At 70.9% G+C, this 57,174-nt stretch carries 46 protein-coding genes, 1 tRNA gene and 5 pseudogenes (1 of these 52 only partly in view); 18 read left to right on the top strand and 34 right to left on the bottom strand.

Annotated elements, in window-relative coordinates:
* Positions 1-1,475, bottom strand: the 5' portion of a protein-coding gene (locus NLX86_RS30670) for a DEAD/DEAH box helicase (RefSeq protein ID WP_254375070.1). The gene continues 1,438 nt to the left of window position 1, outside the view; the window shows 1,475 of its 2,913 coding nt (coding positions 1-1,475); the start codon lies at positions 1,473-1,475; its stop codon lies beyond the left edge, outside the window.
* A 29-nt stretch (positions 1,476-1,504) separates the two neighbouring features.
* Positions 1,505-7,717, bottom strand: a complete 6,213-nt coding sequence (locus tag NLX86_RS30665; protein ID WP_374213998.1) for a protein kinase — start codon at positions 7,715-7,717, stop codon at positions 1,505-1,507.
* 298 nt (positions 7,718-8,015) lie between these two features.
* On the opposite strand from NLX86_RS30665, the gene NLX86_RS30660 reads away from it, so the two are divergent.
* The 3 genes from NLX86_RS30660 to NLX86_RS30650 all read left to right on the top strand — a co-directional run bounded on the left by NLX86_RS30660 (position 8,016) and on the right by NLX86_RS30650 (position 9,116).
* Positions 8,016-8,165 carry a hypothetical protein gene (locus NLX86_RS30660; RefSeq protein WP_254375068.1) on the top strand — a complete coding sequence of 50 codons (150 nt, stop codon included), beginning with the start codon at positions 8,016-8,018 and terminating at the stop codon, positions 8,163-8,165.
* A 352-nt stretch (positions 8,166-8,517) separates the two neighbouring features.
* Entirely contained in the window at positions 8,518-8,853 is a 336-nt protein-coding gene (locus tag NLX86_RS30655; protein WP_254375067.1) for a hypothetical protein, read from the top strand.
* On the top strand, positions 8,841-9,116 hold the full coding sequence (locus NLX86_RS30650; protein WP_254375066.1) for a hypothetical protein: 276 nt from the start codon (positions 8,841-8,843) through the stop codon (positions 9,114-9,116). Before NLX86_RS30655 ends, NLX86_RS30650 begins: the two co-directional genes overlap by 13 nt.
* 25 nt (positions 9,117-9,141) lie before the next feature.
* On the opposite strand, the gene NLX86_RS30645 is transcribed toward NLX86_RS30650, so the two are convergent.
* Positions 9,142-11,382 (bottom strand): hypothetical protein, encoded by a 2,241-nt coding sequence (locus NLX86_RS30645; protein ID WP_254375065.1) that lies wholly within the window; start codon positions 11,380-11,382, stop codon positions 9,142-9,144.
* 146 nt (positions 11,383-11,528) lie between these two features.
* Positions 11,529-11,613, bottom strand: a tRNA-Leu gene (locus NLX86_RS30640).
* A 190-nt stretch (positions 11,614-11,803) separates the two neighbouring features.
* Between NLX86_RS30640 and NLX86_RS30635 the strand changes: the two genes are divergently transcribed.
* Positions 11,804-13,108: a DUF2254 domain-containing protein gene (locus tag NLX86_RS30635; RefSeq protein WP_254375064.1), complete on the top strand. Its 1,305-nt coding sequence runs from the start codon at positions 11,804-11,806 to the stop codon at positions 13,106-13,108.
* A 117-nt stretch (positions 13,109-13,225) separates the two neighbouring features.
* Positions 13,226-13,478: pseudogene (locus NLX86_RS30630) on the top strand (hypothetical protein); the annotation flags it as partial.
* 89 nt (positions 13,479-13,567) lie between these two features.
* Here NLX86_RS30630 and NLX86_RS30625 read toward each other — a convergent pair.
* The 16 genes and pseudogenes from NLX86_RS30625 to NLX86_RS30550 form a co-directional block, all read right to left on the bottom strand.
* Entirely contained in the window at positions 13,568-14,731 is a 1,164-nt protein-coding gene (locus NLX86_RS30625) for a sugar phosphate isomerase/epimerase family protein (RefSeq protein ID WP_254375063.1), read from the bottom strand.
* A gap of 46 nt (positions 14,732-14,777) precedes the next feature.
* Positions 14,778-16,172: a nucleotide pyrophosphatase/phosphodiesterase family protein gene (locus tag NLX86_RS30620; protein ID WP_254375079.1), complete on the bottom strand. Its 1,395-nt coding sequence runs from the start codon at positions 16,170-16,172 to the stop codon at positions 14,778-14,780.
* Positions 16,173-16,216: 44 nt separating this feature from the next.
* A pseudogene (locus NLX86_RS30615) lies at positions 16,217-16,768 on the bottom strand (xylose isomerase); the annotation flags it as partial.
* 327 nt (positions 16,769-17,095) lie between these two features.
* Positions 17,096-17,713, bottom strand: a pseudogene (locus NLX86_RS30610) (xylose isomerase); the annotation flags it as partial.
* 3 nt (positions 17,714-17,716) lie between these two features.
* A complete protein-coding gene (locus NLX86_RS30605) occupies positions 17,717-18,580 on the bottom strand; it encodes a TatD family hydrolase (protein ID WP_254375062.1) in 864 nt (287 codons plus the stop codon).
* Positions 18,580-19,179, bottom strand: a complete 600-nt coding sequence (locus NLX86_RS30600; RefSeq protein ID WP_302061955.1) for an EboA domain-containing protein — start codon at positions 19,177-19,179, stop codon at positions 18,580-18,582. Before NLX86_RS30600 ends, NLX86_RS30605 begins: the two co-directional genes overlap by 1 nt.
* The gene (locus NLX86_RS30595; protein ID WP_254375060.1) at positions 19,176-20,048 is read right to left on the bottom strand and encodes a sugar phosphate isomerase/epimerase family protein; all 873 of its coding nucleotides are present in this window, start codon (positions 20,046-20,048) and stop codon (positions 19,176-19,178) included. The genes NLX86_RS30600 and NLX86_RS30595 overlap by 4 nt, the downstream gene beginning before the upstream one ends.
* The gene (locus NLX86_RS30590; RefSeq protein WP_254375059.1) at positions 20,045-21,619 is read right to left on the bottom strand and encodes a UbiA family prenyltransferase; all 1,575 of its coding nucleotides are present in this window, start codon (positions 21,617-21,619) and stop codon (positions 20,045-20,047) included. The genes NLX86_RS30595 and NLX86_RS30590 overlap by 4 nt, the downstream gene beginning before the upstream one ends.
* The gene (locus NLX86_RS30585; RefSeq protein WP_254375058.1) at positions 21,616-22,767 is read right to left on the bottom strand and encodes an inositol-3-phosphate synthase; all 1,152 of its coding nucleotides are present in this window, start codon (positions 22,765-22,767) and stop codon (positions 21,616-21,618) included. Before NLX86_RS30585 ends, NLX86_RS30590 begins: the two co-directional genes overlap by 4 nt.
* Positions 22,768-22,933: 166 nt before the next feature.
* A complete protein-coding gene (locus tag NLX86_RS30580; RefSeq protein WP_254375057.1) occupies positions 22,934-26,635 on the bottom strand; it encodes a ThuA domain-containing protein in 3,702 nt (1,233 codons plus the stop codon).
* Positions 26,636-26,930: 295 nt separating this feature from the next.
* Complete coding sequence (locus tag NLX86_RS30575) at positions 26,931-27,935, bottom strand: sugar phosphate isomerase/epimerase family protein (protein WP_254375056.1); 1,005 nt, start codon at positions 27,933-27,935, stop codon at positions 26,931-26,933.
* Position 27,936: 1 nt separating this feature from the next.
* On the bottom strand, positions 27,937-29,160 hold the full coding sequence (locus tag NLX86_RS30570) for a Gfo/Idh/MocA family protein (protein ID WP_254375078.1): 1,224 nt from the start codon (positions 29,158-29,160) through the stop codon (positions 27,937-27,939).
* Positions 29,161-29,238: 78 nt separating this feature from the next.
* Positions 29,239-30,288: a substrate-binding domain-containing protein gene (locus NLX86_RS30565; RefSeq protein WP_254375055.1), complete on the bottom strand. Its 1,050-nt coding sequence runs from the start codon at positions 30,286-30,288 to the stop codon at positions 29,239-29,241.
* Positions 30,289-30,338: 50 nt separating this feature from the next.
* Entirely contained in the window at positions 30,339-31,361 is a 1,023-nt protein-coding gene (locus NLX86_RS30560; protein WP_374213997.1) for an ABC transporter permease, read from the bottom strand.
* Between the two features lie 114 nt (positions 31,362-31,475).
* On the bottom strand, positions 31,476-32,999 hold the full coding sequence (locus NLX86_RS30555) for a sugar ABC transporter ATP-binding protein (protein WP_254375054.1): 1,524 nt from the start codon (positions 32,997-32,999) through the stop codon (positions 31,476-31,478).
* A 118-nt stretch (positions 33,000-33,117) separates the two neighbouring features.
* The gene (locus NLX86_RS30550) at positions 33,118-34,299 is read right to left on the bottom strand and encodes an ROK family transcriptional regulator (protein WP_254375053.1); all 1,182 of its coding nucleotides are present in this window, start codon (positions 34,297-34,299) and stop codon (positions 33,118-33,120) included.
* Positions 34,300-34,852: 553 nt separating this feature from the next.
* Here NLX86_RS30550 and NLX86_RS30545 point away from each other — a divergent pair.
* Positions 34,853-35,209 (top strand): hypothetical protein, encoded by a 357-nt coding sequence (locus tag NLX86_RS30545; RefSeq protein WP_254375052.1) that lies wholly within the window; start codon positions 34,853-34,855, stop codon positions 35,207-35,209.
* A 72-nt stretch (positions 35,210-35,281) separates the two neighbouring features.
* On the opposite strand, the gene NLX86_RS30540 is transcribed toward NLX86_RS30545, so the two are convergent.
* Together NLX86_RS30540 and NLX86_RS30535 are read right to left on the bottom strand one after the other, a co-directional pair.
* Complete coding sequence (locus NLX86_RS30540; RefSeq protein ID WP_254375051.1) at positions 35,282-35,959, bottom strand: GntR family transcriptional regulator; 678 nt, start codon at positions 35,957-35,959, stop codon at positions 35,282-35,284.
* Positions 35,960-36,070: 111 nt separating this feature from the next.
* Positions 36,071-37,009 (bottom strand): beta-ketoacyl-ACP synthase III, encoded by a 939-nt coding sequence (locus NLX86_RS30535; protein ID WP_254375050.1) that lies wholly within the window; start codon positions 37,007-37,009, stop codon positions 36,071-36,073.
* A 352-nt stretch (positions 37,010-37,361) separates the two neighbouring features.
* On the opposite strand from NLX86_RS30535, the pseudogene NLX86_RS30530 reads away from it, so the two are divergent.
* Positions 37,362-37,877: pseudogene (locus tag NLX86_RS30530) on the top strand (Fe-S-binding domain-containing protein); the annotation flags it as partial.
* Between the two features lie 29 nt (positions 37,878-37,906).
* The gene (fdhD, locus tag NLX86_RS30525; RefSeq protein WP_254375049.1) at positions 37,907-38,755 is read left to right on the top strand and encodes a formate dehydrogenase accessory sulfurtransferase FdhD; all 849 of its coding nucleotides are present in this window, start codon (positions 37,907-37,909) and stop codon (positions 38,753-38,755) included.
* Positions 38,756-38,879: 124 nt separating this feature from the next.
* On the opposite strand, the gene NLX86_RS30520 is transcribed toward fdhD, so the two are convergent.
* Positions 38,880-39,896 carry an NADP-dependent oxidoreductase gene (locus NLX86_RS30520; RefSeq protein WP_254375048.1) on the bottom strand — a complete coding sequence of 339 codons (1,017 nt, stop codon included), beginning with the start codon at positions 39,894-39,896 and terminating at the stop codon, positions 38,880-38,882.
* 120 nt (positions 39,897-40,016) lie between these two features.
* Positions 40,017-40,427: a (2Fe-2S) ferredoxin domain-containing protein gene (locus tag NLX86_RS30515; RefSeq protein ID WP_254375047.1), complete on the bottom strand. Its 411-nt coding sequence runs from the start codon at positions 40,425-40,427 to the stop codon at positions 40,017-40,019.
* 39 nt (positions 40,428-40,466) lie between these two features.
* On the opposite strand from NLX86_RS30515, the gene NLX86_RS30510 reads away from it, so the two are divergent.
* Positions 40,467-41,078, top strand: coding sequence for a hypothetical protein (locus NLX86_RS30510; RefSeq protein WP_308409663.1), 612 nt, complete (start codon positions 40,467-40,469; stop codon positions 41,076-41,078).
* 75 nt (positions 41,079-41,153) lie between these two features.
* Here the strand turns inward: NLX86_RS30510 and NLX86_RS30505 are convergent, their stop codons facing one another.
* A complete protein-coding gene (locus NLX86_RS30505; RefSeq protein WP_254375046.1) occupies positions 41,154-42,176 on the bottom strand; it encodes a bile acid:sodium symporter family protein in 1,023 nt (340 codons plus the stop codon).
* Between the two features lie 132 nt (positions 42,177-42,308).
* Between NLX86_RS30505 and NLX86_RS30500 the strand changes: the two genes are divergently transcribed.
* Together NLX86_RS30500 and NLX86_RS30495 are read left to right on the top strand one after the other, a co-directional pair.
* Positions 42,309-43,265, top strand: a complete 957-nt coding sequence (locus NLX86_RS30500; RefSeq protein ID WP_254375045.1) for a LysR substrate-binding domain-containing protein — start codon at positions 42,309-42,311, stop codon at positions 43,263-43,265.
* A 218-nt stretch (positions 43,266-43,483) separates the two neighbouring features.
* Positions 43,484-45,337, top strand: a complete 1,854-nt coding sequence (locus NLX86_RS30495; RefSeq protein WP_254375044.1) for a long-chain fatty acid--CoA ligase — start codon at positions 43,484-43,486, stop codon at positions 45,335-45,337.
* Positions 45,338-45,577: 240 nt separating this feature from the next.
* Here NLX86_RS30495 and NLX86_RS30490 read toward each other — a convergent pair.
* A pseudogene (locus tag NLX86_RS30490) lies at positions 45,578-46,148 on the bottom strand (Tat pathway signal sequence domain protein); the annotation flags it as partial.
* A gap of 47 nt (positions 46,149-46,195) precedes the next feature.
* On the opposite strand from NLX86_RS30490, the gene NLX86_RS30485 reads away from it, so the two are divergent.
* Positions 46,196-47,038 (top strand): aldo/keto reductase, encoded by an 843-nt coding sequence (locus NLX86_RS30485; RefSeq protein WP_308409662.1) that lies wholly within the window; start codon positions 46,196-46,198, stop codon positions 47,036-47,038.
* 64 nt (positions 47,039-47,102) lie between these two features.
* On the opposite strand, the gene NLX86_RS30480 is transcribed toward NLX86_RS30485, so the two are convergent.
* The 4 genes from NLX86_RS30480 to NLX86_RS30465 all read right to left on the bottom strand — a co-directional run bounded on the left by NLX86_RS30480 (position 47,103) and on the right by NLX86_RS30465 (position 49,218).
* Positions 47,103-47,747, bottom strand: a complete 645-nt coding sequence (locus NLX86_RS30480; RefSeq protein ID WP_254375074.1) for a vitamin K epoxide reductase family protein — start codon at positions 47,745-47,747, stop codon at positions 47,103-47,105.
* Between the two features lie 227 nt (positions 47,748-47,974).
* On the bottom strand, positions 47,975-48,199 hold the full coding sequence (locus NLX86_RS30475) for a DUF6381 family protein (RefSeq protein WP_254375043.1): 225 nt from the start codon (positions 48,197-48,199) through the stop codon (positions 47,975-47,977).
* Between the two features lie 119 nt (positions 48,200-48,318).
* Positions 48,319-48,522 carry a hypothetical protein gene (locus NLX86_RS30470; protein WP_254375042.1) on the bottom strand — a complete coding sequence of 68 codons (204 nt, stop codon included), beginning with the start codon at positions 48,520-48,522 and terminating at the stop codon, positions 48,319-48,321.
* Positions 48,523-48,624: 102 nt separating this feature from the next.
* On the bottom strand, positions 48,625-49,218 hold the full coding sequence (locus tag NLX86_RS30465; RefSeq protein ID WP_254375041.1) for an NADPH-dependent FMN reductase: 594 nt from the start codon (positions 49,216-49,218) through the stop codon (positions 48,625-48,627).
* A 135-nt stretch (positions 49,219-49,353) separates the two neighbouring features.
* Here NLX86_RS30465 and NLX86_RS30460 point away from each other — a divergent pair, with 135 nt between their 5' ends.
* Both NLX86_RS30460 and NLX86_RS30455 read left to right on the top strand, forming a co-directional pair.
* Positions 49,354-50,214 carry a helix-turn-helix domain-containing protein gene (locus NLX86_RS30460; protein WP_254375073.1) on the top strand — a complete coding sequence of 287 codons (861 nt, stop codon included), beginning with the start codon at positions 49,354-49,356 and terminating at the stop codon, positions 50,212-50,214.
* Between the two features lie 10 nt (positions 50,215-50,224).
* Positions 50,225-50,683 (top strand): RICIN domain-containing protein, encoded by a 459-nt coding sequence (locus NLX86_RS30455; RefSeq protein ID WP_254375040.1) that lies wholly within the window; start codon positions 50,225-50,227, stop codon positions 50,681-50,683.
* 9 nt (positions 50,684-50,692) lie between these two features.
* On the opposite strand, the gene NLX86_RS30450 is transcribed toward NLX86_RS30455, so the two are convergent.
* Both NLX86_RS30450 and NLX86_RS30445 read right to left on the bottom strand, forming a co-directional pair.
* Positions 50,693-51,355, bottom strand: a complete 663-nt coding sequence (locus NLX86_RS30450) for an SRPBCC domain-containing protein (protein WP_254375039.1) — start codon at positions 51,353-51,355, stop codon at positions 50,693-50,695.
* Between the two features lie 55 nt (positions 51,356-51,410).
* Positions 51,411-52,397: an NADP-dependent oxidoreductase gene (locus NLX86_RS30445; RefSeq protein WP_254375038.1), complete on the bottom strand. Its 987-nt coding sequence runs from the start codon at positions 52,395-52,397 to the stop codon at positions 51,411-51,413.
* A gap of 97 nt (positions 52,398-52,494) precedes the next feature.
* Here NLX86_RS30445 and NLX86_RS30440 point away from each other — a divergent pair, with 97 nt between their 5' ends.
* Positions 52,495-53,472: a GlxA family transcriptional regulator gene (locus NLX86_RS30440; RefSeq protein ID WP_254375037.1), complete on the top strand. Its 978-nt coding sequence runs from the start codon at positions 52,495-52,497 to the stop codon at positions 53,470-53,472.
* Here the strand turns inward: NLX86_RS30440 and NLX86_RS30435 are convergent.
* Positions 53,451-54,398 (bottom strand): AraC family transcriptional regulator, encoded by a 948-nt coding sequence (locus tag NLX86_RS30435; RefSeq protein ID WP_254375036.1) that lies wholly within the window; start codon positions 54,396-54,398, stop codon positions 53,451-53,453. The two genes, NLX86_RS30440 and NLX86_RS30435, sit on opposite strands and share 22 nt — an antisense overlap.
* A gap of 80 nt (positions 54,399-54,478) precedes the next feature.
* On the opposite strand from NLX86_RS30435, the gene NLX86_RS30430 reads away from it, so the two are divergent.
* Positions 54,479-55,321: an NAD(P)H-binding protein gene (locus tag NLX86_RS30430; RefSeq protein ID WP_254375035.1), complete on the top strand. Its 843-nt coding sequence runs from the start codon at positions 54,479-54,481 to the stop codon at positions 55,319-55,321.
* Between the two features lie 16 nt (positions 55,322-55,337).
* Here the strand turns inward: NLX86_RS30430 and NLX86_RS30425 are convergent, their stop codons facing one another.
* Positions 55,338-56,213: a YafY family protein gene (locus NLX86_RS30425; RefSeq protein WP_254375034.1), complete on the bottom strand. Its 876-nt coding sequence runs from the start codon at positions 56,211-56,213 to the stop codon at positions 55,338-55,340.
* Between NLX86_RS30425 and NLX86_RS30420 the strand changes: the two genes are divergently transcribed.
* Together NLX86_RS30420 and NLX86_RS30415 are read left to right on the top strand one after the other, a co-directional pair.
* Positions 56,160-56,474, top strand: a complete 315-nt coding sequence (locus NLX86_RS30420; protein WP_308409661.1) for a hypothetical protein — start codon at positions 56,160-56,162, stop codon at positions 56,472-56,474. The two genes, NLX86_RS30425 and NLX86_RS30420, sit on opposite strands and share 54 nt — an antisense overlap.
* Positions 56,475-56,516: 42 nt before the next feature.
* On the top strand, positions 56,517-57,104 hold the full coding sequence (locus NLX86_RS30415) for a hypothetical protein (protein ID WP_254375033.1): 588 nt from the start codon (positions 56,517-56,519) through the stop codon (positions 57,102-57,104).
* Positions 57,105-57,174: the final 70 nt, after the last annotated feature.

The following is a 57,174-nucleotide window of genomic DNA, read 5'->3' as shown; positions in this document are numbered from 1 at the left end:
CAGAAGACGATCGGGTTGTAGCCGTCGGCGAGGAGGGCCTTGAGGTGCTTGACGAGGGCCTTCAGCTTGAGGTCCTCCGCCGGACCCTCCAACGTCGCCGCGCGCTCCGCCAGTTCGGCCAGGCGGGCGCCCGCGCCCTCGGTCTCGGCGCCGGGGGCCACGTCGAGGCCTTCGAGGGCGTCGCTGTCGGCGGAGTCGCGGGTGAGCGGCGCGCCGAGCTTGTCGGCCTCCTCCGCGCTGGCGGCGGCCGCCGCGGCGGAGCGCGTACGCAGGGTCTGCGCGGCGGCGCGCGGCGAGGAGACGAGGGAGCGAAGCAGCGCGATCGCGGACCACCAGGCGATACGGGCCTCGCGCTTGCCCTGTGAGCCGGCCGCCTCGACGCGGTCGCTCGCGTACGCGATGGCGTCGTCGAGCAGGGCGCGGTAGGCCGGGGACAGCTTGTACGTTTCGTCCTTGAAGTAGCGGTCCGAGGGGAACGCGGTCTTCTCGGCGAGGCTGTCGTCGGCGAGCCCGTCCTCCTTGGTGAGGTACTGGCGTACGTCGGCCCGCTTGCGCGCCACGAAGTGGTGGGCGAGGAGCTTACGGCCCCCCTCCGATTCCAGGTTCACGTTCGCCAGCTCGGGCTTGACCAGGCCGAGCAGATTGCGGAACGCGGACTCCTTGCCGCTGTGCGGGGTGGCCGTCACCAGGAGCAGGTGCCGGTTGGCGTCCTCTGCTACGCGGCGCAGCAGCTCGTAGCGGAGCTGGTTCTGGGAGCCGGTCGAGGTGTCGTCGGCGGCGACGCAGGTATGCGCCTCGTCGACGATGACCAGGTCGGGGCAGTGGCGCACGAAGTCGTCGCGGTGACGGGTCGACTTGATGAAGTCGGTCGAGACGATCACGTGCGGATACTTGTCGAAGAGGGACTGGCCCAGGTCCAGGCCCCGCTCCAGGCGGGAGACCGTGGAGGAGAGAACAAGCTCGGCGTCGATGGCGAACTTGGTGCGCAGCTCCGCCTGCCACTGCTCGGCCAGCGCGGGCGAGCACAGGACGGCGAGGCCGGTCGCCTCGCCCTGGGCCAGCAGCTCGCTGGCTATGAGGCCCGCCTCGACGGTCTTGCCGATGCCGACGTCGTCGGAGATGAGCAGGCGTACGGTCTGCTGACGCAGTGCCATGAGCAGCGGCACCAGCTGGTAGGCGCGGGGCTCCACCGCGATTCCGGCGAGGGAGCGGAAGGGGCCCGCGCCGGAGCGGAATCCGATGCGCAGGGCGGTGCGCAGCAGGCCGGCTGCGCGCTGGTCGCCGAGGTCCGAGGGCTCCGGTGGGGCGAACTCGGCGCCCTTCACGTCCTCGAAGGCGGGGAACACGGCGGCGATGTCGTCGTCTGAACCGCCGAGGGGGCGCAGGACGAGCATGTCGGAGGCGCTCTCCGGGAGCACGACCCATTCGCGGCCACGGGCCGTCACCAGGGACCCGGCGGAGTATGTAAGTGACATGTAAGTCGTCAAGTCCTCGTCGTGAGAGGTCAGTTGGCAGCAGTGCCGAAGTAGCGGGTGTGACCCGCGACGATCTGGTCCCAGTCGGCGTCGTGCGTGAAGCGCACCACATCCCAACTGGCGTTGTACAAGCGGTCCTCGGCCTCTTCGTCACGCGTGGAGTCGAGTTCCACATTGGGGTCGTCGACGAAGACGGCGACCTTCGCACCAGGCAGCCGGTAGACATAGTCAGGGGTGGCGTTCGCGTCGGTGAGGAACGTGCCCGCCTCGTCGGGCAGGCGCAGCCCCCGCTCCTTGAGCCAGGTGACGAGTGCGCCCTCCAGCTCGGTCGGGGCCGCGTCGTTCAGCAGCCGCTTGAACTGCTCCGTCCGCGACTCCCCACGCTTCTCCCGCTTCGCCGTCGCAGAGGCGAGGCGCAGCAGCAGCTCGCGCACTGTGTGGCGGTTGATGGAGGCGTGGTTGAGCTGGTTGCCGTACGTCAGCAGGCACTCGTAGCAGCCGAGGGCGCACGGCCGGTCGGGGTGCGGGCCGCCCAGGTCGTTGCCGTCGGCGTCGAAGTGGCAGATCTCGAGCGCCTTGCTTGCCGCCTTCGCGAGCGCGTCCGCCTCCGACTGCAGGCGGCGGAGCACACCCGCGCCACCCTCCGCGGCCTCGGTGAACAGGATGCGGTTGCGAGGGCCGTCGTCCGGCGGGAGGAGTTCGCTGCTGAGCTCGGAGTCCTCCAGCTCGAAGGCGGCCTCGATACCCCGCTCCATCGCGTACATCAGAGAGAGCGCGATCGGCTCGGGCAACGGCTCGTCGAGTGTGACGACGAGGATGTTGCGGCGGTCCTCGACGAACGGGATGACGCGCTTCTTGCGGCGGCGCTCGTTGCCGTCGGCGTCGATGACCGGCATCTCGCTGGAGTCGCCGGACGCCTCGGCGGCGTCGCGGTCGTTCATCCAGCGGCCGTCGGCGAGGTCGAGCCAGTAGCCGGCCGGTTCGTCCTTCTTGGCCCGCACACGCCCAGTGTTGGTGATGCGCACGGTCGCCGAGTCGCCGTACGCCACCTCCGCGATCTGCGCTCCGGACGCGTCGGACACCTTCGCGTCCTGGCGGCCCTTTCGGATGCCGTGGTCCTGGAAGCGGTACGACGTCTCCAGCCGGAAGCCGGCCCGGCGGCGCTCCTCCTCGTCGGAGGAAATCCGCTCACGGCGGGTCGTGTACACGGTGTGCAGGTGGAACAGGCCGTACGTCGCCGAACCCAACGGCTCGTAGCACATCTCGCAGCGGTCGGCGCGCTCCTTCGGGTCGTGGTGGTACCCACAGTGGGAGCAGCGGCGGGACTCCGTCGTGGCGAGGTCGCCCGAGGCGTCCGGCGGGAGCTGAATCCGGGTCACCTGGTAGCGGGCGCCCTCGTGGTAGATCAGCGCGGCGGGACCGAACTCGCGGATGGCGAGGAAGCGGGGGCGCTGAAGGTAGTCGCCGTCGCCGCGACGCCGGCCGACCGTCGGGATGTAGGCGGCCAGGGGGAGGCGCGGGAACGAGTACCCGGGCAGGAATCCCTCGGAGGCGAGGTAGCGGTAGGGGTTGAAGTCGGAGAGCACGGACTTGCTGTCGGCGCTCTCGTTCATCAGCAGATTCAGCTGGGTCTCGGCCTCACGGCGGCGCGCGTTGGCGCGGATGCGGTCGCCCTCGGTCAGGCTGTAGTCGAGACGGCGCTTGTTCTGGATGTACTGGTCGTCGAGCGCGGCCTTGAACAGGTCGCGCCAGCGGTCGAAGGCGTCGTCGAACCGCTTCGGCACCGTCCGGACCCGGTCCTGGATCCAGTCGTCATACCACCAGGTGGTCTCCGCGAACTGGGGCAGCAGCGGCGCGAGCACGCGAAGGGCGGCGTCGACGGTGCGCCGCTGCGCGTCGGAATCGAGCGACGCGGCGTGGATGTCCGGCAGCAGCTTCAGCTCGGGCGCGGGCCGGTCGCCGGTCTCCGGGTACGAGACATCGAGAACCTCCGGGATGGCGCGGCCCAGCTTGAGTCCGGCCTCCGCGATCCAGATGCCCTGCAGGTGGGAGAGAACCAGGTCCTCGTTGGCGAGGTCCAGGCGCGGCGGGGCAACGGCGCCCGCGACCATGCGCTCGGAGCGGCGGAAGTAGTACTGATCGTGGCTGTTGCCCGTCGCGCAGTACGTGGTGACGAGGGCGGGCTGGCCGCTACGGCCCGCGCGGCCGCTGCGCTGGGCGTAGTTGGCGGGCGTGGGCGGGACGTTGCGCATCATCACCGCGTTGAGGGAGGAGATGTCGACGCCCAGCTCCATCGTCGGGGAGCAGTACAGCAGCTTCAACTCAGCCTTGCGGAAGGCCTCTTCGCGCTGCTCGCGCTCCTGGGGCGCCACCTGAGCGGTGTGCTCGCGGGCGAACAGGCCGGCCAGCTCGCCCGCCGCGTCCTTGTACAGCTCGCGGAAGAAGCTGTTGACACGCGGCCCGTCGCCGCTCGGGTACGTACGGGTCAGCGGGTCATGCGCACCCGTCTCGCCCTTGCCCGCACGCCAGATGAGGGACTGGGCGGCAACCCGGTACCCGATGACGGCGGGGCCGGCCGGCCTACGGAAGCGGCCGGCGCGCTGCGGGGCCTCGGAGACCTCCTTCACCAGGCCGGCCTGGGACAAGACCTTCAGCAGTTCCTCGATGACCAGCTGGAGGGCTTCGTTGTCGAGTTCCTTGAACGCCTTGTCCGTGCGCTTCAGGTACTTGCCGAACTTGCCCCGGGCGGAGAGGAACAGGCCCGCCCGGTCCATGCCGGGACGGGACGGGTGGGGGTAGGCGGTGCCGACCTTCGGCTTGTCCGAGGCGGAGAGAATCCACGGGTCGATCAGGCGTTCCTCGCTCGCCCGCTGAAGCGAGTCGAAGTCGTCGCGGAAGTAGGCGACGTCGATGGCGAGCCCGCGCCGCATCTCGTTGAGCAGCGCCTTCATCACCTCGGCGCGCAGGGCGGGGTCGGCGTCCCGCAGCGCCTGGTGGGTGCCCGCCCAGCGGTCCTGCTTGTCGGCGACCCAGGTCAAGTCCTCGTAGTCGATCTCCAGGAGGCCGGTCTGCTCCAGGTTGGGCATGGTGATGCGCCAGCCGCGCTCCAGATCCAGGTAGAGCCGGAAGGCGATCACGTCGCGCAGGGTCCGTGCGGCGTTGCGGGCGAGCGCCGGCGGCAGGTCGCTCTCGCCCGTGTAGTCGACGGGGTCGAGTGCAATCGCGTTCGCGACGGAAGAGGCAAGCTCCTCGTGGTGCAGGCCGTCCTCGCCGGCATCCAGGGCTGCCCGGTACAAGGCGCCGCGGAGCTGCGTGATCTGGACGAAGTCGTTGAAGTGACCCGCCTGGAGGGAGGCGTCCTGGCGGTTGTCGACGAACGTGAGTAGCTTGCGTGCCTCCTTGTCGAGGGCCTCCTCGGGAACGGACTTCAGGGAGCGGACGACCGAGGCGGAGATCAGGGAGGTCGCCGAGGAGCGGCCTTCCTGGTCGAGCGTGGCCAGCTTGGCGAAGTCCTTGCCGCGGGTCTGCTCGTAGGCGACACCGCAGTGCAGGCAGAACAGGAACGACGAGGGGATGAACGCCGCCTGCAGTTCGCCGCGCCCCTCGTAACCGAGCGGGTCGACGGTGACAGCCCGCGGCACCCGGTCGCGGTAGGCCTTCTTGACGACTTCCTGGCCCTTGTCGTCCAACTCCAGCCACGACTCGGGCAGCCGGCGGTCGTCGACGGCGTACTGGGGATTGAGCGGCCACGGGCGGTCGTGGTCGATGTAGAGGTAACCGTCGCCCTGGCGGCCACCGGTCGCGATGGTGTCGCGGCGCGCGTCGTACCGCACATCACCGTTCTTCTCGTCACGCCAGACCGTCACGTACTCCTGCCCGCATTCGCGGCAGAAGGCGAGCGGCATCAACAGCTTGCCGCCGCCGCCGGGCTGTTCGAGCTGGTAGGCACGGGTGAGGTGACGGGAACTCTTGTCCTCGAGGGTGACGTAGACGGTGTCGCCCTTGGAGAGGAACTGGTGAAGGCGAAATGCGAACAGGGGGCGTTCGGTGACCGGGTGGCGAGCCTGCGAGCCGGCCTCCAGGGTGGCGCGGATCGCTGCGATGCAGTCGTTGTCGTCGACGCCGGACTGGTCGGCGAGCTCCTTCGCCGCGATCTCGATCTTCGCGGGCTGCTGACGGATCAAACGGCCGGTCGCCTCGTCCGTGGCGAGGCCGAAGCGGGTCTCGATCCAGCGGGCGAGCGGGTCGCGGACGAGGTCGGCGTACGCGCGAGGGGCGGCAGGGGCCTTGAGGCGCTCAGCAGAGACGGTGGCGGGCGCCGGGTCGGTGGCGCGGACGAGGGTCTCGCCTATGACGTGTTCGGGACGGACCCGGGTACCGAAGAGAGTCGTGGCGACCTCCGCCACGACCTTCTTCTGGTCGTCCAGAGTGACTTCGGTCGACATGGTGGCCGAAGTGCCGATGCACTGCAGGTCCTGTGCCTGGCAGGCCTCGCGGACGCGGCGGATGAGCAGCGCGACATCGGCGCCCTGGCGGCCGCGGTAGGTGTGGAGCTCGTCGAAGACGAGGAACTCGAGGCCCCGGGCCATCTTGATGAGGCTGGCGCGGTCCGCAGGGCGCGTCAGCATCAGTTCGAGCATCACGTAGTTGGTGAGCAGGATGTCCGGCGGGTTGTCGCGGATCTCCTTGCGGCGCGCGTCGTCCTCCTGGCCTGTGTAGCGGGCGAAGGTGACGGGCTCGCGGCCCTCGCCGTACCCGTCGCGCAGATACTTCTCCAGCTCCTTGAGCTGGCTGTTGGCCAGGGCGTTCATCGGGTAGACGATGATCGCCCGCACACGCTTCCCGGCCTTCGGGCCCTCCTCGTCGCGCTCTTTGAGGACCTTGTCGACGATCGGGACGATGTAGGCGAGCGACTTGCCGGATCCGGTGCCGGTCGTCAGCACGTACGAAGCTCCGGACTTGGCGGCGTCGACGGCTTCGCGCTGGTGCTGGTGCAGGGTGAGCGGGCGGCCGTCGCAGACGGTGCCGCCCTCGGTCTTCTTCGCCTGGAAGATCTTGGCGCACTCGTCGTGCAGGACCTTCTGGCCGGCCAGTTCGAGGACGGTGCCGCCGCCCGCGAAGAAGGGGTTGAGGGACAGCCAGGGATCGGGCCACTGGGACTTGTTGTTGAGGTCATCCTCGACGAACAGGCTGATCCGGTCATCGCGGATGACGGTGCCGCCCTCGGTAAAGGAGCGGTAGTCATTGATAAGGGTGCGGTGGACGTTGAAGACGTCCATGCCTTGGGCGGCAGTGCGGCGGGAGCCGTTGGAATCGGCGGACCGCGCGGGTTCAACGACCGCGGAGGCGATCGGCCGGTCTGCCCGGAGGTTCCTCAGGCCCCGTACGGGATCGAGGGCGGCCCACGTCGGGAGCTCCGACGCCTCCCCGTCGAGCTCGGCGAGCGGCAGAAGCGCGTCGCGGACGGTGACGGCGTCGGCCGGGCGGTCCGCGGGGTCCTTGGCCAGCAGCCGGTCGACGAGCCGGGCCAGCTCCTGCGGCACCTCCTGACGGATCAGGCGGACGGGGGTCGGGGCGTCGTGGACGTGCTTCTCGCCCAGTTCGTACGCTCCGTCACCGACAAAGGGAGGGACGCCGGTCAGCATCTCGTAGAGCACGCAGCCGAGCGCGTAGAGATCGGCGGCCTGCGTGACGAGCCCGGCCTTGAACTGCTCGGGCGCCATGTAGCGGGCCGTGCCGACAGCGACCCCGGTACTGGTGAGCCGCGCCTCATCGGGGTCGTCGGCTATCCGGCCCATACCGAAGTCGAGGACCTTGACGACGCCACCGCGGGTGAGCATGACGTTGCGGGGCTTGAGGTCGCGGTGGATGACGCCCGCGATGTGGGCATGGGAGAGGCCGTCTGCGATCTGGGCTCCGATAGCCGCGGCCCAGGACAGGGGCAGCTGCCGCTCCTCGTCGATGAGTTCGCCGAGGGTGTCGCCGTCGAGGAGCTCCATGGCCAGGTAGGGCAGGCCGTTCTGGGCGGTGTCCACGCCGCCGTCGACGATGCGCGTGAGATTCGCATGATCGAGCCGCCGCATGATGCGCACCTCGCGGGCGAACCGCTCCACGGCCTTCGCATCGGCGCGGGTGTCCACGATGGCGCCGGACCGGTGACGCAGGATCAACTTGACGGCGACCTGGCGATCGGCCGTTCCCTCAGGGGCCTGTAGATCCTCGGCCCGGTGGACCTCCCCCATGTTCCCGGAGTCGATCGGCCCCGACAGCTTGAACCGTCCCGCGAGCGTTTCCCCACCCACTGCCACTCCTCGTGCGCTCTCCCCGTGTGGTCCCAGCCAGGACAACACGCCTCCCCACAGCGGCTGTTGGGCCTCCCCAAAGACAGAAGGGGTAGCCCGACCTCCGGAAGCGTATACGAAGAACCGTTGGCGGCCTAGCTGTTGGGGTGTTTACATCGTCAACGCAACGAGCGTACTGTGACCCCCTCGCTCGCAGCCCCTGTACCGCAACCTCAAGCCGGCCGCGAACCATGGTGTCGTGCCACGCGCCGCCTTCGACATGGAAACGGCGGAACTGGCGCTGGTCGACACCGCGCGAGCGCGGCTGATCCCGGAGCTGCCACGGCTTGGGCTCCGCCCGAAAACACCGATTGACACCTGTCAACTACTGACGGCACGCGAGAAGTGAAGAAGGCTGCACGGCCACGCACGGAAAGCACACAAGCGGAGGAGCGGAGGCATCCCTCTCGGCGACTGCACTTCTGGCCGACCACTTCCACACGGGCGCCGCCTCGCCTCCGCTCGCGCGCTTGCAGCGGCGATCCCCACGGCTGAAACCACTGGTTGGCCGACCCGCGCGCGCCGCGCCTGTGTCTCGTGTCCGGATCGCCGGGCAGTGGAAAGTCCGCTCTGCTCGCCTGGCTCGTCCACCACGGCAGCCGGCCGGGTACGCCGGCCGAGCGCGCGGTCCACGCGGTGGTCCCGTCCGCAGAGGGAAGCGTCCTGGGCGCAGTAGGTCGCTGGCCGACCAGCTGGGGGTCGTGGCTCGCGCCCCGGGCGAACTGGTGCGGGCGCTGGCGGTTGATGTACGCCGCACGGCTATTGTCCTGCCGGACCTGCGCGACTTCCGGCTTGCGGAAATGGTCCTGGACCTGCGGCGGTTGTCGCACGTCCGGCTGATCGTCGAGGCCCCTACGGGAAGTCCGGCGCATTTGATGCTCGCAGGGGATGGCACTGCCGAGCCCAATCTGGACCTGGAGCAGTGGACGGACCAGCGGCGTCGCGAGGAATGGCTGCCCGGCCGTACGGACGGGCAGCAGCATCCGGCCGCCGAGCCGGAGAGGGCCTCGGCGACGACGTTCCGATGTACCTGCTGAACGCCGACGGCACGGTCGAGCGGCTCCTGCCCAACGGGGGCGGATCGACAGCCACGCTCGACGGCGACGACAAGACCCGGCTCGACGGCATCCTGAACAATGGCAAGGTCTGGCGACCGGACAAGCGGTCGGAGCGTGAGGAATTCGCATACCCGGCGATCACGCAGGCAAGGTCAAGTCCACCAAAGTGGACCCCTATACGGACGACCTGGGGCGCGCGACCCAACTCGCCCGGTATGCGCGGGACGACTACAGCGGCATGAACGTGCGCGACGCTCTGCCCGGGAGTCAGCGACGGCGCGGCTTGCGCTTCTTCTTGCCCGGGCCCCGGCGTCCCGCCTTCCGCCCCGTCTCAAAGGGATTGGCGGAGCTCGCGACACGGGCGGCGGCCGCCGCCACGCCCGGGTCCGGGTGGCATCGGCCCAGTCGGTCGAGCACCTGGTACGCCCGGTAGGGGTCCGCCGCGGCGAGGGCGGCGATCAGTGCGGGGGCACCAGCGGGCCAGGTCGCGGCGGCCCTGTCGAAGGCAGCAGTCAGGACGGGGGAGCCGGGCGCGGTCCGGGGCTCGTCCTCGTCGCTCCGGTCCGCCGCGATGCCGGCCAGCAGGGCGGCTCGCTGCTCCTTGCCGTACCAGGCATCCAGCTGATCGATGAGCAGCGTAGCCCGCGCACTCAGCGACACCTGATCCTCGTCCGGCTTATCGCCGCGCGCGAGAAGAGCCTGATGCGCGTACGCCCCGAGTACGGGGTCGGAGAGAGCTCCCTGCAAGGCGCCGGCAGGAGCTGCGGCTGTGTCGAGAAGAGTGAAAAGGACACGAGTGTATGCGGCTTCGATGGTGCCTCGGTTGCGGGAGCCGATGGCGGCGATCAGGTCACTCCACGCTTCGGCGCCGCCGTCGTGGCCGTCGAGCCAGTCCGCGAGCGTGCGGGCCGCGGCCTCGCGCGGCCACTCCTGTGCGGCCTGGACCATTGTGGCCGCGTCCCAGGCGCGGACAGCCGTGCGGTCGGGTGCCGCGACCCGACCGGCGAGCAGCACGTAACGCGTCAGGGCGGAGCCGAGCGGCGTGAGGCCGAAGGCGTCGCCGGTGCGGAAGACCACCCCCGACTCCGCGAGCCGGTCGATGACGGACGCCAGCGCCCGAGCGGGGCCGTCGAGTGCGGTGCGGTCCGCCTCGTCCATGCCAGGCAGGCCGAGCAGCGCCGACAACTCCTCCGGGGCCGGTGTGACATACCCGGCCGGAGCCGAACCCGGCACCACCACCCCGGTGTCCTCGAGGTCCGGGTCGACCATCCATGCCTCGTACTCGGCGGCCGTCCGGGCCACAGATCCCACTGAGCCTCCCCGCTGATAAAGGGTGTACAGCAGATGAGGAGCGTCCTGCGCGTACTCCTCGTCGCTGTCGTCGGCCAGCCGTGCCACCAGCACAGCGAGCACATCGGCGCCCAGCTCGATCAGCTCGTCGGGAGTGCCGGCTGTCCATACGGAGGCAGCTTCACCCGACTGTCGGGCGCTTGTCTCGCTGGGCTGCAAGAAGCCGCAGCGGACGGCGAGTTCGCGGGCCTCCGCACCGGCCGCCGACGGATCGTGAGCGGCTGCGGCGAGGGTGGCGGGCAGCGGCGCCGCCCGGACCAGGTCCGGCAGTTCGGCGGGGGTGGGCAGCTCGGCCGGCGTAGGAAGCGGGACGAATGAGTCACCGTAGTAGGAGAGGTGGTCATCCAGCAGCGTGTCCGCGAGCGCCAGGTAGGGGTACGCGTCCACCGCGGGGGCCAGATGGGCGAACGTACCGTCGAACGCCTCGGCGAGGCCCTGTGCGGTCCACCGGTCCAGCAGCCCGTCCCGGGTGCGCTCAAGCGCGTCGACGAGTTGATCCTCGTCCAAGTCCCCCCTGTCGAGGGGCAGTCCGGCCAGCAGCGGCTCGACCGTCGACGTCCGCTCCAGATCGGCCACGACCGCGGCGAGCAGCATCTCGGACACCCGGGCGCGGGTGGCAGCGGTCCGTTCGGACAGGGCGAGCCGGCTCACCGTTTCCGGGAGATGCCGCCGGTCGGCCCGGGGCGTGCGGTCGTGGGCGGCAAGCCACTCCCGTACCGCGACAGGGTCATCGGTATCCGTCTCGTCCGCGCGCATCAGCGACGCGTACCAGCGCGGCCAGGTCATGTTCTCGGGAGTGGTCATCGCCCGTTCGAAGTCCGGCAGCACTTCGCTCACCGCGGCGAGCAGCCGTGCGTGTCGTTTGGCGTTCAGTCTGCCCGCCGAGCGAAGGCGGTCGGCAAGAGCCGACAGTACGGCGGGAAAGTCCGCCAGTTCCTCGGGGCCGGCGGACACCAGCGTCGGCAGGTCCTCGGTCAGTACGCGGCGTACGAGATCCGGGGTCGGCGCCGGGACACCTGTGCGACGATCGGCGCCCCGCAGCGCCAACAGTGTCAGCACCGTATCCGCAGAGCGGACGGAAAGGGGGTTACTGCGCTCCCGGGAGTACCAGGTGAGAAAGTCGTCAAGTCCATTGTTCAGCACGCCATTCCACGTCACTCTCACAGCCTAGTGACCAACCGGCGGCAGCCGGGTGCCGATGCCACGCACGGGTGACGGCATCAGCGCTCGCGACGTCCCGTACCTACCATGTGACCAGCAACGACAGAGCCCCACGGTGGGCCGTGGGGCTCTGTTTCTGTCTGTGTCCGAGGGGGGACTTGAACCCCCACGCCCGATAAAGGGCACTAGCACCTCAAGCTAGCGCGTCTGCCATTCCGCCACCCGGACTAGGTGGCCGCCCGGTTTCCCGTGGCGACGTGGACAACAATACCAGGGGTTCGAGGTGGCCCTCACCTGCATATCCGGTGGTCAGTGGGGTGCGGCAGGCCTGATCGGGGTCCCGGCGCGACCGGGCCGCGCCGCGCCTACCGATTGTTGCTGCTCGGCTACCAGAAGTGCAGAACGTACCTTCGCGTCCGTGAGTGATCGCACCTATCGCCGGCCCCGACCGCTCTCGCCGCTGCGCGAGCATCTGCGGGACACCTTCTGGTTCGCGCCGACCGTTGGGTTGGTGGGCGCGATGCTTCTGTGGGTGGGGGCTGACGAGGTTGATTCGCGGCTTGTCGCGTACCTGCAGGAGCGGGAGGCGTACGAGGCGCTCGGGGATCTGGTGTCGATCGCCGAGGATGCCAGGACGATCGTCACCACCATCAGCTCGGCGATGATGACCTTCATCGGTGTGGTCTTCAGCATCTCGCTGGTGGCTGTGCAGATGGCCAGCGGGCAGCTCACTCCGCGGGTGGTGCGGATCTTCGTACGGAGCCGGATCAGCAAGCTGACGCTGACCGTCTTTCTCGCGACGTTCCTGTTCTCGCTGCTGGTGCTGAGCTCGTACGAGAGCGAGACCGATCCGCGGCTCGTCACGTCGGTGCCCTTGGTGCAGAGCGTGCTGACCAGCCTGCTGGTGCTGCTGAGTCTGTTTCTGTTCATTGCCTATGTGTCGCAGACGCTGCGGCTGATGCAGATCGGGCCGGTCGTGGACCGGATCACCCGTGAGTCCTTTCAGGTGCTGCACCGGCTGCCCGCGGTGGTGCCCGGTGGTGCTTCGCTGCCGCCCGAGACCGCACGGATCGCGCATCGGGGGCGGGCCGGGGTGCTGCTGGATGTGAATGTCGCGCGGTTGGTGCGGGCCGCGCGGCGGCAGGGGGTCGTGCTGCGGCTGATTCCGCGGATCGGGGATTTCGTGGTGCCGGGGACACCCCTCCTCGCGGTGCATGGTGAGGGCGCGCCGCCTCGGCGGGGGCTCCGGTACACCGTGTCCGTCGGGGTCGAGCGTTCCTTTCATCAGGATCTCGGGTTCGGGCTGCGGCAGTTGTCCGACATCGGGCTGCGGGCCCTGTCGCCCGCCGTCAATGATCCGACGACCGCCGTGCAGTGTCTGGACCGGATCGTGCAGTTCCTGGCGGCAGTGGCGGACCGGCCGCTCGGCGAGGTGCAGCATCCGGATGCGCGCGGCACCGTGCGGCTGGTGCAGGACGTGCCGGAGTGGGCCCATCTGGTGGATCTGGGCTTCGCCGAGATCCGGGGATGCGCCGTGGGGAGTCCGCAGGTGTCACGGCGGCTGCTCGCCGCGATCGACGATCTGCTGTTGCTCGTGCCGGAGGAGCGGCGGGAGCCGCTGGTCCGGCACCGTACGCTCCTCATTCAGGCCGTGGAGCGTACGGTGCCGGAGGCGGCCGATCGGGGGTTTGCGTTGCACCCCGACCGCCAAGGCATTGGCTAGGGCATCAGGTGGTAGTCCGGGAAGTTGCCCGGCAGGCGTTCGTCCGCCGGGCCCTCCGTTACCGCGTGGACCAGGAGATGGCCGCCGACGAACGCGCCGCGCCACGACGCGCCGAAGGCCCAGATGCTGGGTGGTTACGGCGAAGAGGTGCGCGACCCCGCCGACATCGGGCCGGCGCCCCGCGAGTCGGGGCTGCTGGGCGCGGTGGTCGTGGGCGCGTGGGGGTACGGCGGCGCCTTCGTCCTCGCCGGATCGATCTCGCTGTTCGCCGGCTTCGTGGCGATCTTCCTGCACGCGCAGGGACGGCCGCGGGGCGCGGGCGCGGCGCATTGAGCCGAACCCGCGGCCGATCAGCCGGGACATGGGCTGAGTGTTACGAGCGAGCGCGGGGCCCACGGGTGGCGCGGCGGCCGGGCGACCGGTCACCGCGGACACCCGGCCGTCAGGGGGTCCCGCCGGTCAGCGGCGAGCGCGCAGGGCGGCGAGGTTGTCGTAGCCGATCCGGGCGTAGTCGAGGGACTGCTCGGGGACGGTGGAGCTGGGCGCGTTGTCCTGCTCGACCATCGGGTTGTGGTAGTTCTTGGCCCCCACGCGGGAGAAGAACGTCCGGTAGTCGATGTCGCCCGTTCCGAACGGCACCATGTCGTAGCCGTTGCCGCTCTGCGTGTTGACCGTGCCGTCCTTGGCGTGGAACAGCGGATAGCGGGCGTTGTGGCCGGCGACGAGGCCTGCAGGGTCGAAGACGTTCTCGCGCTGCGAGCCGTCGTGAGCGGTGTAGGTGTGGAACTTGTACTGGGCCACGTGTGCCCAGAAGATGTCCATCTCCAGCCAGACGCTCCGCGGGTCGGTCATCTTGAGGAAGTGCTCCAGCTTGCGGATGCCGGAGCTGCGGGTCGGGCGGCCCTGGGTGTCGAGCGGCCCGCCGTCGAGCAGGAAGCCGTAGGCCGAGTCGTGGTTGTGGGTGTAGAGCTTTATGCCCTCGCTGCGGGCGATCGTGCCGAGCCCGTTCCACTTGTCGGCCGCGACGTCCCAGTCGGACCGGTAGGAGCTGCCGGTGGGGTCGCCGCCGGTGCCCATGTGGTCCATGCCGAGGATGTTGGCGATCTCGAGGTGGCGCAGATAGGTGTCGAGGTCGGGAGTGGTGAGCGGCCAGGACGACGGAATGAAGCCGTGGTTGCCCTGCGCCCGCAGCCCGTAGTCGTCCAGCCAGGAGCGCAGGAGCTTGGCGCCCTCCACGCTCTCCAGGTTCGCGCCGCCGGGCGCGTTGGCGTGCTGGCGGTATCCGGCGAACTCCACCTGTCGGTAGCCGTAGCGCGAGAGCTCCTTGAAGACCTCGCGGAAGCCGGAGGGCAGAGTGGTGGCGAGCGGGTCGCGGCCCGTGGCGTCACGGACTGTATAGAGGATGATCCCGCGCCTGCGCGACGGGACGAGGGCGGGGCCGCGGCCGTCGCCTCTGGCGTCCCGATCGTCATCGGCCAGGGCGGGTGAGGCGCCGAGGACGGGGGCGGCGATCGCCACGGTCGCGGCGGCGGCGGTGCAGGTGCTCAGAAAGCGGCGACGGCTGACGCCGAGTGTGCGGCGCAGGCTCTCGGCGGTGACAGATTCGTCGTTGAACGCGGTCACGGTGATTCTCTTTTCAGGTGTGTGCGGATGCGGGCGGTCTGCTGCCTCAGCCAAAGCCGGCGAGACGAAGCAGCAGGGATTTCACTTCGGTGGCCGCGAGGCGACCGGTGACGGCGTGGGGGGTGGAGCAGAGGATGAGCGGACCGTCTTCGTCGCGCTCGGGGAGGCGGCCGTGGCTGCCGCGAACAGGTGAGGGGTCCAGGGGCACCACCGCCATGCGGTAGCGCATTCCGAGCTTCTTGCGGGCCAGCGCCTTGGCCGCCTTGACCCGGACGTACGGGTCGAGGGGGTCCATGAAGAGCTCGACGGGGTCGTAGCCGGGCTTGCGGTGGATCTCGACGAGCTGGGCGAAGTCGGGAGCGCGGTCGTCGTCGAGCCAGTAGTAGTACGTGAACCAGGCATCCGGCTCGGCGATCGCCACCAGCTCTCCCGAGCGGGGGTGGTCGAGGCCGTGTTCCTTCTTGCCCTCGTCGTCGAGGAGCCTGTCGATGCCGGCGAGGTCGTGGAGCGCTTCGCGGGTGACGTCGAGGTCCTCCGGCCGGCGTACGTAGATGTGCGCGAGCTGGTGGTCGGCGACGGCGAACGCCCGGGACACCATGGGGTCGAGGTACTCCATGCCGTCCTGGGTGTGCACTTCGAGGAGCCCGGCGCGGCGCAGAGCCCGGTTGATGTCGACGGGGCGGGAGACGCGGGTGATTCCGTACTCGGAGAGGGCGACGACGGTGCGGCCTTCTGCTTCCGCGTCGTCCAGGAGGGGGGCCATGACCGCGTCGAGGTCGGCGGCCGCGCGGGTGGAGCGGGGGTCGTCGGGGCCGTACCGCTGGAGGTCGTAGTCGAGATGCGGGAGGTAGCAGAGGGTCAGGTCGGGGTGGCGGGTGGCGATGATGTGGCGGGTCGCGTCCACGATCCAGCGGCTCGACACGATGTCGGCGCCGGGTCCCCAGAAATGGAAGAGGGGGAACGTGCCGAACTTCTCGGTGAGTTCGTCGTGGAGGGCGGGCGGCCGGGTGTAGCAGTCGGGTTCCTTGCGGCCGTCGGCGTAGTAGACGGGGCGCGGGGTGACTGTGAGGTCGGTGTCGGCGCCCATCGCGTACCACCAGCAGATGTTGGCGACGGTGTAGCCGGGGTGGGCGCGGCGGGCGGCGTCCCAGATCTTGTCGCCCCCGACCAGGCCGTTGTGCTGCCGCCACAGCAGGACTTCGCCGAGGTCGCGGAAGTACCAGCCGTTGCCGACGATGCCGTGCCCGGCGGGAGTGGTTCCGGTGAGGAACGTGGACTGCGCGGCGCAGGTCACGGCGGGCAGGACGGTGGTGAGGGGCGCGTGTGATCCGGAGCGGGCGAGGGCTTTGAGGCGGGGCATATGGGCGAGGAGCTGGGGGGTGAGGCCGACGACGTCCAGGACGAGGAGGGGGTTGGGTTGCGCCACGTTGGCCACGTTCATCACGTTCGCCACGTTCATCAGGTTCGTCATGTTTGTCACGTTCGTCATGGGAGTTCCTTGAGGCCGAGGTCGGTCAGCAGGTCGCGGGCGAGGGCGAGTTCGGCGGCGATGCCGTCGGCGAGCTGGGTGCGGTTTCGGGGGCGCAGCTCGGCCGGGAGTGCCTGCCAGGTGTACGTCTCGACTTCGAGGTGACGGGTACGGGGCTCCGGGCCGCCGACGAGGCGGGCCAGGGCGTCCTGGAGTACGGGGAGGGTGGAGGTGAGCGGCGGGGCGGGCGGGGCGTGCAGCGGGACGTGGAAGTGCGAGCGCCAGGGGGCACCATCGGGCAGGACACCGCCGGCCAGCGCCTCGGGCAGGTCGTCGGTACCGCGCAGGCCGGCGGCGGTGCGGGTGCGGGTCTGGTGCAGGAAGCGCGGCTCGGCGAAGGCGGCGAGCGCGTCGCGGACCTCGGGCAGGTGGGGGTGTTCGGCGTGCAACGCGGCGGAGAGCTGCGCCTTGGTGACGGTGACGCGGGCGGCGGCGAGGGCGTCGAGCGCGGTGACGGGGTCCTCGAAGGAGGTTGCGAGGTGGCAGGTGTCGACGCAGACGCCGATGCGGTTGGCGGCGGTGCGGGTGCGGGGGATGCGGTCGCTGACCATGCGATCGCCGGCGGTGCGGTCGCTCGCCGTGCGGTCGCTCGCGGTGCCGTCGCTCGCGGTGCCGTCGCTCGCCGTGCGGTCGCTCGTACCGTCGCTCGCCACGCGGTCACCCCTGCGGCGATCACTCGCGAGGCGGTTGGTGGCAGTGCGGTCGCTCGCCGTGCCGTCGCTCGCGGTACCGTCGCTCGCCGTGCCGTCGCTCGCCGCGCGGTCACCCGTGCGGCGATCACTCGCGAGGCGGTTGGTGGCAGTGCGGTCGCTGGCCGTGCCGTCGCTCGCCGCGCTTTCGCCTGTGAGGCGGGTGAGGGGGCGTATCGCGTCGGCTGTCGTCTCTACCGTGCAGCCCGGTTCCGGTTCCAGGCCGACGCGTACCGATTTGCCGGTCAGGTCCTCCAGGGCGTCGAGGCGCTCCGCGAGGGTGGCCAGGGCGCGGTGGGCCGTCCGGGCCGCCGTCTCGTCGAACGAGGTGCGCCAGGCGAGCGGCAGGGTGGAGATGGAGCCCTCGGTGACGTCGTCCGGCAGCAGAGCGACCAGCAGCCGGGCCAGTTCCGTGGTGTGCGCGAGGCGCTCCGGGTCGGTCCAGTCCGGTTTGTAGACCCGGTACTTGACCTCCTCCGCGCCGAATCCGTCGTACGGGAAGCCGTTGAGGGTGACCACCTCGAGACCGCGGCGGTCGAGCTCGGCGCGCAGGCCGCGTAGCGCCGCCGGGTCAGTGCCCAGGGCGTGGGCGGCGGCCCTGGCCAGCCACAGTCCGATGCCGAGGCGGTCGCGGCCGAGCCGTTTGCGTACCGGCTCGCAGTGGTCGCGCAGCTGCGCGAGTACGCCGTCCAGGGTCTCGGCGGGGTGCACGTTGGTGCAGTACGCGAGGTGGACCGTGGAGCCGTCCGGGTGCCGGAAGCGCATGGCTCACGCCTCCTTGGGGGCGCCCCGGAGGATCGAGTTGCCCTCGTGGGTGGCGGCGGGCGCCGGGTCAGCGGTGTCGAGCCGGAGCCGGCCGCTGAGGCCGTAGAAGGCGACGGGGTTGCGCCACAGCACCTGGTCGACGTCGTCTTCCGAGAAGCCGGCCGCCAGCATCGCGTCGCCGACCTTACGGGTTTTCAGCGGGTCGCTTCTGCCCCAGTCGGCGGCCGAGTTGACCAGCACCTTGTGCGTGCCGTGGTTCCCCAGGACCGCCACCATGCGGTCCTCGTCCATCTTGGTGTCCGGGTAGACGGAGAAGCCGAGCCACGCCCCGCTGTCGGCGGCCTCCTGCACCGTCGTCTCGTTGAGGTGGTCGAGCAGGACCCGGTCCGGCGGGAGGTCCGACTCGCGTACGACCGCGATGGTGCGGCGCAGGCCGGCGAGTTTGTCCCGGTGCGGGGTGTGGACGAGCGCGGGCAGGCCGTGCGCCGCGGCCAGCTGGAGCTGGGTGGCGAGGGCGGCGTCCTCGGCCGGGGTCATGGAGTCGTAGCCGATCTCGCCGACGGCGACGACGTTGTCCTTGACCAGGTAGCGGGGCAGTTCGGTCAGGACGGGGGCGCAGCGGGGGTCGTTCGCCTCCTTGGGGTTGAGGGCGAGCGTGCACTGGTGAGCTATGCCGTACTGCGCGGCGCGGAAGGGTTCCCAGCCGAGGAGGGCGTCGAAGTAGTCGTAGAAACTGTCGGGCGAAGTGCGGGGCTGGCCGAGCCAGAAGGCGGGCTCGACGAGGGCGCGGACCCCCGCGGCGTACATCGCCTCGTAGTCGTCGGTGGTGCGGGAGGTCATATGGATGTGGGGGTCGAAGATGCGCATCAGGACTCCTCCGTGAGAGCGAGGACGCGGTGGAGATCGGCGGGGACTTCGCGGCCGGCGGCGGTGCGCTCGCTCGCGTAGTCGGCGAGCATGCGGGCCAGTTCGGCGTCGCCGCCGGCGCGGGTGCAGAGGCCGGCGACGACGTCCACCGGCACGCCCGTGAACAGGCACTTGAGGATCGCGTGCCGCCAGGCGTGCGGGTCGAGGTGAGCGGCCGCGTACGGGCCGACGGCGGCGGCGACGAGCCGGGTGTCGTTGGTACGCAGCGCGTCCTCGACCAGCGGCAGGCCGTCGGTGGGGGTGAGCCCTGTCAGGTACGGGAGGGCCTGGAGCACCGCGCGCCGCTCGGCCGCCGTGCCCTGCCGGTAGAGGCGGGTGGTCGTGGGCCCGTCGGCCGCCGCCGTGTGCAGCAGGAGTACGCGCGCATCGTCGGCGGCGGCCTCACCGCAATGGCGGCCGGCTTCCGCGAAGCGCAGCTCCCAGCCGGGAAGGCCCGCGTTGGCCTCGGTCAGGGCACCGTCCAGCCAGCCGCGGGCTGCTCCGCCGAGCCGTTTGCCGAGTGCGGAGTGCAGGTCGTGCGGGTCGTGCGGGTCGGTCAGCACGCGGCACCTCCCGCGTCGCGCAGGAACCGCAATGACCGCTCGGCGAGGTCCGGGCCGGCGTGCGAGTGGCGGGGCAGTTCGACGACGGTCAGCCCCTGGTAGCCGATGGCGCGCAGGGCGTCCAGTACGGGCGGGAAGTCGATCTCCCCGTCCCCGAAGGGCAGATGCTCGTGCACGCCGCGCCGCATGTCCTCGATCTGGACGTGCCGCAGCCAGGGCGCCGCTTCGCGTACGCAGTCGGCGGGCGGGGCGGGCTCCAGGCACTGGCAGTGGCCGATGTCGAGGGTGAGCCCGAGGGGTTCGGGGCCGCCGAGGAGACGGCGGAGGTGGTGGAAGTCGGCGAGGGTGGCGAGGAGGTGGCCGGGCTCGGGTTCGATCGCGAGCGCTACGTGGGCTGTCGCGGCGGCGTCGAGTACGGGGTGGAGCGACTCTTCGAGCCGCATCCAGGCGGTGTCGGGGTCGGTGCCGGGTGGGGTGACGCCGCTGAAGCAGTGCACGGCGTGGGCGCCGAGGTCCGCGGCGACCTGCACGGCGGTGATGAGAAGCCGGGTGCGGGCGGCGCGGCCGTCGGGGTCCGGGTCGAGGAGGGACGGGCCGTGTTTGCGGCGTGGGTCGAGAACGTACCGGGCGCCGGTCTCGACCGTGACGGTCAGGCCGAGCTGCTGGAGCCGGTGGGCCACGCGGTGGGTGCGGGCGGCGAGTTCGGGGGCGAGGGGGTCCAGGTGCATGTGGTCGAGGGTGAGTCCGACGCCGTCGTAGCCGAGGTCGGCGAGCAGGCCGAGGGCGTCGTCCAGCCTGAGGTCGGTGAGGCCGTTGGTTCCGTATCCGAAGCGCGGGCTCGGGTGGGGACTTGTGTGGGGACTCACGTGGGGCTCACCTTCCGTGCGAGCTTCCGGGCGAGGGGGACGAGCGCCATCAGCGCCGCGCCGGTCCCGACGGACCCGGCGCGGGCCGCGAGCGCGGCCTGTAGCGGGATCATGGCCCGGATCCCGCCGCCGACGGCCCGCTGGGTGAGGGGCGGGGAGGGGTTGAGCGCGGCGTGCAGCAGTGGCCGGGCGGCGGTGGCGGCGTAGGCGGCCGCGAGGCCGGTGGCCGCGAGGCGGGCAGCCACGAGGCCGGATGCCCCGAGGCCGGATGCCCCGACGCCGGCGGCCGCGACACCGGTTGCCGCGACGCCGGTGGCCGCGACGCCGGTGGCCGCGAGGCGGGCAGCCACGAGGCGGGCAGCCACGAGGCCGGATGCCCCGACGCCGGCGGCCGCGACACCGGTTGCCCCGACGTCGGTTGCCGCGACACCGGTTGCCGGTGCCGGTGCGTGTGGTGTCTGCCGGAGGCTTTCCCCTGCCCCGCCCCTTCCCGAAACCGGAGGCTTCGCCCCCGGACCCCCCTGGCCCACCAGCGCACCGAGCGCGAGGGTCGCGGCGAGCGCGCCGAGCGGCACGGCGGTCGAGCCGCCCTGCGCCTCGTGGCGCGAAACGGCGGTGACGGCGAGGGTATGCACCCCGAGCAACGCGGCGGCGGGCACCGCCCGAACAGCCCCGGGGGCGTGTGATCCGACCAACGACGGGTTACGAAGTACCCCCGATTCCCCGGTAGCGGGAACCGAGCCGCTGCGCGGCCGGCCGGGCGCGGCACCGGACACCCCCACCCACCCGCCCCAGAGTCCGGGGGTACGAAGCACCCCCGGATCCCCGGCGCCGGGAACCGAGCCGCTGCGCGGCCGGCCGGGCGCGGCGCGCAGCGCGGCATGGGAGACCGCAACCCACCCGCCCCTGATACCGGGGGTACGGAGTAGCCCCAGACCCCCGGCACGGTTGCTTCGCGCCGCGAGGGTGCGCGGCCGGGCGGGGGCGGCGTCTGGGCGGGGGCGTGCCGGCGCAGCTGCGGGGTCCGCGTTCGCCCGGCGCGCGCGCCGGCCGGGGCCGGCGGCGGGGCGCAGTTCGCCGGACGCCGTCGCTGTTGCGCCCAGGAGTAGGTCCAGGGCTCTCGCCGTTGCCATCGCTGCCGGGCCTGCCGCCGTGTGTTTCAGGTGCAGGTCGTACGACCAGACCGTGGCCGCCAGCGCGGTGGCCACCGCCAGGGTCGGGCGCCCGGCGCGGGACGACAGGGCCAGGCCCGCCAGGGTCAGGCCGCCTGCTGCCGCCAGGGCCGCCGCCGGGGGAATGCGGCCCGACGGGATCGGGCGGTGTGGGCGGTCGATCGCGTCCTCCTCGCGGTCCGCCCAGTCGTTCAGCGCCATGCCCGACGTATAGAGGCACAGGGACGCACCGACGGCCAGAGCCGTGCGGCGGTTGGGCCGCAGGCCCAGTGAGGCCGCGCCCGCCAGCGCGTCGCCCGGGACGGTGAACAGCGCGGACACGCGCAGGAGTTCCGCCCAGGCGGAAAGCCGGCCCGAGCGTCCGGCCGCGCCACCGGGGCGGGTGCTGAGGGCCGTCACCTTCCCTCCCGGAGGCGGTCCGCGAAGGAAAGGAGCGCCGTGTACTGGTCGGCGAGCGCCGCCGGGCCGCCGTCCGGGTCCTTGAAGTAGAAGCCCAGTTCCGGGCGTGGGCCCGTCTGGCCCGCTTCGTGGGCGCGGGCCAGGAGCCGGGCCAGGTCCAGGACCAGGGGCGCCGCAAGCGCCGAGTCGCAGCCTTGCCAGATCGTCTGGAGGACCATCCGGGATCCGAGAAAGCCGTCGAAGGCGATGTGGTCCCAGGCCGTCTTCCAGTCGCCGAGGGACGGGACGTCGTCGATGTGGACCTCGCCCTCGGGCACCGAGCCCAGCGTGTCGGACAGGACTCGGGTCTTGCCCGCGTTCTTGGCGGCGGCCGCCGCCGGGTCGGCCAGGGCCGCCCCGTCCCCGCCGCCCAGCAGGTTCGTGCCCGACCAGGCCCGTACCGCCAGGGCGCGTTGCAGGAACATCGGGGCCAGTACCGAACGAACCAGCGTTTGCCCCGTCTTGCCGTCGCGGCCCGCGTGGGGAAGACCGCAAGCCGCGACGGCTTCGCGCAAGGCCGCGGTGTGCAGCCCGGTCGAGGGGGTGAAGTTGACGTACGCGCAGCCCGCCCGCAGCGCGGCCGCCGCGTACAGGGAGCTGGCCGGCAGGCGCAGGTCGTCCGGCGAAGGCAAGGGTTCTGTTGACGCCACGTTGATCACGACCGTGCGGGTCAGGCCCCGCCGGTCCATGAAGTCCGTGAGGTCCCCGGCGAACGCGGTGATCAGGTCGGCGTCCGTACGGGTGTCGCCCGGGAGCGGGCCGCCAGGGCGTATCTCCGCGTCTGCCGCCGCGAGTTCGGCCCGGACCGCCGAGGAGAGGCCGTGCGGGAGGACGCCCCCGGCCTCCAGTGCCTCGGCCCGCTTGGGCAGCGGGCAGCTCACCGTGTCGTGGCCGCCGAAGACCAGGGACGGCAGCGAGGGCAGACCCGCGGCCGCGAACGGCGGGGTCTCGGTGACCATGCCCGTCGCCGGGTGGAGGCCCGCGGTGATCGCGGCGCAGCCGGCTACGGCCGTGGTGGCGACGGAGCCGCGTGCTCCGACGAACCAGACTCCTGTTCCTCCCGTGCGCGGCTCGGATGGCGTGGGATCGGGAGCGGATGGGGTGGTCACGGGCGGCTGCCTCCCTGCGGGTACCGGACGGGTGGAAGAGGTGGAAGAGGTGGGAGAGGTGGGAGAGGTGGGAGAGGTGGGAGAGGTGGGAGAGGTGGGAGAGGTGGGAGAGGTGGGAGAGACGGCGGGCGGGGTCCGGCGTGCCCCGCCCGCCGCCGTTCAGGGGCTACCTCTTGGCGGGCAGCTCCTTGATCCGGATGTCGCGGAACGACACCTGGTCACCTGCACCGTGGTTCTGGATGCCGAAGTGACCCTGGGCCAGGCTGCGTACGGGATCGGTGTCGGTGAAGTCGTTGATCTTCACCCCGTTGAGGAAGATGCGCAGGCGCTCTCCCTCGACCCGGATCTCGTACGTGTTCCACTCCCCCGGAGGGTTGAGCGCGGCGTCGCGGGCGGCGATGTTCGCGGCCTTGAAGCCGTACACCGAGCCGGTGGTCTTCTCGGGTGCGTCGCTCGCGTCGATCTGGATCTCGTATCCCTTGTTGACGGCCGACCACGGGTCGTCGGAGGCCGGGAAGCCCACGAAGATCCCGGAGTTGTCGTCGCCGGCCATCTTCCAGTCGAGCTTGAGGGAGTACGACTGGAACTCCTTGGCCTGGTACCAGAGCAGACCCATACCGCCGGTCGAGTTCAGCGTCCCGTCCTTGATCGCGAACGATCCCGGACCGGCCTGCTTGAAGCCTTCCAGCGTTTCGCCGTTGAACAGCGGGCGGTAGTCCTTCGACGGTTTGCAGTCGGCCTTGGCGATGCCCGTCGCGTACAGCAGTCCGCCCAGGAGGTGCTTGCGGAAGGCCGGCTCGGCGTACGACTCCTTGGTGTGTCCGCCGCCGGTGTAGAAGGAGCGGCCGCGCTCGTACGTCTGGCACCACGCGATCGGGTGGTCGCCCTTCATCGTGCCGCCGGTGTAGCTGGTCTCGTCCAGCGTGGCGAGGACACGCGCCTGGCCGCGCGGGTTGGTGCGGTAGTTGTACCACTCGTCGGTGCGCTGCCAGCTGCTGTCCAGGTGCGCGGTGGCGGGGTGGTCGTGGTCCTCGACGCGGACGGTCGCGGGCTGGATGTGCGGGTGGGACTGGAAGTACGCGCCGACGAGCCCGCCGTAGAACTTCCAGTCGTACTCGGTGTCGGCGGCGGCGTGGACGCCCATGTAGCCGCCGCCGTCGGCGACGTACTGCTCGAAGACGGTCTGCTGGTTGGTGTTGAGCACGTCACCCGTCGTGGAGAGGAACACCACGGCGTCGTAGCGCGCCAGGTTCTCCGGGGTGAACTGCTTGGCCTCCTCGGTGGAGTCGACGGTGAGTCCGCGCTCCGCACCCAGCTCCTTGAGAGCTGTGACGCCGGCCGGGATGGAGTCGTGGCGGAATCCGGCGGTCTTGGAGAAGAGCAGGACCCGCTTCCTGGGCTTGGCGTCGGCCTTGGCCGTGGAGAAGGTGAAGTCGTCCACGTCGTAGAGGGCTCCGTCGCCGCCCTTGAAGACGAGGTAGACGGTGGTGGTGCCGGCCGGCGGGCTCTTCAGGGTGGCGGTCACGTCCTGGAAGGTCTCCCAGCCGCCGGTCACGGGGACGACGGTGGAGCCGAGGAGCTTGCCGTCCGGTGCTCCGGTACGGACCTCGAGGGTGCCTCCGACGCCGCCCGAGGAGATACGTGCGGTGAGCGCGGTCGCGTCACCGACCCGGTAGGGCTTGAAGGCGATCCAGTCGCCGTTGTGGATGTCGCCGACGGTCTTGCCGCCGTGGGCGGGGGTCTTGTTGAAGACGCGGACGCCGCCGGCCGCGTTGTAGTGCTCGGCCTGGCGGTGCTTGGGCTGGACGACGTTCTGGTCGTGGGTGGTCAGCGGGGCCTGGCCGCCGGCGCCCTTGTCGGTGTACTCGGCGTCGAAGACCCCGAAGATGTTGGCGTTGGGGTCGTGTTCGCCGTCGGCGGTGGTCTTGAGGGTGCCCGTGCAGCCGTTGGCGGAGGTGACGGGGTGGCCGTGGCTGTCGTGGCCGAGGATGTGGGTGACCTTGACCTTGGCGCAGTCGATGGTCCCGTCCTCGGGGTCGGACACGGTCACCTTGAACGGGATCTCGTCGCCGAAGGCGAACAGCTGCCCGTCACCCGGGAGTTGGAGCGTGACCTTGGGTGCGGTGTTGCCGACGACGACCTGGACGCCGGCCGAGCCGGTCCGCCCGGACGGGTCCCTGGCGGTGACGGTCGCGGTGTAGGTGCCGTTCTTCCGGTACGTGTACGTGGGGTTGGCGGCCGTGGAGGTTCCGCCGTCGCCGAATGTCCAGGAGTACGTCAGTGCGTCGCCGTCGGAGTCCGAGGTGCCGGCGGAGGAGAACTTCACCCGCAGCGGTGTCTGTCCGGACGTCTTGTCGGCCTTGGCCTCGGCGACCGGGGAGTGCCCGCCGGTGGCGTTCTCGATGCGGTAGAGGGCGGAGTTCTCGTTGCCGCCGAACCAGGCGGTGCCGTAGTCGAGCACGTACAGCGCGCCGTCGGGGCCGAAGGCCATGTCCATCACCTGGGTGCCGGTCCAGGGGAAGGGGTTGATGGACTGCACTGCGCCGTCCGCGCCCCGCTCGATGCGCTTGATCCAGCGCCGGCCGAACTCACCGGCGAAGTAGTCGCCGTCGTACGTCTGGGGGAACTTCACGGGCGAGTTCAGGTTCGCGTCGTAGCGGTAGACGGGTCCGCCCATCGGGGACTCGGAGCCGCTGCCGAACTCGGGCACGGATCCGCCGTCGTACGGTATCCACGCCTCCTGGGCGGGTGGCAGGTCGACCAGGCCGGTGTTGTGGCGGGAGTCGTTCTTCGGCGCCGCGCAGTCGAAGGCGGCTCCGGAGGTCTTGGTGGCGAAGTCGTAGTCGACGTAGGCGTTGTTCTTGCCGGTGCAGAACGGCCAGCCGTAGTTGCCCGGCTTGGTCACCCGGGCGAACTCGACCTGCCCGGCCGGTCCGCGCTTGGGGTCGGCCGCGCCCGCGTCGGGCCCGTAGTCGCCGATGTACACGATGCCGGTGGGCTGGTCGACGCTGAACCGGAAGGGGTTGCGGAAGCCCGTCGCGTAGATCTCGGGGCGGGTCTTGGCGGTTCCGGGGGCGAAGAGGTTGCCGTCCGGGATGGAGTACGACGCGTCGGCGTTGACCTTGATCCGCAGGATCTTGCCGCGCAGGTCGTTGGTGTTGCCGGAGGTGCGGCGGGCGTCGTACGCCGGGTTGCGGTTCGGGCGCTCGTCGATCGGCGTGTAGCCGTCGGAGGCGAACGGGTTGGAGTCGTCGCCCGTGGAGAGGTAGAGGTTGCCCTGCGCGTCGAAGTCGATGTCACCGCCGACGTGGCAGCAGATGCCGCGGGTGGCGGGGACGTCGAGGACCTTCCTCTCGCTGGCGTTGTCGAGGGTGCCGTCGGCCTTGAGGACGAACCGCGAGAGCCGGTTCACGCCGTCGTACTTGGCGAAGTCGGCGGCCGTCCCCTCGTTGGGGGCGTCGCCGGCCGGGGTGTCCATGGGCGGCGCGTAGTAGAGGTAGATGTAGCGGTTCTCGCTGAACTTCGGGTCCACGCCGACGCCTTGCAGACCCTCCTCGTCGTGCGAGTAGACGGGGACCTTGCCGGCCAGGCGGGTGGACCCGGCGCTGTCGGTGATCCGCAGCTCGCCGTCGCGCGAGGTGTGCAGCACGTTGCGGTCGGGCAGTACGGCGAGGCTCATCGGCTCGCCGACTTCCGGCTCGCCCTTGGCGAGAGTGACCTGCTGGAACTCCTCGGCGGCGGCAGCTGACGGTTCGGGAGTCTCCGCCGCGGTGGTGAGCGGCGCGGACAGTGCGAGTGAGGTGGCGGCGAGGAGGCTGCCGGTGAGGAGTGCGAGCGCCTTCCGGGTTCTGAGCCTTTTCCTGTGCACGTAGGTCCTCCGGTTGAAGCCGGTTGTACGGGCGGGTGCGAGGGGCTGTCCGGCGGGATCCGCGGCCCCGGCCAAGATCTGCCGGACAGCCCATAGGGGCACCGGCGCGCGCCGTCACGCCGGAGCCACTTATGTCCTGAACACCTCAAGGACGGTAGCCGGGTTCGTCCTGGGCGGAAAGCCCTTGTGCAGCAGGAGGGTTGAACTTTCTACCGACAGAGGACAAAGCCGCTTCAGGGCAGGTCGGAGCAGCCCGACGGCGGTCCGGCCGCCGGGCGCTGAGCTGGGCGTATGGTCAACCGCCGCCTCCGAAGGCGGCATCGAAGGACGCGGCCGGCGGGTCGAAGTCGTACCGCTTGAGGACGGAGAGCGCTTCCGGAGCCCCGGTCAGCCGGTCCATCCCGGCGTCCTCCCACTCCACCGAGACCGGCCCCGAGTAACCGATCGAGCGCAGCATCCGGAAGACGTCCTCCCACGGGACGTCACCGTGTCCGGCCGATACGAAGTCCCAGCCGCGCCGCGGATCGCCCCAGGGCAGGTGCGAGCCGAGCCGGCCGTTACGGCCGTCGAGCCGCTTGCGGGCCTCCTTGCAGTCCACGTGGTAGATCCGGTCGCGGAAGTCCCACAGGAAGCCGACCGGATCGAGGTCCTGCCACACGAAATGGCTCGGGTCGAAGTTCAGCCCGAAGGCCGGGCGGTGGCCGACGGCCTCCAGCGCGCGGTGCGTGGTCCAGTAGTCGTACGCGATCTCGCTCGGGTGGACCTCGTGGGCGAAGCGCACGCCCTCCGCGTCGAAGACGTCCAGGATCGGGTTCCAGCGCTCGGCGAAGTCCTCGTACCCCCGCTCGATCATGTGCGGCGGTACGGGCGGGAACATCGCCACCAGATGCCAGATGGAGGAGCCGGTGAAGCCGATGACGGTCCGGGCGCCGAAGGCGGCGGCCGCCCGGGCCGTGTCCTTGATCTCGGCCGCCGCCCGCTGCCGCACCCCCTCGGGCTCGCCGTCGCCCCAGATCCTGGCAGGCAGGATGCCCTGGTGGCGTTCGTCGATGGGGGAATCGCAGACGGCCTGGCCGACCAGGTGGTTGGAGATCGCCCAGCACTTCAGGCCGTACTTGTCGAGCAGCTGCCGGCGCGAGTCCAGATAGCCGGAGTAGTTCAGCGCCTTGTCAACCTCGAAATGGTCGCCCCAGCAGGCGAGTTCGAGTCCGTCGTAGCCGAAATCGCGGGCCAGCCGGCAGACCTCCTCCAGCGGCAGGTCGGCCCACTGGCCGGTGAAGAGCGTGAAGGGACGTGGCACTTCAGGCCTCCTGAGAGGGAACGAGGGTGTAGGCGGCGTTCTTCGCGGCACTCTCCTCCACCGCCGCGAGGACCCGCTGCACCTGGAGGCCGTCGGCGAAGGACGGCGCGGGTTCGGTACCGGTGGCGACGGCCGCCACGAGATCGCGCGCCTGGTGGACGAAGGTGTGCTCGTAGCCGAGCGCGTGGCCGGGCGGCCACCATGCCTCCAGATACGGATGGTCCGGCTCGGTGACCAGGATCCGGCGGAAGCCGGAGGACGCGGCGGGCTCGGTGTGGTCGTGGAAGCTCAGCTCGTTCAGCCGCTCCAGGTCGAAGGCCAACGACCCACGCTCACCGTTGAGTTCGAGCCGCAGAGCGTTCTTCCGCCCCGAAGCCATCCTGGTCGCCTCGAAGGACGCCAGCGCCCCGGAGGCGAGCCGCCCGGTGAACAGCGCCGCGTCGTCGACGGTCACCTGGCCGCGCCCCGCGCCGCCGCCTCCCGAGAGTCCGGTTACGGACCCGGCGGGCAGCGGCCGCTCGCGTACGAACGTCTCGGTGAGCGCGGACACGCCCACCACCGGCTCCCCCGCCAGATACTGCGCGAGATCGATGATGTGCGCGCCCAGGTCGCCGAGCGCGCCGGAACCGGCGTGTTCCCGCTGCAACCGCCAGGCCAGCGGGAACTCCGGGTCCACCAGCCAGTCCTGCAGATACGTGACCCGTACGTGCCGCAGCGCGCCGAGCCTGCCCTCGGCGATCAGGCGGCGGGCGTACGCGATGGCGGGCGCCCGGCGGTAGTTGAAGCCCACCATCGCCACCTGACCGTTCAGTCCGGCCCGTGCGGCGGCGGCCACCATCGCCTCCGCCTCCTCGACCGTGTTGGCGAGCGGCTTCTCGCACAGCACGTGCTTGCCCGCCGCCAGCGCCGCGATCGCGATCTCCGCGTGACTGTCCCCCGGTGTGCAGATGTCGACGATCTGCACATCGTCGCGGGCGATGAGGTCCCGCCAGTCGGTCTCGGCGGCGGCCCAGCCGTGCTTCTCGGCGGCGGCTCTCACTGCCGTACGGTCGCGGCCGCACACGGCGGCGAGGACCGGCCGGGCCGGCAGGTCGAAGACGCGGCCCGCGGTGCGCCAGCCCTGGGAGTGGGCCGCGCCCATGAACGCGTATCCGACCATGCCGACCCCGAGAGTCGGCGGCGGCGCCTCAGTGTCCGTCCGATCCGCCTGATCCGCCTGATCCATCTGATCGGTCCGGGTCATCCAGGTTCCTCCTCATCGCTTGCTCCGTGGGGGCGGGCAGGGCGCGCGCGGCCCGCTCGGTCAGCTGAAGCCGGTGGGCAGGTACTGGTCGACGTTGTCCTTGGTGACGACGGCCGAGTAGAGAGTGATCGAGGCCGGGATCTCCAGCTCCGCCATTCCGTTGACTCCTTTCGCCTGGCCGAGGGCGCGGGCCAGGTCGATGGCGGAGGCTGCCATGGTCGGCGGGTAGAGGACGGTTGCCTTCAGGACGGAGTTGTCCGCCTTGATGGCGTCCATGGCGGACTTGGCCCCGGCGCCGCCGACCATCAGGAAGTCGTCCCGGCCGGCCTGCTGGATGGCACGCAGCGCGCCCACTCCCTGGTCGTCGTCGTGGTTCCACAGAGCATCGAACTGCTTCTGCGCCTGGAGCAGTTGGGCCATCTTGGCCTGCCCCGACTCGACGGTGAACTCGGCGGCCTGGCGGGCCACCTTCTTGATGTTGGGGTAGTTCTTCAGGGCGTCGTCGAAGCCCTGCGTGCGCTGCCTGGTCAGCTCCAGGTTGTCGAGCCCGGCCAGTTCGATGACCTTGGCGCCCGGCTTGTCCTTGAGCTGCTCGCCGATGTAGCGGCCCGCGTTGAGGCCCATCCCGTAGTTGTCGCCGCCGATCCAGCAGCGGTACGCCTGCGGGGAGGCGAAGATCCGGTCCAGGTTGATGACGGGGATACCGGCCTTCATCGCCTGGAGGCCGACCTGCGTGAGCGCCTTGCCGTCGGCCGGCAGGATCACCAGCACGTCGACCTTCTTGTTGATCAGCGTCTGGACCTGGCCGATCTGCGCGGCGGTGTCGTTGGAGCCCTCGGTGATCTCCAACTTCACCTCCGAGTACTTCGCGGCCCGCGACTTGGCGTTCTCGTTGATCGCGTTGAGCCAGCCGTGGTCGGCCTGCGGGCCCGCGAAGCCGATGGTGACGGGCTTGCCGGGCTTGTCGTCGGCGGCTGGCTGGTTGTTGGCCGCCGCGTTGTCCTGCTGCTTAGGCTCGTTGCTCGTGCAGGCGGTGAGGAGAGCGCCGGCGGAGACGGCGGCTCCGCCGAAGAGCAGTCCTCTGCGGCTGGTGCGTGGGATTTCCGGCATGGCGGATGAACCCTTCTCGTGGGGCGGTGCGCGTAAGGAAGGCGGACGGGTCAGGATTCGCCGTTGCGCAGGGTGCTGCGCTGGACCAGGACGGCGGCGACGATGATCGCGCCCTTGGCGATCTGCTGGACAGCGCTCTCCAGGTTGTTGAGAGCGAAGATATTGGTGATCGTGGTGAAGACCAGGACGCCGAGCACCGAGCCGACGATGGTGCCCCGACCGCCGCTGAGCAGCGTGCCTCCGATGATCGCCGCGGCGATGGCGTCGAGTTCGTAGAGGTTGCCGTTGGTGTTCTGCCCCGAGCCGGCCAGGATGATCAGCAGGAAGGCCGCGATACCGCAGCACAGCCCGGAGAGCAGGTACAGGTAGAGCCGCTGCCGCCGGACGTCGATACCGGCGAGCCGGGCCGCCTCCGCGTTGCCGCCGACGGCGACCGTGCGCCGGCCGAACGTCGTACGGTTCAGCAGCAGCCAGCCGATCGCGGTGACCGCCGCGAAGACGAGCACGAGCGGCGGGATGCCGAGGACGTACGCGTCGGGGACGCCGAGGTCGAGCACCGACTGCACGGTGACGATCTGCGTCTTGCCGTCGGTGATCTGCAGGGCCAGTCCGCGAGCCGCGGCGAGCATCGCCAGCGTCGCGATGAACGGCACCATGCCGCCGTACGCGATGAGGAGCCCGTTCACGAGCCCACAGGCCAGGCCCACGACCACGGCGGTGAAGAGGATGCCCGCGAAGCCGTACTCCTGGGTGGCGAGCGTCGTCGCCCACACCGAGGCGAGGGCCACGATCGCGCCGACGGAGAGGTCGATGCCGCCGCTGGTGATGACGAAGGTCATGCCGACGGTGACGACACCGATGACGGAGGCCTGGGTGAGGACGAGTTGGAGGTTGCCGGAGTCGAGGAACTCGTCGGGCTTGGTGATCCCGCCGACCGCGATGAGGACCGCGAGGACGCCGAGCAGCGACAGATTGCGTACGTCGAGCCGGGCGCCCAGTTCGCGCCGGCGGCCGCTGGGCTGTGCCGCCCCGCGGCTGACAGACGGCTCAGCGGCCGGTCCAGTCGGGTGCAGTTTGCTCAGCACGATGAACTCCCGTCAGACACTGGTAGGTTGTATGTCTGCCCTCGGGCAGCGGTCAGGGCTTGGCCGTCATGAGGTCGCCATGCGGCCGAGTGAGAAGCCCTCTCATTCATGAGAGGGAGGAGTTACCACGAGGTCGAGTACGCGGTACTCGTCAAGGTCTCGTGAGGGCGCGGTATGAACGACCCGGCCCTCACGAAGCACCACCACCTTGTCCGCGAGGCCCAGCACTTCCGGGACCTCGCTGGAGACGAGGAGGACGGCGAGGCCGTCGTCGGCCAGCCGGCGGATGACGGCGTAGAGCTCGGCGCGGGCGCCGACGTCCACGCCGCGGGTCGGTTCGTCGAGCAGCAGGACCCGGCAGCCGCGCAGCAGCCAGCGGGCGAGGACCGCCTTCTGCTGGTTGCCGCCGGAGAGGGTGCGGATGCGGGCGTCGGGGTTGTCTGGGCGCAGCGAGAGTTTCCGGGTGGCGGTCCGGGCCGCGTCGCGTTCCTTCGTACGGTCGAGCCAGCCCCCGTACGAGAAGCGGGACATGGAGGAGACCGAGACGTTCCGGGTGACGGATTCGAGCATCAGCAGCCCTTGGGCCTTGCGCTCCTCGGGGGCGAGGCCCAGTCCCGCCCGGACGGCGGCCCGGACGCTACCGGTACGCACGGGGCGCCCGTTCACGATGACCCGGCCCTGGCTGGGTTTGCGCGCCCCGTAGATCGTCTCCAGGATCTCCGAGCGCCCCGACCCGACGAGCCCGGCCAGACCGACGATCTCGCCGGGGTGGAGTTCGAGGTCGACCGGTGCGAACTCGCCGTCCCTGGCGAGTCCTTCGACCTTGAGTACCGGGCGGTCGCGTCCGTCCGGCTGCCGCACGGGCCGCTCCGGGAAGACGTATTCGACCTTGCGTCCGGTCATCATGGCAACGATGTCGTGGGTGGGTGTGTCCTGGGCGGACAGGCCGCCGGCCACGGCGCGGCCGTCCTTGAGGACGGTCACCCGGTCGCCGATGCGGCGGATCTCCTCGAGCCGGTGGGAGATGTAGACGACGGCGACTCCGTCGGCGGTCAGGCCGCCGACGATCCGGAAGAGGTTGGCGACCTCGTCGGGGTCGAGGGCGGCGGACGGCTCGTCCATCACGATGAGCCGTACGTCGTGGGACAGCGCCCGCGCCATGGAGACGATCTGCTGCTGGGCGGCGGAGAGCGAGCCGACGGGGTGTCCGGGATCGATCTCCGGATGGCCAAGGCGCCGGAGCAGGGCGGCTGTTGCTGCCCTCGCCTCCTTACCGCGCACGATGAACCCGGCTGTGGTGGGCTCATGGCCGAGGAAGACGTTCTCGGCCACCGACAGGCCCTCCACCAGGTCGAGTTCCTGGTAGATGGTGGCGATGCCGAGGCGCATGGCGGCGATCGGCGACTTGAGGGCGACCGGCTCGCCCTTCCAGGCGATCTGTCCGTCGTCGGGCTGGTGGGCTCCGGCGAGCACCTTGATGAGGGTGGACTTCCCAGCGCCGTTCTGGCCGAGGAGGCAGTGGACTTCGCCCGGCAGCACGTCCAGGTCGACGCCGTCGAGGGCGCGTACGCCGGGGAAGGACTTGGTGATGCCGGACATGGTGAGCAGGGGTGGTTCTGGTGCCATGACATTTCCCCTCGGCGGGTGCGGCCGGTGAAGCCAGACTCCAAGTGGGCAGGGCTGAGCCAGGTGTAGGCGTTGCGGGTACTGGTGCTACTGGTGGTACGTACGCCGGTCTTGCCGGTCAGACAGGCGAGAACAGGTGGTCGCTGATCAATCGGGCGGCGCCGATCACTCCGGCGGCCGGTCCCAACTCCCCCAGGACGATGGGGAGATTGCCGGTCGCCAGCGGCAGCGACCGGCGGTAGACCTGGGTGCGGACGCTGGCCAGCAGGGTGTGGCCGAGTCCGGTCACACCGCCGCCGATCACCACCAGGCCGGGGTTGAAGAAGCTGACGAGTCCGGCGATGACCTGGCCGACCCGGTTGCCGCCCTCGCGGATGAGCTCCAGCGAGGTGGCGTCGCCCGCGGCGGCCGCGCCGGCGACGTCGGCGGCGGTGAGCCGGCCCGCCGCCTCCAGCCGGGCGGCGAGTTCGGGCGAGTGGCCCGAGCGTGCCGCGTCCTCGGCGTCGCGGGCGAGCGCGGCGCCGCTGAAGTGGGCTTCCAGGCAGCCCTTGTTGCCACAGGCACAGGCATGGCCGGCCGGATCGACCTGGATATGGCCGATGTCGCCCGCGCTGCCCGTCGTACCGCGGTAGACATCGCCGCCGACGACGATGCCGCAGCCGATACCGGTGCCGATCTTGACGCAGAGGAAGTCGTTCACGGAGCGGGCGACGCCCGCGTGCTGCTCTCCCATCGCCATCAGGTTCACGTCGTTGTCGACCATGACCGGGCAGCCCAGCTCCTGGCTGAGGGCTTCCCGTACGGGGAACCCGTCCCAGCCCGGCATGATCGGCGGCGCGACCGGTACGCCTTCGGGGAAGCGGACGGGGCCGGGGACGCCGATGCCGGCGCCGTCGAACCCCTCCGCGAGACCCGAGGCCCTGAGCTTTGCCGCCATCGCGAGCACCTGCTCGAAGACGGCGACCGGGCCCTCCCGGACGTCCATCGGGTGGTTGAGGTGGCCGAGTACCTCCAACTCCGCGTTCGTGACGGCGACATCGACCGAGGTGGCTCCGATGTCCACCCCGAGGAAGCGCAGGGCGGGCGCGAGCCGGATGTTGTGCGAGCGGCGGCCGCCGCGCGAGGCGGCGAGACCGTCGGCGACGACCAGACCGGTCTCCAGCAGCCGGTCGACCTCGACGGCGAGCTTGGAGCGGGAGAGGTCGACCTGATCCCCGAGCTGTGCCCGGGAGTTGGGACCGCCGTCACGCAGCAGGCGGAGCAGTCGCGCCTGGTGCGCGTTCGCGGGTCGAGCCGTCATGCGCCTCACGCCACCCCTCCCGCCTTGATCGGCTGTCTCTGTCGGGCTTTCCAGGGGAACGTAGCAGCGCTTTGCCAGGGTGGGAAGAAGTTGCGCAGGGATTCGGTACGACTTTCTCCACGTCGAGGACAAAGGCACGATCGCGTCACGTGGCTCCCACGGTCCCGACCAGGCGTCCACTCCCCAATTCCCGTGACGTAAATGTGAGTTGCCCCAACGGCGGCACGCACCTTACATGCGCATGCCCGATAGTTCCCGTTTGACTTTCATATGACCCTATGCCTAAATTAGAACCAGTTTGAACGAAATCCCGATCGACGACCACCAGGGTTGTCGTCGGAGGGACAGATGCCCCGCTACCAGGGCTGCTTCACTCAGCAGCCCAGCGGGCCCGATGCCGCGCATGCAGCGCGTGGGTCGGCGGTGGCCACTCCCGCCACACTCAACGCCGGCGTACCGGGCCCTTCCGCGAACGCATCGAAAACATCTCACTGGTGCGACCGCGGCCGTGCAGGGCTCGGCCCCGTCTACGCCCCCGGGAAGGGGAAGCACCATGCGGGCAACGACATCCATGATTCTCCGGCTGTTCGCCAGTCTGTTCGCAGCTCTGGCTCTGGCCTTCGGTGGAGCCGGCATCGCCAGTGCCGCCGCCCCGTCCAACGCGGTTTCCTCGTCCGACTATTGCGACTACTGGGACCGCTACGACTGCGATGACGACGACTCCGACCGCCGTGGCCACCACAGCAACCACCACGACGATGACGACGACAACCGCGGCGGTAACGGTGACCGCGACAACGGTGACCGCGGCGGTAACGGTGACCGCGACAACGGTGACCGCGGCGGTAACGGTGACCGTGACAACGGTGACCACGACAATGGCGACCGCGACAATGGCGACCGCGACTGACGGTTGAGCAGTTGACTCGAATCAACTACCCACAACCGAAAAGCACCTAGTACTGCAACGGCCGTTGCGGTACTAGGTTTGCGCGCGCTCGTGGTAGGTCGTGCGGGTGTGCTCCGTGTGAGCCCGCATGACCTCCGTGGCGCGCTGTTCGTCGCGTGCGGAGATCGCGGCGATCAGCTCCCGGTGCTCGATCCAGGACTGCTTGCCGCGCTGCCGGGCGACGGGCGTGTAGTACCAGCGGACCCGGCGGTCGACCTGCGCGGCGAGTTCGGCGAGTACGGCGTTGCCCGCCAGTTCCATGATCTTGGCGTGGAACTCGGCGTTGGTCGCCGCCGCCAGATCCACGTCGTCCTCGGCGACCGCCTGCTCGCCCTTGGCGCACAGCGCCTCCAGGGTGATGATTCCGGCCTTGGCGGAATCGGCGGCGGCCAGCCGGGCGGCTTCGGCCTCCAGGAGCGTACGGACGGAGAGCAGCTGGTCGGCCTCCGCCTCGGTCGGCTCGTGGACGAACGCGCCCTGCGCGGGGCGCAGATCGACCCAGCCCTCGGTGTTCAGCCGCTGGAGCGCTTCGCGGACCGGCTGCCGCGAGACGCCCAGATGCCCGGCGAGTTCGCTCTCGACCAGGTGCTGGCCGGGGCGCAGCGCCCGGGTGGTGATGAGCTCCAGCAGCGCCTCGTACACGCGCTCACGCAGCGGGCCCGGCCGCTCCAGCTTCGGCACGGCACCCTGCGGCAGTCCTGCGGACAACATCGCAGTTCCCCTCGCCTCGAATTGGCTATCGTCTACAGTCTACCGAGGGCCGAGGACCGGGGCGCCGTGTCGGCGGTGCGGGGGCGGGCGCGTGGGCGGCGTGCGGGACACTCAGGGGCAGCGGATGACCTGGCCCGCGTACGAGAGGTTCCCGCCGAAGCCGAAGAGCAGCACCGGCGCGCCCGACTCGACCTCGCCTCGCTCGATCAGCTTGGACAGCGCCATGGGGATGGAGCCGGCCGAGGTGTTGCCGGAGTCGACCACGTCGCGGGCGATCACGGCGTTGACCGCGCCGATCTTCTGCGCGACCGGCTCGATGATCCGCAGGTTGGCCTGGTGCAGGACGACCGCCGCGAGCTCCTCGGGCGCGACCCCGGCCCGCTCGCACACCTTGCGGGCGATCGGCGGCAGCTGGGTGGTCGCCCAGCGGTAGACGGACTGGCCCTCCTGCGCGAACCGCGGCGGCGTGCCCTCGATCCGTACGGCGTGCCCCATCTCGGGCACCGAGCCCCACAGCACCGGGCCGATGCCCGGCTCCTCGCTCGCCTCGACGACGGCCGCGCCCGCGCCGTCACCCACGAGCACGCACGTGGTGCGGTCCGTCCAGTCGGTGATGTCGGCCATCTTGTCGGCGCCGATGACCAGGGCTCGGGTGGCGGAACCGGCCCGTACGGCGTGGTCGGCGGTGGCCAGGGCGTGGGTGAAGCCCGAGCAGACGACGTTGATGTCCATCGCCGCGGGCGAACCCATGCCGAGCCGGGCCGCGACGCGGGCGGCCATGTTCGGGGAGCGGTCGATCGCGGTGGAGGTGGCGACCAGCACGAGGTCGATGTCGCCGGGCGTGATGCCGGCGGTGGCCAGCGCCTTGGCGCCGGCGTGCGCGGCGAGCTCGTCGACCGGCTCGTCCGGGCCCGCCACGTGCCGGGTCCGGATTCCGACGCGGCTGCGGATCCACTCGTCACTGGTGTCCACCAGCGCCGCCAGGTCGTCATTGGTGAGCACCTTGGCGGGCTGGTAGTGCCCGAGCGCGACCACGCGTGAGCCGGTCATAAGCGGAATCCCCCTACGTACGGAAGTCAGGAACCACCCAGTCTTGGCTGCTACCAATCGGTACGGCGGCAAGTGATCCCACAGGATTCAGCCCCTGGACTTTGGCACTTCCCCAAGGTCGGCTACTGCGCGTGACCGGCTGTGTCGACCCTTGACCGACAAATGTCTGTACGGACCTGGCGTGCGCGTCGCGCGGCTCGGCCGCGCTGACGGCGGGCCTGTCGGAACGCGTGGGCCCTGCCGGCGCGGCATCGGGGGCGCAGTCCGGCAACCCAGCCCATGCCTGGGCCTGTGTGAACGCGCCCCGGCGGCACTGCTGTTGCAGGCGGGTTACCGAAGCCGGGGCGGAGCCCCGCGAGCGGCAGAGTGGATCAAGGAGCACGAGGCGACGCCCGACCGCTTCGGCGCGGTCGCCGCACGCGTCGACGAGGAGCCCGTGGTCGACAACGACCTCTACGTCCGCGACTACGACAAGTGCATCCTCTGCTACAGGTGCGTGGACGCCTGGGGCGAGCAGTGGCAGAACACCTTCGCGATCGCCGTCGCGGGCCGCGGCTTCGACGCCCGTAATCTCCACCGAGCACGACGCGCCGCTCACCGACTCCGCCTGCGGGAACTGCATTGAGGCCTGCCCGGAGCGCTCAGCTTCAGGACCGAATTCGACATGCGCGAGGCCGGGACCTGGGACGAGGCGGCCCAGACCGAGACGACCACCGTCTGCGCCTACTGCGGCGTCGGCTGCAACCCCACCCTTCACGTGCAGGAGAATGAGATCGTCAAGGTCACCTCGCCGCACGACAACCCGGTGACCCACGGCAACCTGTGCATCAAGGGCCGGTTCGGCTTCCAGCACGTACAGCAGCGTTGATACCAACGAAACGACTGGGACTGATCACCATGGGACGGGTCACCGAGCGCCGCCGCGTCATCCGCATCAGGGACGGGGCCGTCTCCACCCGCCCCGACACGCTTGTCGCCGAGGAGCCGCTCGAGATCCGGCTGAACGGCAAGCCGCTCGCCATCACGATGCGCACACCGGGCGACGACTTCGCCCTGGCCGCCGGGTTCCTGGTGAGCGAGGGCGTGCTCGGGGCGGCGGAGGAGCTGCAGTCCATCGTGTACTGCGCGGGGGCGACGGCGGACGGCGTGAACACGTACAACGTGGTGGACGTGAAGCTCGCCCCGGGCGTCGAGGTCCCGGACATCACACTGGAGCGCAACGTCTACACGACCTCCTCGTGCGGGCTGTGCGGCAAGGCGAGCCTCGACGCCGTACGCACCACCGCACGCTTCCCGATCGACGACACTCCCCCGGTCCGTCTCGAGCCCGCGCTGCTCGCCGGCCTCCCCGACCGGCTGCGGGCGGCCCAGCGGGTGTTCGACCGGACCGGGGGGCTGCACGCGGCGGCGCTGTTCTCCCCCGACGGGGAGCTGCTCGACGTACGGGAGGACGTCGGTCGGCACAACGCCGTCGACAAGATCGTCGGACGGGCACTCCAGGACTCCCGGCTGCCCCTGTCGCGGTCGGTGCTTCTGGTGTCCGGTCGCGCCTCGTTCGAGCTCGCCCAGAAGGCGGTGATGGCCGGCATCCCGCTGCTCGCCGCCGTCTCGGCCCCGTCCTCCCTCGCCGTCGATCTCGCCGCCGAGACCGGCCTCACGCTGGTCGGGTTCCTGCGCGGCTCGTCCATGAACGTGTACGCGGGTGAGCACCGCATCGCTCTGGCGGCCGCGGCCGCCCAGGGCTGATCCGGCCCCGCCCGCTGCACGGCGGCCGGGCCCCGGCCGACGGGGAGCGCCCCCTGCGCCGGCCGGGGCCCGCCTCTTCTTTGAGGCTCGGTTCGCCTCCGGGGGCGCTTTCAGCCCCTTCGGCTCACTCGCTCTGCGCGATGCGGAGGACGAGCTTTCCGTGGTTCTCGCCGCTGAACAGCCGCAGCAGCGTGTCGTGGAAGGCGTCGACGCCGCCGTCGACGACGTCCTCCAGCGAACGCAGCCTGCCCTCTGCCAGCCACCCGGCCAGCTCGGTCACGGCCCCGCCGTACCGGTCGGCGTAGTCGAAGACGACCATGCCGGTCATCGTGGCGCGGTTCACCAGCAGGGAGAGGTAGTTCGCCGGGCCCTTGACCGGCTGCACGCTGTTGTACTGGGAGATCGCGCCGCAGATGACGATGCGGGCCCCGCGCGCCAGCCGGGTCAGCACCGCGTCGAGGATGTCGCCGCCGACGTTGTCGAAGTAGACGTCCACGCCGTCAGGGGCCAGCTCGCGCAGCGACTTCTTCACGTCGTCGGACCGGTAGTCGATGGCGGCGTCGAAGCCGAACTCCTCCACCAGCATCCGGCACTTGCGCTCGCCGCCGGCGATGCCGATCACCCGGCAGCCCTTCAGCTTGGCGATCTGGCCCACGACGCTGCCCACCGCCCCTGCGGCGCCGGACACCACGACCGTCTGGCCGGCCTCGGGGCGTCCGATGTCGAGCAGCCCGAAGTAGGCCGTCATGCCCGTCATACCGAGGGTCCCGAGGTAGACGGGCAGCGGCGCCAGCGCGGGGTCGACCTTGATCACCCCGCGCCCGTCCGACACGCAGAATTCCTGGACGCCGAACGTGCCCGACGCGTAGTCGCCCTCGGCGAAGCCGGGGTGGCGGGACGCGATGACCCGTCCGACCGCTCCCGCACGCATCACCTCGCCTATCTTCACGGGCGGAATATACGACTTGCCCTCGTTCATCCAACCGCGCATCGCCGGGTCGAGCGAGAGCTGGAGCACCTGCACCAGCAGCTCACCGTCACCCGGCTCACCGACCGGCTCCTCCGTCCGCTCCCAGTCGGTGGGCCGGGGCAGCCCCACCGGGCGTGCGGCCAGACGGACTTGGTGGTTGATGCGGCTCATGGCGGGCTACTCCTCGACTGTGGTGACCGACTGGTCGGTATGGCCATGGACGAATCTAGCCGCCCCCACCCCCGCCGACAACGCCCCCACGGCCCTGGCACCGGTCTGGCGACCAGGCGATCACCGCCTGCGGCTGCGGCGCCGCGCCTCCGTGGGTGCCGGGATGACCTGGAGCGTCAGCGTGACCGGCGCTTCGCACTCGCCGGGGCCGCCGGCCTCGGCCCAGGCCAGGATGTCGTCCGTACTGTCGTCGTCGAGCGCCCAGCCGACCCATACGGCCCTGCCCCCCTTCTGCCGGCCTGCCGAGGAGGGCTGGACCACGACGACGTTGGCCTGTCCGCACGGGCCGAGGCAGTCGCTCGTACGGACGGCGAACCGCCCGCCCGAGCCGGCCGCCGCCGCCCTCATCCGCGCCAACTGGCCTGCGTGGTCGGTGCCGGGGTGTTTGCGGCGGTCGCCGCAGCAGCAGCCGCGGCACACCACGAGGGTGCAGGGGCGCTGCCCGAAGGGCCGTATGAAGGTGTTCGTCACCCCCCGATCCTGTCAGGGGGTGCGGGTACGGTCGGAAGGGTGAGCGTGACTGGGGAACCGACTGCCGAACAGCGCCGGGTGCTGAGCCGGGCAGAGGCCGGCAGCGGGCTGCTCGACGGCCCCGCTTCCGTGCTGGCGGCGCTTGTGGCTCGGGGACTGGCGGTCCGCCACCCACGGCCGCCGCACCGGCACTTCCTGACACCGGCGGGACAGCGCCTCCGGGAGCAACTGGCCGCTCTGGCCGCACATTCGCCGGTGCCGCGGACGGCGGCGGCGACGTCCGGGGCATTCGCCGCCCGGACCGACACCAAGTCGGTGGAGTCCGAAGACCCCGCGCGGGTGCGGGAGGTACGCAGCGCGTGGGCCGGCCTGCTGGAAATGCGGCGCCTGACCAACCGCGCGCACGCGGTCGACCGGCCGTGCGACTGGGAGCGCAGCCATCTGGTCCAGGCCGCCGCGCTCGCCCTGGAGGCCGGGGTCGGCACGGGCTACCGGGTGGGCGGCACGGCCCAGCCGGAGGCGGTCCGGGTGGACGGCGCGCGGCTGGCGGAGTGCGCCGCGGCGCTGGAGGCGGCGGGCTGGCAGACGTCCGCGCACCTGGACCGCCGGTCCGGGACGCGGTATCTGCTCGCGTCGCCCCGGCGAGGCTAGCCCTGTCCGGATCAGGCCGGGCTCGCGTGCCCGCAGGCGACATCAGCCGCTCCGCGGTGATGCGCCGTGACGCGGTCAGGCCGGGACCGGCTGTTCATCTGCCGGGGCCCGCTCCGGGGCATCCGCCGTCGCACCGTCGCGCGAGCGGCGCTTGGCGATCACCGCGCACACCATCAGCTGCATCTGGTGGAAGAGCATCAGCGGCAGTACGGCGAAGCCCGCCTGCGACCCGAACAGCACGCTCGCCATGGGCAGTCCGGCCGCGAGGCTCTTCTTCGATCCGGCGAACTGGATCGCGATCCGGTCGGCCCGCCCGAAGCCGAGCCGCTTCGCGCCGTACCAGCTGACCGTCAGCATCGCGGCGAGCAGCACCGCCTCGGCGCCGAGGAGCGCGCCGAGCCGGGCCGCGCTCACCTGGTGCCAGATGCCCTGCACCATGCCGGCGCTGAAGGCGGTGTAGACGACGAGCAGGATCGAGCCGCGGTCGACGTAGCCGAGGAGCTGCTTGTGGCGCGTCAGGAACCCGCCGAGCCGGCTGCGCAGCAGCCGGCCCGCGACGAACGGCGCCAGCAGCTGGAGGACGATCCGCAGCAGCGAGTCCGGAGAGAAGCCTCCCGCGCTGCCGCCGATGAGCAGAGCCGCGAGCAGCGGGGTCAGCAGGATGCCGGCCAGGCTGGAGAAGGAGCCGGCGCAGATGGCCGCCGGGACGTTGCCCCGGGCGATCGAGGTGAACGCGATCGAGGACTGGATCGTCGAGGGGACCAGGCAGAGGAAGAGGAAGCCGCTGTACAACTGCGGCGTCAGTACGTACGGGACGAGGCCGTGCGCCGCGAGCCCGAGCAGCGGGAAGACCGCGAACGTACAGGCCAGCACGGTCAGATGGAGCCGCCAGTGCCGCAGGCCGTCCATCGCCTCGCGGGTGGAGAGCCGGGCGCCGTAGAGGAAGAAGAGCAGGGCGACCGCGCCGGTGGAGGCGCCTCCCGCGACCTCGGCGGCCGGGCCACGGGCGGGTAGCAGCGCCGCCAGGGCCACGGTGCCGATCAGGGCCAGGATGTACGGGTCGATCGGCAGCCAGGACGGCGGCTTCAGGCGGGGCATGTGCTCACTTGCTCTCGGCATCGGGTCGGATCGCGCGCTCCCCATCGTCCTCCCCCTCCCGGTGATCGGGAATCCCGTACACCGCTCTGACTGTCATCACGAATCGCGATGAGCCGCGCTAGGCTGGACGGCATGTACGACCCGGCACAGCTGCGTACGTTCCTCACGGTCGCCCAGACGCTGAGCTTCACCCAGGCCGCCCGCCGGCTCGGGCTGCGCCAGTCGACGGTGAGCCAGCACGTCCGCCGTCTGGAGGACGCGACCGGCCGGCAGCTGTTCAGCCGGGACACCCACAGCGTGGAGCTGACCGAGGACGGCGAGGCGATGCTCGGGTTCGCCCGCACGATCCTGGAGGCGAACGAGCGGGCCGCCGCGTTCTTCACCGGAACCCGGCTGCGCGGCCGGCTGCGGTTCGGCGCCTCGGAGGACTTCGTACTGACCCGCCTCCCGGAGATCCTCACCGCCTTCCGTCATGACCACCCCGAGGTCGACCTGGAACTCACCGTCGAACTCTCGGGCACGCTGCACGAGCGGCTCGCGGCGGGCCGTCTCGACCTGGTACTCGCCAAGCGGCGCCGACCGGGGGACGACCGGGGCCGCCTGGTCTGGCGTGACCGCATGGTATGGATCGGCGCGGAGGGGCTGCGCCTCGATCCCGACCGTCCGCTGCCGCTGATCGTCTTCCCGCCGCCGGGCATCACCCGGGCCCGCGCGCTGGAGGTCCTGGAGCGGCACGGCCGCGCCTGGCGCATCGCGTGTACGAGCGGCAGTCTCAGCGGCCTGATCGCGGCGGCCCGGGCCGGCCTGGGGGTGATGGCCCACACCCGGGGGCTGATCCCGCCGGGGCTGGTGCGGGTACCGGACCGGGTGGGTCTGCCGGAGCTGGGCGAGGTGGAGTTCGTTCTGCTGCACGGCCGCCGCGACGCAGCGGCACAGGGCGCGGCGGACGCGCTCGCGGCCGCGATTCTGGCGGGCGGTGACCGGCTGCATCCGGGACACCGTCCGGCCGTGCCGGCAGGCGTGCCCGGCGTCGTGCCCGCGGCTGCGCCGGCAGTTGCGCCCGCAGCCGTGCCCCGGCCGGCCCCGTAGAGCGGGCGTGACCGCGACGTACAGATTCGGTGGAGATTCCACCGCACTCGACTTACTCTCCGGTCAGGAACTCGCCCCACCGTCCGCCCGCGAGACCGCATTTCGGCTGCTGACCTGTGCCGATGCCGTACGCACACGGCGTTCCGAGGCTCTCCCGCCCGGCCGCACGGTGGGGTACCGTCACCGGCGCTGTGCGGAGCGCCACAAGGAGCAAGTCATTGCGCGAGTTCACTGCCCCACCCGTGGCGACGGCGCCACCGGTCGGCGGTCTGGCCGACGCCGTCTTCGATCATGCCCAGGACGACCCGCACCGGGTCGCGCTGGGCCGGAAGGACGAGCACGGGACCTGGCAGGACGTGACCTCGGCGCAGTTCCGTGACGAGGTGCTGGCGCTCGCCAAGGGGCTGCTCGCCCACGGCGTACGGTTCGGCGACCGCGTGGCGATCATGTCGCGCACCCGCTACGAGTGGACCCTCTTCGACTTCGCGCTCTGGTCCGTCGGCGCGCAGCCGGTGCCCGTCTATCCGACGTCGTCCGTCGAGCAGGTCTTCTGGATGCTGTACGACGCGGAGGTCACCGCCTGCGTGGTCGAGCACGAGGACCACGCCATGACCATCGGCTCGGTCGTCGACCGGCTGCCCCGGCTGGGCAGGCTGTGGCAGCTGGACGCCGGCGCGGTCGCCGAGCTGACCGAAGCCGGCACGGCCATCGACGACGATGTGGTGCACCGGCACCGCCGGGCGGTCACCCCGGACTCGATCGCCACCGTGATCTACACCTCCGGCACCACGGGCCGCCCCAAGGGCTGCGTGATCACCCACGCCAACTTCATGTTCGAGACGGACACCCTGATCGAGCGCTGGGAGCCCGTGTTCCACTCCAAGGCCGGATGGGGGTCCCCCCGGACGGAGTCTGGGGGAGAGGCCGCCACCCTGCTCTTTCTGCCGCTCGCGCATGTCTTCGGGCGGATGGTCGAGATCGCGGCGATCCGGGGCCGGGTCAAGATGGGGCACCAGCCGGTGCTGGCGGCGGAGGCGCTGCTGCCCGACCTGGCCACGTTCCGGCCGACGTTCATCCTGGCCGTCCCGTACATCTTCGAGAAGGTCTTCAACGCGGCACGGCGGAAGGCGGAGGCGGCGGGCAAGACCGGGCCCTTCGACAAGGCGGTCGAGGTGGCCGTGCGGTACGCGGAGGCGCAGGAGCACAAGGCGTTCGGCACCGGACCCGGCCCGTCGGCCGGGTTGCGGATGCAGCATCAGCTCTTCGAGAAGCTCGTGTACGGCAAGGTCCGCGAGGCCATGGGCGGGCGGGTGCGCCACGCCATGTCCGGCGGCTCGGGGATGAACCGCCGGCTCGGGCTGTTCTTCGAGGGGGCGGGCGTCACGGTCTTCGAGGGGTACGGCCTCACGGAGTCCAGCGCGGCCGCGACCGCCAACCCGCCCGAGCGCACCCGGTACGGGACGGTGGGACAGCCCATCCCCGGCACCACCGTGCACATCGCGGACGACGGGGAGGTGTGGCTGCGCGGCGGCCATGTCTTCTCCGGGTATCTCAACGACCCCAAGGCCACGGACGTGGTGCTGAACGACGGCTGGCTGGCGACCGGGGACCTCGGCGCCCTCGACGAGGAGGGCTATCTCACGATCACCGGGCGGAAGAAGGAGATTCTGGTGACGTCCGGCGGCAAGAGCGTCTCGCCGGTGGGCCTGGAGGAGCGGGTCCGGGCGCATCCGCTGGTGGCGCAGTGCATTGTGGTCGGCAACGACCGGCCGTTCATCGCCGCGCTGGTGACCTTGGACCCGGAGGGCGTCGCGCACTGGCTGGCGATGGGTGGCAAGGCGCCGATGGAACCATCCGAACTGGTCCGGGACCGGGATCTGGAGAGGGAGGTCCGGCGGGCGGTGGTGGCCGCGAACACCCTGGTGTCGCAGGCCGAGTCGATCCGTACGTTCCGGATACTGGCGCACCAGTTCACTGAGGAGCACGGGCTGCTGACGCCGTCGCTGAAGCTCAAGCGCAAGGCGATCGAGAAGGCGTACGCAGCTGAGGTGGAAGCGCTCTACCACGCCTGACTGCCCCCTTAGTTACCTGACAGGTCATCAACGCTGCGTCAGTTGGCTCACCGTGTTGCGACCGATCCGCACCATCGCCGCAGTGGCGGCCGCAGCCGCACTGCTGCTCGCCGCCGCCTGCAACTCCGCGTCCACCGGCACCACCGGCGACTGCCCGGCACCTTGGTGACCGTGCGCAGGCGGCCGTACGTACCGACGCAGTACCCCGTCGCGGCGTCCTTGGAGCTGTTGCCGAACTCCGCTTCCCACAGGCGCCCGTTGACTGCTCGCCATGCCCCACTTGGGCCGCACGCGGTCCTCCAGGAAGGTGTCGATGCCGGACTTCGACTTGTCGAGGACGGTGGTCGTGCCGCTGCGCAGGATCCAGCGGACGGAGCCGGCCGTACCGTTGCCGATCTTGATCTGGAAGTCGACGTCGGTCCACTTGTTGTGCAGCGGTTCGAGGTCGGTCCGGCCGATGAGGACGTTGCCGACGACCTGCCTTGAGCTCGATGGTCTGCACGCCGTTCACCCGGCGCAGCGACTGCACGATGAGCGGCAGCGTGCACGTGCCGGGCTGCTTCATCTGCATGATGTGCGTGAAGCGTTGTCGCCTTCGGTGCGGATGTGCGGCGCGCCCGGCCGGATGCGAGTCGGCCCGGTCGTCCGCGATCGTCTCGAACGCACGCAGGCCGTCCCGGCTCGCGGAGGGCGCCCAGCGCTGCTGCCAGGTTGCGTCGCGGCCTGACGTGACCCGGTCAACGGTACGGACCGAAAAGGTCGGAGCTGTATCGAGCCAATCCGCGAACGGGAATGCGCCGGACGGCGTGATCGTTGACGATGGGCGTACCAATCGACGACCTAAGGATTCGACCGCTCGTGAGCAAGGTCCCCAGCATCACCCTCAACAACGGCGTAGCGATGCCCCAGCTCGGCTTCGGCGTCTGGCAGGTACCGGACAACGAGGCCGCGAAGGCCGTCGGCACCGCTCTGGAGGCCGGGTACCGCAGCATCGACACGGCAGCGATCTACGGCAACGAGGAGGGCACCGGCAAGGCGCTCACCTCCTCCGGAATCGCCCGCGAGGAACTCTTCGTCACTACCAAGCTGTGGAACAGCGCCTCGCAGACATGGACGCGCGACAGCGTCCTGCGGGAGTTCGACGGCTCCCTCGACAAGCTCGGCCTCGACTACCTCGACCTGTACCTCATCCACTGGCCGCGCCCGATGCGGGACGACTACCTCGCCATCTGGCGCGCGTTCGAGGAGATCGCCAAGAGCGGCCGCGCCAAGGCGGTCGGCGTCTCGAACTTCCAGCCCGCGCACCTGCGGCGCCTCATGGACGAGACGTCGGTCGTGCCGGCCGTGAACCAGGTCGAGCTGCACCCGCAGCTTCAGCAGTCCGAGCTGCGCGCATTGCACGCCGAGCACGGCATCGCGACCGAGGCATGGTCGCCGCTGGGCCAGGGCAAGGGACTGCTCGACGTACCGACGATCATCGCCATCGCCCAGAAGCACGGCCGGACTCCCGCCCAGGTAGTGCTGCGCTGGCACGTTCAGACCGGCAACGTCGTGATCCCCAAGTCCGTGACGCCGTCCCGGATCCAGCAGAACATCGACGTCTTCGGTTTCGAGCTGGACGCCGAGGACCTCGCCGCGCTCGCGGCCCTCGACTCCGGTGACCGGCTCGGGCCAGACCCGGACGAGTTCGACTACAGCTGACGGCGACCTACGGGGGGCCAGCCCGTCCGGGCCGCCCCCCGTCGCGTCGCGTCACGCGCGTCCGTCAGCTGATCCAGAAGTCCCACCAGCGGGTCAGGATCAGCATCCCGATCGCTCCGACCCACACCACCGGCGCGACCCAGTGGAACTCCAGCAGACCGTTGCGCAAACCCTCCGGCACCGGGATGAAGCCGTGCCTGATGTTGTGCGTGGTGACGTAGCAGAACATCACGATCGTGGCGACCCAGGCCAGGCAGCACCACAGGCACAGCGAGTTGATGTGGTACAGCGACTGGTACTGGAGCCACGTGCAGAACCCGACGCCGAACACCGTGCCCGCGTTCAGCCCGAGCCAGAACCAGCGCCGGTGCCGCGCCCCCGCCAGCAGGCCCGTACCGATGGCGATCACCATCGCGTACGTGACCAGGCCGAGCATCGGGTTGGGGAAGCCGAAGGCCGACGCCTGCTCGCTCTTCATGATGTTGCCGCAGGAAACGACCGGGTTCAGGCTACAGCCGGGGACGAAGTCCGGGTCTGCCAGCAGCTTCAACTTGTCCAGTGTGATGATCCAGGAAGCCAGCAGACCCGCCGCACCGGTGACCACCAGCAGCCAGGCGAACGCCCGCCCGCCACCGACAGCGTCCCCGGCCTCGCGGCTCGCCCCAGCCAGGCCGGACCGGACGTCATCGCCACCCGCCACCCGCGTCATCGCGCTGTTCTGCTGCATCTGAAGCCCGTTCGGCACGTCCGACCCACCTTCACGAAAGAGGTCATGACGGTACTCGCCGGACATGCCCGCCCGGCGCTCACACAGCCGGATTCACCGGAACGAAGGCGCCCCGCAGGACGTACGTTCACGCAGACGGCCTCCAACACTTCCCCTGACAGGGGGTGTTGGAGGCCGTCCGGCGTTACCTGGTGAGGCGGTACGTCACCTCAATCCGGGGGGTACTGCTTCTGGCCGCGGGTGCCCTGCGACCGGGTACCTGCGTTACCGGGGGTCTGGCTCTGCCGCTGCGTCTGCTCCTGCAGGCGGCGGGCCTGCTCCTGGAGCTTCTGGCGCTCCTGCGGGTCGGTCGCGCGCTCAGCGGCTTCGTTCAGCTGCTGAACCTTCTGACGCATCTGCTGCGCTCGGTTACCGGATTCACCTGCGACGCTCATAGTCACTCCTCGGACTGTAGGGAGAGCGGGCACCCCCAGCGAACCAGGGTCGCGATTGCGGCGCATCTCGGAGCGTCACCGTCCGTCACCGTATGCGTCTGACGGGCCAGGACGTCCCTTCACGGCCCGGCGGGACCAGGCGCGGTCAGCAGGTAGACGAAGTAGGTGGTGCCCGGCGTCCTGCCCCGCCAGATCTGCGGGGTGACCGGGCTGCGTACCAACTCCTCCGCCGTCGCCCACGGGAGCGCGGGCACCAGGCCCGGCGGGACGGCCGCCCGGCTGCCGGCAGAGACGCTGTCCCGCAGACTCGGACGGCTGGTCACGCCCGAACAGGTGGTCCCGGCCCGCGACTCGGCGGCGAAGGACCCGGCCCTGGGACTCGAGGTGGGCAGGACCCGTCGACGCACTCGCCCGGCACCCCTGCCTCACGCCGCGTACGGACGCTTCGCACGCGCCTCACGCAGCCCCAGGGCCCACCAGCCGAGCTGGTCGAGCAGGGCCTTGGCCGCCGTGTTGACGCCCTCCGGGTCCTTGGGGCTGCCGTCCTCCTCGAACTGGGCCCATGCCCCCTGGAAGCTGACCGTCTCGCGGATGGTGACCGCGTGCAGCTCGGCGAAGACGTTGCGCAGATGCTCCACCGCGCGCAGGCCGCTGGACATACCGCCGTACGCGACGAAGCCGACGGGCTTGGCGTGCCACTCGGTCTGGTGCCAGTCGATCAGGTTCTTCAGGGGAGCCGGGTAGCTGTGGTTGAACTCCGGCGTCACCACCACGAAAGCGTCCGCGGCGGCCAGCCGCGGGCTGACGGTTGCGAGCGCGGCGGCCGCCTCGGACGACGGGGTGCCTCCGTAGGCCGGCAGCACCATCGGCAGGTCGATGTCGGCCAGGTCGATCAGGTCGATCTCCAAGTCTCCGTGCAGCTTGGCCTGTTCGGTGAACCAGTTCGCCACGACCGGTCCGAACCGGCCCTCCCTGATGCTGCCGAGGATCACGGCGATGCGGATGGGGTTCGTGGACATTGCTTCCTCCTGGAATCTCATGGCCCCAACCTGCTGGCCCGGGCCGCGGGGAGGAAGGCCGGGCTGAGACTGGTAGTGACAGGGCCACGATCCGGTACAGCGCCCGCTGGTACGGTTCGGGAGGTGAGCGACAAGGTGGGCGACAACGAGCTGGGAACGATGCTGCGCGGCCTGCGGGAAGCCGTCACGCCCGCCACGGTGGGGCTGCCTGTGGGCAGTCGGCGCCGCACGCCCGGACTGCGCCGCTCCGAACTGGCCACACTGGCCGGCATCAGCGTCGAGTACCTGACCCGGCTGGAGCAGGGGCGTGACCGCCATCCGTCCACCCAGGTGCTCGCCGCGCTCGCCGACGCGCTGCGGCTGCCGTCAGAGGCACGCATCCGGCTCCGGCTGGCCGCCAAGTCGGCCGGCGGCAGCCTCTTCCCCTGCCAGGCGGCCGGACCGCCGGCCAGCTCGGTGCGCCCCACCGTACGGGCGCTCCTCGACCGGCTGGAGCCGGCTCCCGCCGTGCTGCTCAACCGGCTGAGCGACGTACTCGCGTACACGACCGGCTACGAGCGGCTGGCCCGGCCGCTCGGACTGCTGGACGGCGCGCCGCCGAACCTGGTGCGGTTCCTGTTCACGGACGACCGGGCCCGATCCGTCTACCAGGACTGGGACTGCGTCGCCGACCGGCAGGTCGCCGCCCTCAAGTCCGGCTCCCTGCCCGCCGACCCGCACCTCGCGGCGCTCGCCGACGAGCTGACCGTCGTCGCGGGCGCGCCCTTCGCCGGCCGGCTGACCGCCGCCACGCTCACCGAGGCGGATCACACCGGCGTCGAGCGGCTCCGCCATCCCGAGGTGGGCGAGGTGCGGCTGGCTCAGGAGACGCTCGACCTGGCCGGCGACGACGACCAGCGGCTGGTGGTCCACCTGCCGGCCGACGACGCCGCCGCCGCCGCGCTGGACCGTCTCACCGGCCGCCGGCCCGGCGGGCTGCGCGCGGTCTCTGGCTGAGAATTGATCCATGGGTATGTACGAAGGTCTCTATCGGCTGCGCAATGTCGCCAGCGGTCTGCTTCTCGAGGTGTACGGAGGTTCCAAGGCGAGCGGCGCCCCTGTGCAGCAGGGCAAGGAGGCCGAAACCCCGGCCCAGCACTGGCACATCACGCCCGTACACAGCGGCGGCGGGCTGTACCACCTGGTGAACGCCGGCAGCGGCAAGCGCCTCGACGTCGCCAACGCGGCGATCGAGAACGGCGTCAGAATCCAGCAGTGGAAGGCCAACAACTTCGGCGCCCAGGAGTGGGTCATCGAGCAGCACCTGGACGCGCCGGGCACGGTCACGCTGATCAGCTACATCAGCGGGCTGCTGCTCGAGGTCGCGGAGGGCAGCCTCGACGAGGGCGCGCACATTCAGCAGTGGGAGGACACCGACTCCCCCTCCCAGTGGTGGCGCCTGGAGCCCGTCAGCCCGTCACCCTGATCGTGTTGCCTACGGGGTCACCTCGGCGTCGGTCACGGCCTTCCGCCAGCGCGCCGTCCAGCGCTCCCGCAGGGCGGCGCGGGCCTGGTCGTCGAGTCCGTACGCGCTCACCGTGAGGCTCACCGGCCCAGGGCCGCCGTCCGGCAGCGGTTGCTCGGCGGTCGCCGCCAGCAGATGGCCCTCCGCGCCGACCACCAGGTGGGCGAACCGGCTCTCGTGCCACACCTCCTTGGCGGCCTCTTCCGCCAGCACGCCGAGCAGCTGCCGCCCGCTCGCCCGTCCGGTCAGGTACAGCGTGCTGCGGCGCTCGCCGGGATGGCGTTCCAGCAGGAAGCGGAGCTGCTCGAAGAAGACGCGCCAGCCCTCCTCGACGGCGTCGTAGCGGTCCGGGTCGGTCCCGGCCGGCAGCGGCTGCGTGGTGACGACACGCACCATCGTCCGCCCGGCACCGCCCACCAGGCCGATCTCCTGATGCCCGCCGAGGACGATGAGGTCGGGCGGCTGGGGGTCGGCGCCGTCGACGAAGACGGACTCGATCTCGGCCGGCAGGCCCTCGTAGTCCCAGCCGAACCAGTTCCGGACGACATCCGGTTCCGTCAGGGCCCGCCACACGGTGTCGGCGGGCGCTCCGATCGTCTTTTCGACACGGAAGGGCTTCTGGTCCTCGGTCATCGGACTGCTCCATTCGCTGAGGCACCTCGACGCTACCCCCGCAGCCCGTCCCGGACTACGCGACCACTGTGAGGACGATCTTGCCGGTGGTCCGGCCGGTCTCCCCCGCCTCGTGGGCCTTCGCCGCCTGCTCCAGCGGCAGCACGGTCTCGATCTCCGGCCGCAGCTTTCCGGCCTCCACCAGGGCTGCGATCTCCAGCAGTCCCGCGTAGTCCGGCTCCACCAGCGTGAACCCGGTGCGTACGCCGGCCCGCTCGGCCTCGGCGGCGGGCGGCACCGCGTCCGGCGACGGGAGCGTGATCAGTGTGCCGCCCGGCCGGAGCACCCGCAGCGAGCGTGTCCCGTAGTCGCCGCCGATGGCGTCCAGGACGACGTCCACGTCCCGTACCGCCTCGGTGAAGTCGGTCCGGGTGTAGTCGATCAGTTCGTCCGCGCCCAGTTCCCGCAGCCGGGCGTGCTTGGCCTCGCGGGCCGTGCCGATCACGTACGCGCCGCGTGCCTTGGCGATCTGTACGGCGAGGTGGCCGACCCCGCCCGCGGCGGCGTGGATCAGGACCCGCTGCCCTGCGCGCAGCCCGGCCGTCTCGGTGAGGGACTGCCAGGCGGTGAGCGCGGCGAGCGGCAGCGCGGCGGCCTGCACATGGTCGAGCGCGGCCGGCTTGCGGGCGAAGTGCCGGGCCGGGCCGGTGACGTACTCGGCGTAACCGCCCGCCTGGCGCGGGAACTCGGGCATGCCGAAGACCTCGTCGCCGGGGGCGTAGAGCGTCACGCCGGACCCGACGGCCTCGACGACGCCCGAGACGTCGTAGCCGAGGACCGGGGTCCCCTCCCACATCCCGAAGCCGCCGGTCGCGCGGGACTTCCAGTCCACCGGGTTGACCCCGGCCGCGTGTACCCGGACCAGGATCTCGGTCGGGCCGGGCACCGGGCGCGGGAGGCGCACCTCGGTGAGGACCTCGGGGCCGCCCCAGTCCGCCGGGGTGATCGCACGCATCGTGGGGGTGGTCGCGGGAGTGGTCGCGGGAGTGGTGGTCGCGTTCATTGGACAGGCCCTTCGTTCGTGGGGTGTACATCCACTCTGCGCGGTGATCCACCGGACAGACATTGGCCGGACGGCCATGATGTGACAGGATCTGGCCATGGCCTCCCTGCACCGTGTCGTCGTACTCGCCGCCGAGGGCGTCGTCCCGTTCGAGCTGGGCATCCCCTCGCGGATCTTCGGTGCCTGCGCGTACGCTGCCGGCACCCCGCTCTACGAGGTGGTGGTCTGCACTCCGACCGGGGGACCCGTGCGTACCGACGCGGGCTTCTCGATCGCCGTCGACCACGGGCCGGAGGCACTGGCCACCGCCGACACCGTGATCGTCCCGCCCAGCCACGGACTCGGCGCCCTCTACGAGAACGGCGTGCTGGACGAGGAGCTGGCGGCGGCCCTGGCGCGGATCCGGCCCGGCACCCGCATCGTGTCCATCTGTACGGGTGCGTTCGTCGTGGCCGCCGCGGGGCTGCTCGACGACCGCCCGGCCACCACCCACTGGAACGAGGCGACGAACTTCAAGCGCCTCTTCCCGCAGGTCAGGGTGGACGAGGAGGTGCTCTTCGTCGACGACGGCGACGTGCTCAGCTCGGCCGGAGCAGCCGCCGGTGTCGACCTCTGCCTGCATCTGGTGCGACGCGACCACGGCAGCGCGATCGCCAACCGGGTGGCCCGGATCTGTGTCGTCCCGCCCTGGCGGGACGGCGGGCAGGCCCAGTACATCGAGCGCCCGGTGCCCGAACCCTCCACGGCCACCACCGCCGCCACCCGCGCCTGGGCGCTGGAGCGGCTGGAGCGGCCGCTGACCCTCGGGGAGCTGGCCACGCACGCCCGGATGAGCGTGCGGACCTTCACCCGCCGGTTCCGTGACGAGGCGGGGGTGACGCCCGGACAGTGGCTGACCGCGCAGCGCGTGGAACTGGCCAAACAGCTGCTGGAGACGAGTGATCTGCCGATCGACCACATCGCCGACCGCGCGGGCTTCGGCAGCGCCAACTCGCTGCGCCAGCACCTGCGTACAGCCATCGGCGTCTCACCGGCCGCGTACCGGCGGACCTTTCACACCGCGGAGGTGCGCTGACCGGTGCGGTGCTCCTGCGGGCTGATTCCGCGTACCCGCTTGAAGGCCGAACTCAGCGCGAACGAACCGCTGTAGCCGACCTTCCGCGCCACCGCGTCGACCGTGGCGTCCGTGGTGCGCAGCAGATCGGCGGCGAGTGACAGCCGCCAGCCGGTGAGGTACGCTATCGGCGGCTCCCCGACCAGCTCGGTGAAGCGACGGGCCAGCGCCGCCCGCGACACCCCGGCCTTCGCCGCCAGCAGGGCGACCGTCCACGGGTGGGCCGGGTCGTTCTGCAGCAGCCGCAGCGCCTGGCCCACCACCGGGTCGCCCCACGCCCGGTACCAGCCGGGCGCTTCGGCGTCCGGGCGGGAGAACCAGGCGCGCAGTACGGAGATGAGCAGCAGGTCCAGCAGCCGGTCGAGCACCACTTCCTGGCCGGGCTCGTCCCTTCCGATCTCCTCGTCGAGCAGCGGCACAAACGCGCAGGCGCACAGCTCGGCAGGCAGGAACACCAGCGGCGGCAGCGCGTCCAGCAGCCGCCGGCTGACCTCGCCGTCCATCTGGTAGGTGCCGACGAGCAGGGCGGAGGAGCCTTCGGCGCTGTCTCCCCACATCCGGACACCCAGTTCCATCACCGGGCCCAGCGGCTCTCCCTCCGGCGTGCTGCACTGTCCGCCGGGATGGACGACGATCCGCGACGGGGTGCGCGGGTCGTCGGAGACCGTGTACGGGTCGGGGCCGCGGGCGATGGCCACATCGCCCGGCCGCAGCCGGACCGGGTCGCCGGAGTCGGGCACGATCCATGCCTCGCCGCGCACCACCGACATCAGACAGATCGGCGCCCGGTCCTCGATCCGCACCGACCAGGGGGCGTCCATCACCATCCGGAGCAGGAAGGCACCCCGTGCGCGCGGCCCCTCCAGCAGTCCCGTGAGTGCGTCCATGGAGCCAGCGTAGACGCACGGACATGCGAGTGAGGCTGTGGAGCATGGCTTGTCCACGCGCCGGCGGCGAGGCTTGAGCCATGACAGAAAGCATGAAGCAGCAGACGGTGTTGGTGACGGCGGCGACGGGCAAGACCGGCCGCCGCGTGGCGGAGCGCCTCGCGGAGCGCGGGGTGCGGGTGCGGGCGGGTTCCCGTACCGGAGAGGTTCCCTTCGACTGGGAGGACGAGAAGACGTGGGCGCCGGCGCTGCGCGGCGCAGATGCGGCGTACGTCGCCTACTACCCGGACCTGGCGGCCCCGACGGCGGCTGACGCCCTGCGGGCCTTCGGACGGCTGGCGGCGGAGAGCGGCGTGCGGCGGCTGGTGCTGCTGTCGGGCCGCGGTGAGCCGCAGGCGGTCGTCGCCGAGGATGCGGTACGCGAGTCGGGGGTCGAGCTGACGGTCGTACGCTCCAGCTTCTTCGCGCAGAACTTCAGCGAGGGATTCCTGGTGGACGGCCTGCTCGGCGGTGAACTGCCCTTCCCCGCCAGGGAGACGGCGGAGCCCTTCATCGACGCAGGCGATCTCGCGGATGTCGTGGTCGCCGTCCTCACCGAGGAGGGGCACGCGGGTGTCATCCATGAGGTGACGGGTCCGCGGGCGCTGACCTTCCGGGAGGCGGTGGCGGAGATCGCCTCGGCGACCGGGCTCACGACGGCCTATGTGCCGGTCTCCGGGCCCGAATACCGCGATCTGCTGGAGCAGTTCGGCCTGCCGGCAGACTTCGCCGCCTTCGCGTCGGAGCTGTTCACCTTCCTCCTCGACGGCCACAACACGCCGACGACGGACGGGGTCAAGCGTGTGCTGGGCCGTGAGCCCAGGGACTTCGCGGACTATGTGCGTAGGGCGGCGGCGGCCGGCGCGTGGGAGGCTCAGGAGTAGGGCTGAGCAGAAGGGCTCAGGAGTAGAGGGCACCGAGTTCGCGCGCCGTCCTGGCCAGGCGGTCGCGCAGCCCGGCGGGCTCCAGCACCTCGATGCCGGCGCCCAGTCGCAGAAACTCCCGGTGGGCGTGGTCCACCGATTCGATGGGCAGGACGGCGCGCGTCCAGCCGTCCGGCTCCGGCGTCCCCGTGGCTGCCAGGGCACTGGCGACGCGGCCGGTCAGCTGCCCGGCGGCCTCGGCCGAGATACGGACCACCGCCTCGCCCGTGTACAGCCGGGCGTGGAAGTCCGCCTGGTGGCCCCGCCAGTGTCCGGCGAGGTCGAAGTCCCGGGGTGGCGCGAACTCCTCGTCGAGGACGCTCAGTTCAAGGATCTGGTCCACCCGGTACGAGCGCGGGCCGGGCCCCGCGATCACGTACCAGCGGCCCGCCTTGAGGACCAGTCCGTACGGTTCGAGGCGCCGGTCCACCTCGGCCGGCTCCTTCCAGCGCCGGTAGCGGACCGCCAGCACCCGGCCGTTCCACACGGCGTCGGCGACCTGCGGCAGAAACGGGACGTCATCCGCCTCCGCGTACCAGCCGGGAGCGTCGAGGTGGAAGCGGGACCGGACGCGGTCGGCATGGGCGAGCAGCTCGGGCGGCAGCGAGGCCCGCAGCTTCAGCTGCGCGGCGGCGAGCAGCGTGCCGAGGCCGAGTTCGGCTGCGGGGCCGGGGAGGCCGGAGAGGAAGAGCGCCTCGGCCTCGCCGGTACTGAGGCCGGTCAGCCGGGTGCGGTAGCCGGCCAGCAGCCGGTAGCCGCCCGAGTGGCCGGCGTCCCCGTACAGCGGCACGCCCGCGGCGTGCAGCGACTCGACGTCCCGGTAGACCGTCCGTACCGACACCTCAGCCTGCACCTGTACGACCGTGAGCGCGAGGAGTGGTCCCTGTACTGGTCCGACGCGCGTACCGGTGTGCTCTTCCCGGCGGTGAGCGGCCGGTTCAGGGACGGCCGGGGCGAGTTCCACGGGGACGACACGCACGACGGCAAGGAGGTCCGGGTCCGGTTCGTCTGGTCGGGGATCTCCGCGGAATCCGCGCACTGGGAGCAGGCCTTCTCGGTGGACGGGGAGGAGACCTGGGTGACCAACTGGATCATGGATCTCACCCGGCGCTGACCTGCGTGCGGAGCGCCACGGGACTGTTCATAAGATCGTCCCGTGGCATTTCCGACGGAGACCGAGCGACTGCTGTACGAGGCGGGGTTGCGCGGCGATGTGCAGGGGCAGCTGCGCGTCCTGGCCGGCGAGGAGCTGTACATCGGGATGCCCCGGGCGCAGGTGCACGCCGAGCCGGACCTGGTCCACTTCCAGCCGTACTGGGATCCGGCCGTCCGCCGGCACTGCCTGCCGGTCCTGACCCGCGGGATGCTGCCGCCGTTCCACCTCGAGTGGGAGCTTGTGAGTTACGGCCTGGACTGGCTGGCCAGGGGCAGCCGGCCGGACGGCCTTCCCTGGCTCGCCGTGAACGGCGGCACGCCGGCCGCGGTCTACCTGGAGGCGACGCCGCAGCATCGTGCGCTGTGGCGGCGCGCCTACGCGGAGAACGACCGCCCCGGCGGAAACCGGCTGATCGGGCTGCGGCACGGGGCACTGCACGGACCGCTCGCCTACGGCCTCGCCTGCGGAGCCCATCTGGCCGTGCAGAACGCCGTGCCGTGGAACGAGGTGGGCACGGCCTACCACGGCTATCGCGAGGAGCTGCGGCGGCTGCGCGATGCCTGGGACATCACCGCCCGAGAGGGGTAGGAAGCTGCTGCTGATTGAGTGTCCATGAGTGTCTATTGCATGTCATGAGTAGCGTATGATCTTGCTTATG

Source organism: Streptomyces sp. A3M-1-3 (assembly GCF_024213665.1).
Lineage (GTDB): Bacteria > Actinomycetota > Actinomycetes > Streptomycetales > Streptomycetaceae > Streptomyces.
The sequence above is the reverse complement of the archived record's forward strand: the minus strand, read 5'-3'. Positions and strand labels throughout refer to the sequence as shown.

What these genes read in the sequence shown, in the direction of transcription:
- NLX86_RS30455 (WP_254375040.1), top strand. Translation starts at nt 50,225, where the DNA reads ATGGGTATGTACGAAGGTCTCTATCGGCTGCGCAATGTCGCCAGCGGT.
- NLX86_RS30565 (WP_254375055.1), bottom strand. Translation starts at nt 30,288, where the DNA reads ATGCCGGAAATCCCACGCACCAGCCGCAGAGGACTGCTCTTCGGCGGA.
- fdhD (WP_254375049.1), top strand. Translation starts at nt 37,907, where the DNA reads ATGGGACGGGTCACCGAGCGCCGCCGCGTCATCCGCATCAGGGACGGG.
- NLX86_RS30570 (WP_254375078.1), bottom strand. Translation starts at nt 29,160, where the DNA reads ATGGATCAGGCGGATCAGGCGGATCGGACGGACACTGAGGCGCCGCCG.
- NLX86_RS30435 (WP_254375036.1), bottom strand. Translation starts at nt 54,398, where the DNA reads ATGGACGCACTCACGGGACTGCTGGAGGGGCCGCGCGCACGGGGTGCC.
- NLX86_RS30440 (WP_254375037.1), top strand. Translation starts at nt 52,495, where the DNA reads ATGGCCTCCCTGCACCGTGTCGTCGTACTCGCCGCCGAGGGCGTCGTC.
- NLX86_RS30505 (WP_254375046.1), bottom strand. Translation starts at nt 42,176, where the DNA reads ATGCCCCGCCTGAAGCCGCCGTCCTGGCTGCCGATCGACCCGTACATC.
- NLX86_RS30555 (WP_254375054.1), bottom strand. Translation starts at nt 32,999, where the DNA reads ATGGCACCAGAACCACCCCTGCTCACCATGTCCGGCATCACCAAGTCC.
- NLX86_RS30650 (WP_254375066.1), top strand. Translation starts at nt 8,841, where the DNA reads ATGTACCTGCTGAACGCCGACGGCACGGTCGAGCGGCTCCTGCCCAAC.
- NLX86_RS30520 (WP_254375048.1), bottom strand. Translation starts at nt 39,896, where the DNA reads ATGAGCCGCATCAACCACCAAGTCCGTCTGGCCGCACGCCCGGTGGGG.
- NLX86_RS30665 (WP_374213998.1), bottom strand. Translation starts at nt 7,717, where the DNA reads ATGGGGGAGGTCCACCGGGCCGAGGATCTACAGGCCCCTGAGGGAACG.
- NLX86_RS30605 (WP_254375062.1), bottom strand. Translation starts at nt 18,580, where the DNA reads ATGCGCATCTTCGACCCCCACATCCATATGACCTCCCGCACCACCGAC.
- NLX86_RS30620 (WP_254375079.1), bottom strand. Translation starts at nt 16,172, where the DNA reads ATGAACGTGGCCAACGTGGCGCAACCCAACCCCCTCCTCGTCCTGGAC.
- NLX86_RS30445 (WP_254375038.1), bottom strand. Translation starts at nt 52,397, where the DNA reads ATGAACGCGACCACCACTCCCGCGACCACTCCCGCGACCACCCCCACG.
- NLX86_RS30465 (WP_254375041.1), bottom strand. Translation starts at nt 49,218, where the DNA reads ATGTCCACGAACCCCATCCGCATCGCCGTGATCCTCGGCAGCATCAGG.
- NLX86_RS30430 (WP_254375035.1), top strand. Translation starts at nt 54,479, where the DNA reads ATGACAGAAAGCATGAAGCAGCAGACGGTGTTGGTGACGGCGGCGACG.
- NLX86_RS30500 (WP_254375045.1), top strand. Translation starts at nt 42,309, where the DNA reads ATGTACGACCCGGCACAGCTGCGTACGTTCCTCACGGTCGCCCAGACG.
- NLX86_RS30480 (WP_254375074.1), bottom strand. Translation starts at nt 47,747, where the DNA reads ATGACGCGGGTGGCGGGTGGCGATGACGTCCGGTCCGGCCTGGCTGGG.
- NLX86_RS30540 (WP_254375051.1), bottom strand. Translation starts at nt 35,959, where the DNA reads ATGTTGTCCGCAGGACTGCCGCAGGGTGCCGTGCCGAAGCTGGAGCGG.
- NLX86_RS30450 (WP_254375039.1), bottom strand. Translation starts at nt 51,355, where the DNA reads ATGACCGAGGACCAGAAGCCCTTCCGTGTCGAAAAGACGATCGGAGCG.
- NLX86_RS30535 (WP_254375050.1), bottom strand. Translation starts at nt 37,009, where the DNA reads ATGACCGGCTCACGCGTGGTCGCGCTCGGGCACTACCAGCCCGCCAAG.
- NLX86_RS30475 (WP_254375043.1), bottom strand. Translation starts at nt 48,199, where the DNA reads ATGAGCGTCGCAGGTGAATCCGGTAACCGAGCGCAGCAGATGCGTCAG.
- NLX86_RS30545 (WP_254375052.1), top strand. Translation starts at nt 34,853, where the DNA reads ATGCGGGCAACGACATCCATGATTCTCCGGCTGTTCGCCAGTCTGTTC.
- NLX86_RS30550 (WP_254375053.1), bottom strand. Translation starts at nt 34,299, where the DNA reads ATGACGGCTCGACCCGCGAACGCGCACCAGGCGCGACTGCTCCGCCTG.